Origin of the sequence: Mucilaginibacter sp. UYCu711 (genome assembly GCF_050433825.1) — a bacterium.
Lineage (GTDB): Bacteria > Bacteroidota > Bacteroidia > Sphingobacteriales > Sphingobacteriaceae > Mucilaginibacter.
Window position 1 is genome coordinate 287,988 of the sequence record NZ_JBNPWM010000004.1, and the last position, 57,671, is coordinate 345,658.

55 protein-coding genes (2 of these 55 cut by a window edge) are annotated in these 57,671 nt (G+C 36.3%); 35 read left to right on the forward strand and 20 right to left on the reverse strand.

Annotated elements, in window-relative coordinates; translation table 11 throughout:
- The 27 genes from ABIB50_RS10735 to ABIB50_RS10865 all read left to right on the forward strand — a co-directional run.
- Nucleotides 1-1,081, forward strand: partial view of a hypothetical protein gene (locus ABIB50_RS10735; protein ID WP_429379711.1) — the 3' portion only. The gene continues 206 nt to the left of window position 1, outside the view; only the last 1,081 of its 1,287 coding nucleotides appear in the window; the start codon falls outside the window, past its left edge; the stop codon is at nt 1,079-1,081.
- 90 nt (nt 1,082-1,171) lie between these two features.
- Nucleotides 1,172-2,182: a UDP-N-acetylglucosamine 4,6-dehydratase (inverting) gene (pseB, locus tag ABIB50_RS10740; protein ID WP_429379712.1), complete on the forward strand. Its 1,011-nt coding sequence runs from the start codon at nt 1,172-1,174 to the stop codon at nt 2,180-2,182.
- 1 nt (nt 2,183) lies between these two features.
- Complete coding sequence (pseC, locus tag ABIB50_RS10745) at nt 2,184-3,383, forward strand: UDP-4-amino-4,6-dideoxy-N-acetyl-beta-L-altrosamine transaminase (protein ID WP_429379713.1); 1,200 nt, start codon at nt 2,184-2,186, stop codon at nt 3,381-3,383.
- Nucleotides 3,376-4,059 carry a pseudaminic acid cytidylyltransferase gene (pseF, locus tag ABIB50_RS10750; RefSeq protein WP_429379714.1) on the forward strand — a complete coding sequence of 228 codons (684 nt, stop codon included), beginning with the start codon at nt 3,376-3,378 and terminating at the stop codon, nt 4,057-4,059. Before pseC ends, pseF begins: the two co-directional genes overlap by 8 nt.
- Complete coding sequence (pseG, locus tag ABIB50_RS10755) at nt 4,049-5,008, forward strand: UDP-2,4-diacetamido-2,4,6-trideoxy-beta-L-altropyranose hydrolase (RefSeq protein WP_429379715.1); 960 nt, start codon at nt 4,049-4,051, stop codon at nt 5,006-5,008. The genes pseF and pseG overlap by 11 nt, the downstream gene beginning before the upstream one ends.
- Nucleotides 5,008-5,667, forward strand: coding sequence for an SDR family NAD(P)-dependent oxidoreductase (locus tag ABIB50_RS10760; protein WP_429379716.1), 660 nt, complete (start codon nt 5,008-5,010; stop codon nt 5,665-5,667). The genes pseG and ABIB50_RS10760 overlap by 1 nt, the downstream gene beginning before the upstream one ends.
- The gene (locus ABIB50_RS10765) at nt 5,664-6,368 is read left to right on the forward strand and encodes a metallophosphoesterase family protein (protein ID WP_429379717.1); all 705 of its coding nucleotides are present in this window, start codon (nt 5,664-5,666) and stop codon (nt 6,366-6,368) included. Before ABIB50_RS10760 ends, ABIB50_RS10765 begins: the two co-directional genes overlap by 4 nt.
- 3 nt (nt 6,369-6,371) lie before the next feature.
- Entirely contained in the window at nt 6,372-7,307 is a 936-nt protein-coding gene (locus ABIB50_RS10770; protein WP_429379718.1) for an ATP-grasp domain-containing protein, read from the forward strand.
- Nucleotides 7,300-8,346: a pseudaminic acid synthase gene (gene pseI / locus ABIB50_RS10775; RefSeq protein WP_429379719.1), complete on the forward strand. Its 1,047-nt coding sequence runs from the start codon at nt 7,300-7,302 to the stop codon at nt 8,344-8,346. The genes ABIB50_RS10770 and pseI overlap by 8 nt, the downstream gene beginning before the upstream one ends.
- 536 nt (nt 8,347-8,882) lie before the next feature.
- On the forward strand, nt 8,883-10,448 hold the full coding sequence (locus tag ABIB50_RS10780) for a hypothetical protein (protein ID WP_429379720.1): 1,566 nt from the start codon (nt 8,883-8,885) through the stop codon (nt 10,446-10,448).
- A gap of 100 nt (nt 10,449-10,548) precedes the next feature.
- Nucleotides 10,549-11,265, forward strand: coding sequence for an FkbM family methyltransferase (locus ABIB50_RS10785; protein WP_429379721.1), 717 nt, complete (start codon nt 10,549-10,551; stop codon nt 11,263-11,265).
- Nucleotides 11,265-12,176, forward strand: coding sequence for a hypothetical protein (locus tag ABIB50_RS10790; protein WP_429379722.1), 912 nt, complete (start codon nt 11,265-11,267; stop codon nt 12,174-12,176). The genes ABIB50_RS10785 and ABIB50_RS10790 overlap by 1 nt, the downstream gene beginning before the upstream one ends.
- 13 nt (nt 12,177-12,189) lie before the next feature.
- Nucleotides 12,190-13,014 carry a class I SAM-dependent methyltransferase gene (locus tag ABIB50_RS10795; protein ID WP_429379723.1) on the forward strand — a complete coding sequence of 275 codons (825 nt, stop codon included), beginning with the start codon at nt 12,190-12,192 and terminating at the stop codon, nt 13,012-13,014.
- A gap of 135 nt (nt 13,015-13,149) precedes the next feature.
- A complete protein-coding gene (locus tag ABIB50_RS10800; RefSeq protein ID WP_429379724.1) occupies nt 13,150-14,040 on the forward strand; it encodes a hypothetical protein in 891 nt (296 codons plus the stop codon).
- 2 nt (nt 14,041-14,042) lie between these two features.
- Entirely contained in the window at nt 14,043-14,795 is a 753-nt protein-coding gene (locus tag ABIB50_RS10805; protein WP_429379725.1) for a class I SAM-dependent methyltransferase, read from the forward strand.
- Nucleotides 14,792-15,967, forward strand: a complete 1,176-nt coding sequence (locus ABIB50_RS10810) for a DegT/DnrJ/EryC1/StrS family aminotransferase (protein ID WP_429379726.1) — start codon at nt 14,792-14,794, stop codon at nt 15,965-15,967. The genes ABIB50_RS10805 and ABIB50_RS10810 overlap by 4 nt, the downstream gene beginning before the upstream one ends.
- A complete protein-coding gene (locus ABIB50_RS10815) occupies nt 15,960-16,676 on the forward strand; it encodes an FkbM family methyltransferase (RefSeq protein WP_429379727.1) in 717 nt (238 codons plus the stop codon). The genes ABIB50_RS10810 and ABIB50_RS10815 overlap by 8 nt, the downstream gene beginning before the upstream one ends.
- A gap of 34 nt (nt 16,677-16,710) precedes the next feature.
- A complete protein-coding gene (locus tag ABIB50_RS10820) occupies nt 16,711-17,964 on the forward strand; it encodes an EpsG family protein (RefSeq protein WP_429379728.1) in 1,254 nt (417 codons plus the stop codon).
- Nucleotides 17,965-18,027: 63 nt separating this feature from the next.
- Nucleotides 18,028-18,765: a glycosyltransferase gene (locus ABIB50_RS10825; protein ID WP_429379729.1), complete on the forward strand. Its 738-nt coding sequence runs from the start codon at nt 18,028-18,030 to the stop codon at nt 18,763-18,765.
- 102 nt (nt 18,766-18,867) lie between these two features.
- Nucleotides 18,868-19,578: a glycosyltransferase family 2 protein gene (locus ABIB50_RS10830; protein WP_429379730.1), complete on the forward strand. Its 711-nt coding sequence runs from the start codon at nt 18,868-18,870 to the stop codon at nt 19,576-19,578.
- Nucleotides 19,562-20,449 (forward strand): glycosyltransferase family 2 protein, encoded by an 888-nt coding sequence (locus tag ABIB50_RS10835; protein ID WP_429379731.1) that lies wholly within the window; start codon nt 19,562-19,564, stop codon nt 20,447-20,449. The genes ABIB50_RS10830 and ABIB50_RS10835 overlap by 17 nt, the downstream gene beginning before the upstream one ends.
- The gene (locus ABIB50_RS10840) at nt 20,446-21,351 is read left to right on the forward strand and encodes an NAD-dependent epimerase/dehydratase family protein (protein ID WP_429379732.1); all 906 of its coding nucleotides are present in this window, start codon (nt 20,446-20,448) and stop codon (nt 21,349-21,351) included. The genes ABIB50_RS10835 and ABIB50_RS10840 overlap by 4 nt, the downstream gene beginning before the upstream one ends.
- Before the next feature lie 37 nt (nt 21,352-21,388).
- Nucleotides 21,389-22,366 carry an MraY family glycosyltransferase gene (locus tag ABIB50_RS10845; RefSeq protein ID WP_429379733.1) on the forward strand — a complete coding sequence of 326 codons (978 nt, stop codon included), beginning with the start codon at nt 21,389-21,391 and terminating at the stop codon, nt 22,364-22,366.
- Between the two features lie 194 nt (nt 22,367-22,560).
- Nucleotides 22,561-24,525 (forward strand): polysaccharide biosynthesis protein, encoded by a 1,965-nt coding sequence (locus tag ABIB50_RS10850; RefSeq protein WP_429379734.1) that lies wholly within the window; start codon nt 22,561-22,563, stop codon nt 24,523-24,525.
- Complete coding sequence (locus ABIB50_RS10855; protein WP_429379735.1) at nt 24,518-25,156, forward strand: hypothetical protein; 639 nt, start codon at nt 24,518-24,520, stop codon at nt 25,154-25,156. The genes ABIB50_RS10850 and ABIB50_RS10855 overlap by 8 nt, the downstream gene beginning before the upstream one ends.
- Nucleotides 25,153-26,835 carry a capsule assembly Wzi family protein gene (locus ABIB50_RS10860; protein ID WP_429379736.1) on the forward strand — a complete coding sequence of 561 codons (1,683 nt, stop codon included), beginning with the start codon at nt 25,153-25,155 and terminating at the stop codon, nt 26,833-26,835. The genes ABIB50_RS10855 and ABIB50_RS10860 overlap by 4 nt, the downstream gene beginning before the upstream one ends.
- Nucleotides 26,836-26,848: 13 nt before the next feature.
- Nucleotides 26,849-28,558 (forward strand): capsule assembly Wzi family protein, encoded by a 1,710-nt coding sequence (locus ABIB50_RS10865; RefSeq protein WP_429379737.1) that lies wholly within the window; start codon nt 26,849-26,851, stop codon nt 28,556-28,558.
- Here ABIB50_RS10865 and ABIB50_RS10870 read toward each other — a convergent pair.
- The 3 genes from ABIB50_RS10870 to ABIB50_RS10880 form a co-directional block, all read right to left on the reverse strand.
- A complete protein-coding gene (locus tag ABIB50_RS10870) occupies nt 28,548-29,477 on the reverse strand; it encodes a hypothetical protein (protein ID WP_429379738.1) in 930 nt (309 codons plus the stop codon). The genes ABIB50_RS10865 and ABIB50_RS10870 overlap by 11 nt on opposite strands.
- 140 nt (nt 29,478-29,617) lie before the next feature.
- Nucleotides 29,618-31,870, reverse strand: coding sequence for an SLBB domain-containing protein (locus ABIB50_RS10875; protein ID WP_429379739.1), 2,253 nt, complete (start codon nt 31,868-31,870; stop codon nt 29,618-29,620).
- 163 nt (nt 31,871-32,033) lie between these two features.
- The gene (locus ABIB50_RS10880; protein WP_429379740.1) at nt 32,034-33,266 is read right to left on the reverse strand and encodes a glycosyltransferase family 4 protein; all 1,233 of its coding nucleotides are present in this window, start codon (nt 33,264-33,266) and stop codon (nt 32,034-32,036) included.
- A 405-nt stretch (nt 33,267-33,671) separates the two neighbouring features.
- On the opposite strand from ABIB50_RS10880, the gene ABIB50_RS10885 reads away from it, so the two are divergent.
- A complete protein-coding gene (locus tag ABIB50_RS10885; RefSeq protein ID WP_429379741.1) occupies nt 33,672-34,613 on the forward strand; it encodes an SDR family oxidoreductase in 942 nt (313 codons plus the stop codon).
- A 15-nt stretch (nt 34,614-34,628) separates the two neighbouring features.
- On the forward strand, nt 34,629-35,732 hold the full coding sequence (locus ABIB50_RS10890; protein WP_429379742.1) for a glycosyltransferase: 1,104 nt from the start codon (nt 34,629-34,631) through the stop codon (nt 35,730-35,732).
- Here ABIB50_RS10890 and ABIB50_RS10895 read toward each other — a convergent pair.
- The 6 genes from ABIB50_RS10895 to ABIB50_RS10920 form a co-directional block, all read right to left on the reverse strand.
- Nucleotides 35,729-36,856, reverse strand: a complete 1,128-nt coding sequence (locus ABIB50_RS10895; RefSeq protein WP_429379743.1) for a glycosyltransferase family 4 protein — start codon at nt 36,854-36,856, stop codon at nt 35,729-35,731. The two genes, ABIB50_RS10890 and ABIB50_RS10895, sit on opposite strands and share 4 nt — an antisense overlap.
- Before the next feature lies 1 nt (nt 36,857).
- Nucleotides 36,858-37,553 carry an acyltransferase gene (locus tag ABIB50_RS10900; protein WP_429379744.1) on the reverse strand — a complete coding sequence of 232 codons (696 nt, stop codon included), beginning with the start codon at nt 37,551-37,553 and terminating at the stop codon, nt 36,858-36,860.
- The gene (locus tag ABIB50_RS10905) at nt 37,546-38,817 is read right to left on the reverse strand and encodes a hypothetical protein (protein ID WP_429379745.1); all 1,272 of its coding nucleotides are present in this window, start codon (nt 38,815-38,817) and stop codon (nt 37,546-37,548) included. The genes ABIB50_RS10900 and ABIB50_RS10905 overlap by 8 nt, the downstream gene beginning before the upstream one ends.
- Nucleotides 38,818-38,954: 137 nt before the next feature.
- Complete coding sequence (locus ABIB50_RS10910) at nt 38,955-39,875, reverse strand: glycosyltransferase family 2 protein (RefSeq protein WP_429379746.1); 921 nt, start codon at nt 39,873-39,875, stop codon at nt 38,955-38,957.
- Nucleotides 39,868-41,127: an oligosaccharide flippase family protein gene (locus ABIB50_RS10915; RefSeq protein WP_429379747.1), complete on the reverse strand. Its 1,260-nt coding sequence runs from the start codon at nt 41,125-41,127 to the stop codon at nt 39,868-39,870. The genes ABIB50_RS10910 and ABIB50_RS10915 overlap by 8 nt, the downstream gene beginning before the upstream one ends.
- A gap of 74 nt (nt 41,128-41,201) precedes the next feature.
- Nucleotides 41,202-42,167 (reverse strand): class I SAM-dependent methyltransferase, encoded by a 966-nt coding sequence (locus tag ABIB50_RS10920; protein WP_429379748.1) that lies wholly within the window; start codon nt 42,165-42,167, stop codon nt 41,202-41,204.
- Between the two features lie 100 nt (nt 42,168-42,267).
- Here ABIB50_RS10920 and ABIB50_RS10925 point away from each other — a divergent pair, with 100 nt between their 5' ends.
- From ABIB50_RS10925 to rfbA, 3 genes are read left to right on the forward strand one after another with little or no spacing between them, the layout of a single operon-like run.
- Complete coding sequence (locus tag ABIB50_RS10925) at nt 42,268-43,092, forward strand: 2OG-Fe(II) oxygenase (RefSeq protein WP_429379749.1); 825 nt, start codon at nt 42,268-42,270, stop codon at nt 43,090-43,092.
- Between the two features lie 41 nt (nt 43,093-43,133).
- Nucleotides 43,134-43,991, forward strand: coding sequence for a dTDP-4-dehydrorhamnose reductase (gene rfbD, locus ABIB50_RS10930; protein ID WP_429379750.1), 858 nt, complete (start codon nt 43,134-43,136; stop codon nt 43,989-43,991).
- Between the two features lie 10 nt (nt 43,992-44,001).
- Complete coding sequence (gene rfbA / locus ABIB50_RS10935) at nt 44,002-44,862, forward strand: glucose-1-phosphate thymidylyltransferase RfbA (protein WP_429379751.1); 861 nt, start codon at nt 44,002-44,004, stop codon at nt 44,860-44,862.
- Here rfbA and miaA read toward each other — a convergent pair.
- From miaA to ABIB50_RS10965, 6 genes are all read right to left on the reverse strand, one after another.
- Nucleotides 44,842-45,747 (reverse strand): tRNA (adenosine(37)-N6)-dimethylallyltransferase MiaA, encoded by a 906-nt coding sequence (miaA, locus tag ABIB50_RS10940; RefSeq protein ID WP_429379752.1) that lies wholly within the window; start codon nt 45,745-45,747, stop codon nt 44,842-44,844. The two genes, rfbA and miaA, sit on opposite strands and share 21 nt — an antisense overlap.
- A 74-nt stretch (nt 45,748-45,821) precedes the next feature.
- Nucleotides 45,822-46,466 (reverse strand): IS1096 element passenger TnpR family protein, encoded by a 645-nt coding sequence (locus ABIB50_RS10945; protein ID WP_429379753.1) that lies wholly within the window; start codon nt 46,464-46,466, stop codon nt 45,822-45,824.
- Nucleotides 46,467-46,506: 40 nt separating this feature from the next.
- The gene (locus ABIB50_RS10950; RefSeq protein ID WP_429379754.1) at nt 46,507-47,925 is read right to left on the reverse strand and encodes a CCA tRNA nucleotidyltransferase; all 1,419 of its coding nucleotides are present in this window, start codon (nt 47,923-47,925) and stop codon (nt 46,507-46,509) included.
- A 303-nt stretch (nt 47,926-48,228) separates the two neighbouring features.
- On the reverse strand, nt 48,229-48,795 hold the full coding sequence (locus ABIB50_RS10955) for an L-threonylcarbamoyladenylate synthase (protein ID WP_429379755.1): 567 nt from the start codon (nt 48,793-48,795) through the stop codon (nt 48,229-48,231).
- The gene (locus ABIB50_RS10960) at nt 48,788-49,771 is read right to left on the reverse strand and encodes a glycosyltransferase family 9 protein (RefSeq protein WP_429379756.1); all 984 of its coding nucleotides are present in this window, start codon (nt 49,769-49,771) and stop codon (nt 48,788-48,790) included. Before ABIB50_RS10960 ends, ABIB50_RS10955 begins: the two co-directional genes overlap by 8 nt.
- 83 nt (nt 49,772-49,854) lie before the next feature.
- A complete protein-coding gene (locus ABIB50_RS10965) occupies nt 49,855-50,670 on the reverse strand; it encodes a 2,3,4,5-tetrahydropyridine-2,6-dicarboxylate N-succinyltransferase (RefSeq protein ID WP_429379757.1) in 816 nt (271 codons plus the stop codon).
- A 414-nt stretch (nt 50,671-51,084) separates the two neighbouring features.
- Between ABIB50_RS10965 and ABIB50_RS10970 the strand changes: the two genes are divergently transcribed.
- Nucleotides 51,085-51,489, forward strand: a complete 405-nt coding sequence (locus ABIB50_RS10970; protein ID WP_429379758.1) for an RNA-binding S4 domain-containing protein — start codon at nt 51,085-51,087, stop codon at nt 51,487-51,489.
- 76 nt (nt 51,490-51,565) lie between these two features.
- On the opposite strand, the gene ABIB50_RS10975 is transcribed toward ABIB50_RS10970, so the two are convergent.
- Both ABIB50_RS10975 and ABIB50_RS10980 read right to left on the reverse strand, forming a co-directional pair.
- Nucleotides 51,566-52,039: a nucleoside deaminase gene (locus ABIB50_RS10975; protein WP_429379759.1), complete on the reverse strand. Its 474-nt coding sequence runs from the start codon at nt 52,037-52,039 to the stop codon at nt 51,566-51,568.
- 77 nt (nt 52,040-52,116) lie between these two features.
- Nucleotides 52,117-52,713 (reverse strand): OmpH family outer membrane protein, encoded by a 597-nt coding sequence (locus ABIB50_RS10980; protein ID WP_429379760.1) that lies wholly within the window; start codon nt 52,711-52,713, stop codon nt 52,117-52,119.
- 311 nt (nt 52,714-53,024) lie between these two features.
- Here ABIB50_RS10980 and gyrB point away from each other — a divergent pair, with 311 nt between their 5' ends.
- Nucleotides 53,025-54,983: a DNA topoisomerase (ATP-hydrolyzing) subunit B gene (gyrB, locus tag ABIB50_RS10985; protein WP_429379761.1), complete on the forward strand. Its 1,959-nt coding sequence runs from the start codon at nt 53,025-53,027 to the stop codon at nt 54,981-54,983.
- 83 nt (nt 54,984-55,066) lie between these two features.
- Here the strand turns inward: gyrB and ABIB50_RS10990 are convergent, their stop codons facing one another.
- The gene (locus ABIB50_RS10990; RefSeq protein ID WP_429379762.1) at nt 55,067-55,528 is read right to left on the reverse strand and encodes a DUF2059 domain-containing protein; all 462 of its coding nucleotides are present in this window, start codon (nt 55,526-55,528) and stop codon (nt 55,067-55,069) included.
- Nucleotides 55,529-55,673: 145 nt separating this feature from the next.
- Here ABIB50_RS10990 and ABIB50_RS10995 point away from each other — a divergent pair, with 145 nt between their 5' ends.
- Entirely contained in the window at nt 55,674-56,276 is a 603-nt protein-coding gene (locus tag ABIB50_RS10995) for a methyltransferase domain-containing protein (RefSeq protein ID WP_429379763.1), read from the forward strand.
- A 43-nt stretch (nt 56,277-56,319) separates the two neighbouring features.
- Here ABIB50_RS10995 and ABIB50_RS11000 read toward each other — a convergent pair whose 3' ends face one another.
- Together ABIB50_RS11000 and ABIB50_RS11005 are read right to left on the reverse strand one after the other, a co-directional pair.
- Nucleotides 56,320-56,571, reverse strand: a complete 252-nt coding sequence (locus ABIB50_RS11000) for a c-type cytochrome (RefSeq protein WP_429379764.1) — start codon at nt 56,569-56,571, stop codon at nt 56,320-56,322.
- Nucleotides 56,572-56,604: 33 nt separating this feature from the next.
- A protein-coding gene (locus ABIB50_RS11005; protein WP_429379765.1) for a PQQ-dependent sugar dehydrogenase crosses the window boundary here: on the reverse strand, nt 56,605-57,671 show its 3' portion. Its footprint extends 94 nt past the window's final position; only the last 1,067 of its 1,161 coding nucleotides appear in the window; its start codon lies beyond the right edge, outside the window; it ends in the stop codon at nt 56,605-56,607.

Genomic DNA, 57,671 nt, shown 5'->3' on the forward strand with positions numbered 1-57,671 from the left:
TTCTTCATCCTTAAGTGGTGCAGTAAGATATTATTTTTTGTTAAAAAAAATATTTAACGAATTAAATAATTTAAAAGTAGATAAAATATTTTTTCTTTCTTACAGCCCGCTTATTATTTACCTGATAAAGAAATTAAAGTTACATGTTGAGTATCTGCATCTCAAATTTACAATTGTACTGCACGGCGATTTTGAAAACATTGCTTCCGATAAAGGTGAAGCACATGATCCGGACTTATCAATTCCAAATCTTAATAATGCTATCAGTAGCAGTTATTTGGAAAAAATAAGAAAAATTAAATTAGCAGATTACCCAAGGAAATTTAAGATCGGTGTAAGATTAATAAACTCTAAGTTAAACCGGTTAAAAATTAATCCTTCCAAATGGTTATCTACAAAGGCGATGTTACTTTTTAATCATTCGAATGATTTTAAATATGTAGTGCTATCGCCGCATATTATTAAAAATGCTGCAAAATATATTGATGTAGATAAGTTAAACATCAATTTGGTAATGTTTCCTACAAATTTTGTTAAGGCAACTCCGCAGCCCAAAAATGATTATGTGAGATTTGGAATTTTTGGTTACGGTGATGCTTTAATGTTGCACAACATTGGGCATGAGCTTTCCAAAAAAAATATTAATAAAAAATATGAAATACGTATTATAGGGATGGGCGTAGCGAACTTTCCAAATATTACTTTCCCAAGCCAAGGTAAACCGCTTACCCGTATAGATATGGAAAAATATGCTGAGGATATAGATGTTTTTTTGATTATGTATAATAAAAAAAAATACAGGCTTGGCTGTAGCGGAACAATTATTGAATCATTATCAAATGTTAAACCAATACTGCATTTTGATAATGACTGTATTAACACTTTCAATACTCCTGATGTTCCAATAGGTATTTGTTGTAATAATATTAGCGAATACACAGATAAAATGGCGGATATTATTGAAAATTATGAGGAGTATATTCCTGATTTTGAATTATATAGAAATAATATAATGAAACTACGAGACAAATACGCTATAAAAAACTCGTCAGTCCAATTAAGGAACAGCTTCACATGGTAACTATAAAACAAACTAATATTTTAAAACATTACTTTAGTAAAAAATATGGATTTAGTATATCTGAATCTTTTAATAATAAATTGATAATTCATGCTTTCAAATAAATCTGTATTAATAACCGGTGGAACCGGATCATTAGGGAAAGAGTTAACAAAAACAATTCTTAAAAACTGGCCTGATGTGAAAAGGCTGGTTATTTACTCAAGAGATGAGCAAAAGCAATTCCAAATGGCTCAGGATTATCCTACAAGTGAATACCCGGCCATACGGTATTTTATAGGCGATGTAAGAGATTTGGAACGTTTAAAGCGTGCCTTTATGGGTGTTGACTACGTTATACACGCAGCAGCTATGAAACATGTACACATAGCAGAGTATAATCCTGATGAATGTGTAAAAACTAATATTGGTGGTGCCGAAAATGTAATCAAAGCAGCATTAGAATCGGCAGTTACCAAGGTTGTAGCGTTATCTACAGACAAAGCCTGTGCGCCTATTAATCTTTACGGAGCTACAAAATTAACTTCTGATAAATTGTTTATCGCTGCTAATAATATTAAAGGACATAAAGACATAAAATTTTCGGTTGTTAGATATGGCAATGTTATGGGGTCAAACGGATCGGTGATACCTTTTTTCCTGAAAAAGAAAAAAGAAGGAGTTTTACCTATTACTGATCCAAATATGACTCGTTTTAATATTTCACTTTCAGGCGGTGTAGATATGGTATTACACGCTTTAGAAACAGCTTGGGGAGGTGAACTATTTGTGCCCAAAATTCCATCATATAAAATAATGGATGTTGCAAAAGCAGTAGGCCCTGAATGTGAGTACAAGATTAGTGGCATAAGGCCGGGTGAAAAAATACACGAAGAAATGATTACCAGTTCAGATTCATTTACAACCTATGATTTAGGAAAATATTATGTTATTTTGCCGCAAGTACCAGGTTGGAAATTGGATGATTATATTAAGGAATTTAATGCTAAACTAGTACCTGAAGGGTTTAATTATTCATCTGGAGAAAACGCTGAGTGGGAAACAATTGATAGCCTAAGGGATTTAATTACAGAACATGTTGATCCAACATTCAAGCCTTAATATGAAGAAGTCAATTCCATATGGCCGCCAAAATATCACAGACGAAGATATACAAGCTGTAAATGACGTTTTACGAGGCGATTTTTTAACACAAGGACCCCATATTTTACAATTTGAAACAGAATTTGCCGAGTATATAGGCAGTAAGTATGCAGTTGCGGTAGCTAATGGTACTGCAGCGTTACACTTATCTATAATGGCATTAAATATTAAAGAGCATGATAAAGTAATTACCACACCTATAACTTTTGCCGCATCGGCCAATTGTGTTCGGTATTGTGGTGGCGACGTTGTTTTTGCTGATATAGATCCTGAGACTTATTTGCTAGATATTAATTCAGTTCGCGCGCTGCTTGAAAAATCACCAAAAGGCACATATAAAGGAATAATCCCGGTTGATTTTGCAGGCAGGGGGGTAGACATGGAAGCGTTTAAAGCGCTTGCAGACGAATATAATCTGTGGATCATTGAGGACGCGTGCCATGCGCCTGGTGGTTATGTTACAGACAGTAAGAGTAAAATGCAATTATGCGGTAATGGTAACTTTGCAGAACTTGCCATTTTTTCGTTCCATCCGGTTAAGCATATAGCCTGCGGCGAAGGTGGAATGATCACTACTAACGACGAAGCACTATACAAACGCTTATTGATGCTCCGCACACATGGCATAACAAGAGATCTATCACTATTTAAAAATGACATAAATTTTGCTGCGGGCCAAAGCCAAGCAGAAGGTGCAGATTTTCCTGGCTGGTATATGGAGATGCAGACCCTGGGCTATAACTACAGATTAACAGATTTTCAGGCAGCACTTGGCAACAGCCAATTATCCAGAGCCGAAGATGGCTTGACAAAGAGAAGAGAGATTGCAGCTATTTACAATGCTGCATTTGTCGGAAAATCTTTTTTAAAAGGACAATCAGGTGTTATAGATGGCCACGCCTATCATTTATATATTTTGGAAGTTGATGATAGGTTAGGGTTATATAATTATTTAAAAGAAAATAGAATTTATGCGCAAATACATTATATACCCTGCCATTTAATGCCTTACTATAAACAGTTTGGATGGAAGGAGGGGGATATGCCTGCAGCCGAAAATTATTATAAGCATTGCATTAGTTTACCCATGTACCCCACTCTTACATCTGACGAACAAGAATATGTTATAAGTATGATCAACGCGTTTTACAATGAATAACCTCGCGATTATTCCGGCCAGGGGCGGAAGCAAACGGATACCCCGTAAAAATATTAAAGCTTTTTTAGGTAAGCCTATAATTGCTTATTCCATCAACGCGGCATTAGAAAGTGGCTTGTTTAAGGAAGTAATGGTGTCTACCGATGATGAGGAGATTGCTGATGTAGCGATAAAATATGGTGCTAAGGTTCCTTTTTTACGCAGCAAAGTCAACGCCGGCGATTACTCTACCACCTTTAGCGTGATAACAGAAGTATTGAATAAATATCGGCAGACTGGCTTAATGTTCGATAACGCATGTTGCATCTATCCAACAGCGCCGTTGGTAAATATAGCTCACTTAAAAGAGGGGGTAGCAAAACTCAATAAAAAAAACCTGTCTGCTGTATACCCGGCTGTGCAATTTAGCTACCCAATATGGCGTGGCATTTACATAACCGAGGAAGGAAAATCAAAGATGGTTTGGCCTGAATATTTGCAAACCCGCTCTCAGGACCTTGAACCTGTTTACCACGATGCCGGTCAATGGTATTGGTTTAAGACCACTCATCAAGAGTCATTAACTTCAGATAATTCTGGTATAGTGATATTAAAAGAAGAAGAAGTACAGGATATAGATACAGAATCTGACTGGAAAATAGCCGAACTTAAATACAAGCTTATTTTTGAAAGATAAAGTTTATATACGAGTGGATGCATCGCCTAAAATAGGGTTAGGGCATTTGGTGCGTTGCCTTGCATTGGCCGATATGTTAAAAGATAAATTTAACATATGTTTTGTATGCCTAAGCATTCCTGATGAAGTAATTTCAACATTTCATGCGTCTTTTGCATTAAAAGTGATTGAGAATGAGTCCGATTTTTTCAGTATGATCAGTAAAGATGATATTGTTGTTATAGATGCTTATCATTTTAAATCAGATTACCAATTAACTATAAAAGCAAAAGCGAGATCTTTGGTGGTAATTGATGATTTACACGATAAAGAAATTTTTGCCGATCTGGTTATCAATCACGCGCCAGGGATAAAAATCAAGGATTACCGTTATCAGGGCTATACAAAATTTGCATTAGGACCCGATTACGCTTTATTAAGACCCGAGTTTTTAAATAGTGCATTAAAAAAGAGGGTTATTCTTAAAATAAACACTGTTTTTATATGCTTTGGAGGGTCAGATATCAACAACCTAACCTATACGACATTACTGGAGGTGATTAGATATCAGCAATTTAAAAAAATAATAGTTGTTGTAGGTAGTTCTTATTTATATCATACCAGTTTGGCAAGTATAACAGATTTTCGGGTGCATTTTTACAATGGTGTAAGTGCACAGCGAATGGTCGAAATTATGCACGAAGCGGAGTTGGCGATAGTACCTGCTAGCGGCATATTATTTGAATGCTTGTCAGCAAAAAATATTATAATCACGGGAAAATATATTGATAATCAAACCGTATTTTTAAGAGAGTTTTCAAAATTTAAGAATGTAATGAACTGTGGTGATTTTAGTAGCAGTAAGTTAAAAATAAGCTTAGATATTGCATTAAAAGCGAAATATGAACCAAACACTATAGTAGATGGCAAAAGCGGCAAAAGGATGTTAAAAATTTTCTCTGAATTATAATGAGCAAGGCCTATATTATTACCGGAGCTAATAAAGGTTTAGGTGCAGCTTTAGCGAATCTTGCGTTAAGCCAGGAAGATACTTTGGTAATTTCAATATCAAGAAAAGCAAACAAAGAACAAAGATCTCCCAAGTTTTACCATTTACACACAGATTTTGAGGAACAACAACTTATAGAGCAATTAGGGGCTTTAAAAAAAATCTTATCGATAACCGACCATATTGTATTTATCAGTAACGTAGGTACGATATTACCGATAGCTAAGATAGGAAAATTCGAAGAAAACGATGTTTTAACTCAAATAAAGGTAAATGTTACGTCACCGGTCTTAATTGCCAATTTTATAGTTAAAGAGTTTGCATTGAATATTTTGGATTTTGTAAATATTAGTAGCGGTGCGGCAAATCAAGCAATTGCCAACTGGTCGCTTTATTGCTCTTCTAAAGCTTTTGTAAAAATGTTCTTCAATACTCTGAAACTAGAAAATGGCAACATACGTGTATTTAATATAGACCCCGGGGTTTTAGATACTCAGATGCAGGCTACGATCCGAAATTCAGATTTTCCAGAAAATAAAAATTTTGCAAAGCTTAAAGACGATAATTTACTTAAATCGCCACAAGATGCGGCACGCGACATTTTTAATAATATCAAATGAAAATTGCTGTAATATCCGACATTCATGGAAATAGTTACGCTTTAGCAGAAGTGCTAAAAACCGCTACAAATAATAAAGCAGAACAACTTTTAGTATTAGGAGACATCTGCGGCTATTATTATCATACAGACAAGGTTTGGCAATTAATTACTGAATGGGATTATAAGTTTATTAGAGGTAACCATGAAGAAATTTTATTGCAACTTAAAAATGGTGAAGTAACATTCGAGGAAATCAGGAATAAATATGGAAGCGGCCATAGGCAAGCACTTGATAAAATGACAATAACTGATATTGACTATATAACAACAGCTCCTGTCACTATGGATTTGATTATAGATAATGTTAAAATAAAAATGTGTCACGGTTCACCAATGGATAGTCATCAATATTTATATCCGGACACAAAAAAAGAAATTTTAGAGCAATGCGACGAGGAAGGTTTTGATTTTGTGCTGGTTGGCCACTCTCATTATCCTTTCGCTTATAGAAATAAAAACAGCATTTTAATAAATGTTGGTTCAGTTGGGCAGTCAAGATATGCCGGAGGAATTGCATCTTGGGCAATAATTGATACTAAAAATAAATCTTTTGAAATCAAGAATACAGTCTATAACACCAGCGAGCTAATTAAAGAAATTGAATTAATTGATCCTGATATTGATTATCTTCGGTCGATTTTAGTGAGAAGTAAAAGTTAAGTGATGTATAACATATTAGTAACAGGTTGCGGCGGAGATATTGGGCAAAGTATTGGAAAAATACTAAAGAGCAATTTGTTGTTTAAAAATGTGGTTGGTGCGGACATGAATTTGGATCATGCTGGTATTTTCATTTTCGATACTTGTATACAATTGCCGGTTTGTCGGTCTACGATTTATTTAGAAAAACTTAAAGAAGCTGTAGAAAAATTCGAGATCGATATTATACTGCCAATTTCTGAGCCTGAACTTCGTTTTTTTGCAGAGAAGCGCATAGAAAAGGAAATTTTTGGAAAGGTTTTAATAACTGCCAATATACACGCTATGAATATTGGATTTGATAAATTATCTACTGTAAACTTCCTTAAAGAATCAGAACTCCCATACCCGCAAACAACAATTGTTGCAAAACTAAATGAACCCCAATTGCCCTTAATTTTAAAAAGCAGAAATGGATCAGGCAGTAAGTCTATATTTGTGGTAGAAGACGCTGAAGCATTTAACTTTTATAAAGGCAGGTACCCGGAATTTATTGCTCAAGAATTAGTGGGAAGTATTGATGAAGAATATACCTGCGGACTATTTAGAGACAGAAATAATAGTGTTAGACAACTTATATACAGACGAAAGTTAACTGGTGGTTTTTCTGGATTTGGCACAGTGGTGCAAAATAATGATATTGAAAAAGTATTATATAAAATTGCAGATAAAATAAATTTAAAAGGCAGTATTAATGTACAATTAAGACTAACGAACAAAGGGCCATGTGTATTTGAAATTAACCCGCGTTTTTCAAGCACTGTTATGTTTAGGCATATAATGGGCTTCCAGGATTTAATTTGGAGTATACTTGACAGGTTAGATCAAAATATACCTGATTATACTCCGCCGGAAAACGGGAAAAATTTTTACAAAGGATTTAATGAATATGTTGATTAAGGAAATAAAAATTGAAAGCTTTACAATTAGCGAAGACCATAAGCCATTTATAATTGCAGAAATGAGCGGAAACCATAACCACTCATTAGAGCGTGCCCTACAAATTGTAGATGCAGCACATGCGGCAGGAGCACATGCTATTAAACTACAAACCTATACTGCAGATACAATTACTGTAAAGGGGGCACATACTATACAAGATGAAAATTCGCTTTGGAAGGGCCGTGAGTTGCATGATTTGTATAGCCAGGCATATACACCGTGGGAATGGCATAAACCTATATTTGATCACGCACGCTCAAAAGGTATGATAGCTTTTAGCTCACCTTTTGATACAACTGCGGTAGATTTTCTTGAAAGCTTAGATGTACCGGCTTATAAAATTGCATCATTTGAAAATACAGATTGGATACTTTTAAAAAAAGTTGCCAAAACCGGTAAGCCGGTAATAATTTCTACCGGAGCGTCTAATATTTCAGATATAGATGAATCAATAAGGCTACTGCGAGACCATGGCTGCACTGATCTAATCATACTAAAATGTACAAGCACTTATCCTGCAACCCCTGAAAATACAAATTTAAGAACCATCCCTCATTTAAAAGATCTTTTTAATTGCCATGTTGGCTTGTCAGACCATACTATGGGCATTGGTGCATCTGTGGCGGCGGTGGCTTTAGGGGCACGCGTAATTGAAAAACATTTTACTTTAAGCAGGGCTGAGGGCGGTGTTGATTCTACATTTTCCCTGGAACCTCACGAATTGGAAGCGTTGGTTGTTGAATGTGAAAGAGCATTTTATGCGTTGGGGCATATTCAATACGGTATTCAAACATCAGAGGTAAAAAGTTTAAACTATAAACGATCATTATATATTATTAAAGATGTTAAGGAAGGAGAAGTTTTTACAGAAGAAAATCTGGCCTCAAAACGCCCATCGTTTGGTTTACATACAAAATTTTTCGACCAGGTATTGGGGCGAAAAGCAAAAGTGGAAATAAAACAAGGGACTCCTTTATCATGGAATATAATTGCTTAGTATATCTAACCTTGCTATAATACCGGCCAGGGGGGCAGCAAACCTATACCACGTATAAATATTAAAGCTTTTAATGGTAAACCCGTTATTGTATGTTCAATAGACATTGCATTAAGAGTGTTTTATTTGATGAAATAACGGGTTCAACAGATATCAATTAGCAGGATAAAATTAGTATTGTTTGGCTTGAATATGTAGATGCCAGATCAAGATCGTACCCTTGTTTATCATGACACCGGCCAATGGTTTTGGCTTACAATAAATAGGATAGATCGATCATTATTTACTGAAAATACCGAATATATTATATTAGACGAAACCGAAGTCCAAGATATTGACACATTATCAGATTGGCAAATTGCAGAATTAAATTATCAACTAATTAACAAATACTGAGCTTATGATTTCCCTAAATTCCATTAAGTTTTATTTAAATAAATATTTAAGTGAAAAACCATTAGCTGAAGTTGTTTTTAATTAATATTTACATACGTCTATCTAAATATCTCAATAATAAATTGTTCAAAATTTCATTAATGTCCTCAATTTCTACTTTTTTTAAATTATATAAATCAGAACAACTAACTGATATAAAAAAATGGTTTGTAAAATCGCTAGCATTTTTTAAGGCAAATACTGTAAAGGAAAATGCAGATGGGATTTTACTGGTACAAATGGTTAAAACCTATGATTATACAATAAAACTTGCTGCTGCAAGTAAGACCATTGCCGAAAAAAACAACTTGTTTGTTAATTTGTACAAAGTTGATGTTAACTGGACATGGGAAACACAAAAATTATATTTAATTTTTGAATCATTAGGTATAAATATACTCAAAAAGATTTATTTGTCTTTTGGAAATGAAGTTGTTTTTAATAATGATGAGAAGTATAAAGATCAGAAGATTATAAAACAGCAATTGAACAAAATAAAAGCACAACTTGGGCCAAATGATAGAGAAAAACTTTTATTATTAAAATTTGACGATATTTTAGTTGGCGATTTAATTTACGATAGTTATTTGCGTTTTTTTCATAAACCTACGATTGCCGAAATTAATGAAAACGTTTTCTATACAATAGAGTTGGCATTAAATTTATTTTATAACTTCTCTAATTTTATACAGAATAATAAAATTAAGTGTCTTTTGAATACTTATGTTTCTTATATTCAACATGGTATACCCGCACGCATTTGTATGTATAATAATATAGATGTATATACAATTGGCTCTACATCATATGTTATTCAAAAATTAACAAATCTTTTTCCTTATCATCAAATAGATCATACACTTTTTTCATCATCAAAACTGCTTGATGAAACTCGAATAGATCAGGCAAAAAGCCGGTTAGAATCGAGGTTTAGCGGCACAATTGATGCGGCAACAAGTTATATGCGAAGCTCCGCATATACAGGCGGCAAGCTTAGTAAAGAACTTACGGACAAATTCAAATATAGAAAACGAAATATTGTATTATATGTTCATGATTTTTATGATTCGCCCCACATAAACCGGATGTTACAATTTCCTGATTTGTATGAGTTTTTAAGACAAACTTTAAATGCACTTACAGATTTAAAGGATACGAGTGTATTTATAAAAACCCATCCAAATGGTGTTGAAGGTGCTAAAGACGTAGCTATTGAACTTATAAATAGCTTTAACAGTCCTCATTTTTATATTTTAGATGAATCTGTTTCGAATTTAAATATTGTTGAACTAAGGCCTGACCTAATAGGTACAGCACGAGGTACAATTGGTGTAGAAATGGCCTATTTTGGAATACCTGTAGTCGCTTTGTACGATAATATATATGCGAATTTTAATTTTGTACACACCTGTTTAACAACAGAAGAGTACTTTTTAATTTTAAAGGGTATTAAAGCCCCTGAAATTGATTATGACCAAAAAAACATATTCAGTTTTTATTACCAAGCTTTTTTGGAAAAAATAGCTGATAAAGACGGTGATATTTTTACTATTTTCGCATCATTCAAGGGTAACTTATTTAGCGACGATTTTTTGAATCACATTTATCAATCGGAGTATATTAATTATAGAGATGATTTTGTTAATTACTATTCGAAGGCATTGTAGGGTTAATCTTGAAGCATGGTATTATCCGGTTTGTTATTAATATAATTAATATAGCTATCCTTTCTTTTAGAAGGAATTATAGTAAAATTAAATTAAATTTATGTACTTAAAAAGATATATAGTTAAAGCAGGAAGCTTTTTTTTGCCAACATCTATTAAACAATTGATACGGAATAAGTATTCCTATTCAATTACATCTTACTCCCAAGAAGGCGAGGATTTGATTTTACAGCGTATTTTTAATTATAAAAATGAGGGGTTTTTTATTGATGTCGGAGCTCACCACCCAACAAGATTTTCTAATACATATCTTTTCTATCTTAAGGGTTGGAGAGGAATTAATATAGATGCAATGCCTGGTAGTATGAATTCTTTTGAAAAAATACGCCCTATGGATATTAATATTGAATGTCCGGTTTCTGATAAAGAAGAAGAATTAAAATATTATATTTTTAACGAATCGGCATTAAATACATTTTCTGAAGAAGAAGCCAAAAAAAAAAATAATGTTGATGGGTATTATATAATCGAGGAAAAAAAGCTTAAAGCGAAACCATTACATAATATTCTATCCAATCATTTAAGTGACAAACAAGAGGTTGATTTTTTATCAATTGACGTAGAAGGATTAGACTTTCAAGTCTTAAAATCGATTGATTGGGACAAAGTAAAACCAAAGGTAATATTAGCCGAAGATTTAAGTAACGATTTGGAAGCTATATTTGAAAGCGGTGCTGTGAGAAAATATCTAAAAAGCAAGGGGTATAAAATTTTTGCTAAAACAGTTAATACTGTATTTTACAAACTGGAAGATTAATGAGCTTATTAGCCCCTATAGTTTTATTTGTGTATAACCGCCCTGCTAAAACACAAATAGCACTAAACACACTTGCAGCTAACCCCGAAGCAAAGCAAAGCATACTATATATATACTGTGATGGTGAAAAAGCTGGTGCAAGCAATGAAACTCTTGAAAAAATAAAGGAAACCAGGATAATTGCCAAAAACGAAAATCGGTTTAAAGAAGTTAAGGTGATTGAACAAGCACATAACAAAGGCTTATCCAATTCAATTATAACAGCTGTAACAGAAATTTGTAATAAATATGGTTCGATTATAGTTTTGGAAGACGATATTGTAACTGCCCCATTCTTTTTGTGTTACATGAATGAGGCGCTTCAACTATATAAGGACGTAGACAACGTAGGTTGTATTAGCGGATATTGGTACCCAATAAAGAAAAAATTACCAGAAATTTTTTTTTTAAGGAATTTTTCCTGTTGGGGTTGGGCAACATGGTCAAGAGCATGGAATATCTTTGAAGAAGATGGATGTAAAATACTGTTAGATCTAAAAGAAAAAAAGCTTACAAAACAGTTTGATTTAGACGGCTCCATAAAATATACACAAATGCTCAAGGACCAAATTTCAGGTAAAAATAATTCATGGGCAATTAGATGGGATGCTATAAATTTCGTTAACAAAAGATTGTGTATATATCCTAATGTTAGCCTCGTGAAAAATATAGGTTTCGACGGAAACGGAACGCACTCTACTAAAACTAATTATTATGATGCTCACTTGGCCGACAAACCAATAATCATGCAACAGACGCCTGCTGTTGAAAGCATTGATGCTCGTAATGAACTTATTCAATTTTATAAAAAACTAAATAGAAATATTTTTTTTAAACGGCTATTTAGTTTTTTAACTTTAAAACTTTATTAAAAATATCAATTTCATGAGACAAATATTAAAAAGAATTCTTTTTTTGCGCAACATCGTTAGTTTTTTTCGACGGCTTAAGTTTGCAACTTCTTATTATAACGATAAATATATATTGATTTTCAATTGGCTTTTTAGTTCTAATGAAAACACGAATTTTACCTTTAACCTAACTAAAACAAATTTAGAATATCTTGCTAATTTTATAAGCGTTATTACAAAAAAATCGTATGATGAGTGTTTTAATGTTTTAATGGAACCTCAGGCAGATGCAGAATTAATTGATTATGTATTGAAAAAGATTGAAAATCTTCCTTATGAAGAAAAACGTGTAGCGGATAAGAAAGTCGAATTCGGTAAGAGACTCGGTTGGTATGCATTTGTCAGAATATTAAAACCTGAGGTTATTGTTGAAACGGGTGTTGACAAGGGATTAGGATCTGTGTTGCTATGTAGTGCCCTCAAAAAAAATAGTGAGGAAGGTTTTCCGGGACGGTTTTATGGGACCGATCTTCGTCCAGAAGCGGGGTATTTACTTGATGGTATTTATAAAAACTTTGGCGAAATCATATATGGAGATTCCATTGAGAGTTTAAAAAAAATGGACTTTAATATTGATATTTTTATAAATGACAGTGATCATTCAGCAGATTATGAAGCGAGAGAATATGAGACAATAAAAGAGAAAATCTCTGAAAAGTCCATCATATTAGGTGATAACTCACATGTTACTAGTAAATTATCTGATTTTTCAATTAAGCAAAAAAGGAATTTTCTCTTTTTTGATGAAAAGCCGGAAGAGCATTGGTATCCGGGAGGAGGAATTGGTGTTTCGTTTTAGAAGGATTATCGTGCTAAGTAAAATTTCATGAGACATTATTGTGCGGTTTTCGATAAAAATTATCTATTTCAGGGGGTTACAGTTTTCAGGTCTCTTAAATTTTCCTCAAAAGAATTTAAGTTTTATCCATTATGTATGGATGACGAATCATATGATTTATTAACAAAAATGAATTTACCGGGCATGGTGCCGGTAAAATTGGATGATATTATGACTGATGAGTTGGTTGCAGTACAAAACCGTACAACTAAAGGACAGTTTTGCTGGGTTTGCCAACCTATAATTTGCCATTATATAATAGATAAATTTGATGCCGAAATTGTAATATATCTGGAAGCCGATTCCCTGTTTTTTTCAGACCCCGAAGCTATATTAGAAGAATTAGGTAATGATTCTATTTCACTAGTGCCACATAATTTTACGCCCGAGTTTGATAATACGGCCGTTGCTGGCGAAAATTGTGTGCAATTTAATGCATTTAGAAATGACGAAAGATCACGCCAGGTTTTAAATTATTGGAAACAAAATTGCTTTACTTACTCACGAGATCGGTTAGAATATTACCCCGGACAAACTTGTTTAAATGAATGGCCTAAATTGTTTAAAGGTGTAAAAAGCATCACCAATATTGGCGCCGGTGTAGCACCCTGGAATGTTTCCAGTTATAATGTTACCAACAAAAAAGGGCAGGTGTGTGTTAATGATACTCCGGTAATTTTTTATCATTATCACCAATATGGGCGCTACGCGGACGGAACGCATGAATTGGGAAGTTATCCATATTCAAAAGAAACTATTAAATTTATATACGGTAAATATGTTAACGAGTTAAAAGAGACTGTTGATTTGGTACACAAAACAGATCCAGGATTTAACTTTGTGCGTGTATATCCAAAAAATACTTCGTTAAAAGCCCTTTTATCATCTAATATTAAAGTGGTATTTAATGCTTATTTGACTGTTATAAAGCGTAAAATTAGGAATAGATATAATGTTTTTTCTACACCTTTTTTCGATAATATATAATTATGTTTTTAAAAAAAATCATAAAAAAATTAATTTGGATCGGCCTGCAATTATTGTGTCTTGATTATTTAATTTGGTTTTTTTCTAAAGTCCTGTATTTTCTGTCGAAACTGCTTTTTATAAAAGAGTGGCAATATAATCCTGATGTCCCTATGTTTTTTAAGCACCAGATAAATTATACTAATTGGCGCTTTGATCCGTCACAGTGGAGCTTTACATTAAGAGGTACTTACGCACGTGAGCTTATGCAACCAGGCGCCAAGGTATTGGATCTATGTTGTGGTGACGGGGCATACAGTTTTCTTTTTTTTGCAGATGTAGCAATGCATATAGACGCTGTAGATTATGATGATGACGCTATTAATTACGCAAAAAGGTTTTTTAAGCGGGATAATATAAATTTTCAAAAAGTTAATGTCATTACAGAACCGTTACCAGCAACTGATTATGATGTTGTTGTTTGGAATGCGGGTATATGTTACTTCACAATTAATGATATTCATGAAATTATTAAAAAATTAGTTGGCTCAAGTAAAAACAATATGTCAATTTGTGGTATGCTGCCAAAAGCTAATGGACATATTGATCATAAAACCGAATTTGAAACCATCGAAGAGGTTAAAATGGTTTTTGAACCTTACTTTAATGAAATTAATATTAAAGCAGTTGTAGAAGGAAATAATGTTAATATTGTAACATTTTATTTTAACGCAACAAAGCCACAAATATTTAATAATAATAACGTATACATATGAAAAATGCTACAATAGCAAAAAGAGATGAATTTCTTGTATTTGCACTACCATTGATAGAGGATGATGAGATTGAAGAGGTAGTAAAAACGTTAAAATCGGGCTGGTTAGGGTCCGGGCCAAAAGTTGCTCAATTTGAAGAAGACTTTAAGCAATATAAAGATGCCGATTATGCTGTAGCGTTAAGTTCTTGTACTGCGGCCCTTCACCTAAGTTTAATTGCAGCAGGTATTACCGCAGGCGATGAAGTTATTACTACACCTCTTACATTTTGCGCTACAGTTAACGCAATTATACATGCAGGCGGTACACCGGTATTGGCAGATATTGATCCGCATACCTTAAATATAGATCCTAAAGAGATATTGAAAAAAGTTACCTCCAAAACAAAAGCTATTATACCTGTACACTTTGCGGGCAGGGCTTGCGAAATGGATGAAATTATGGATATTGCCAAACAGCATAAACTTATTGTAATTGAAGATTGCGCACATGCTATTGAAACCGAATACAAAAACCAAAAAGCCGGTAACATAGGCGATTTTGGTTGCTTTAGCTTTTATGTTACCAAAAATATAGTAACAGGTGAGGGCGGTATGGTTTTAACACCTAACAAAGATTACGCATCGCGCATAAAGACCTTGGGCTTACATGGCATGACCAAAGATGCCTGGAAGCGTTTTGGCGATGATGGTTACAAGCACTATCAAGTTGTTGAGTGTGGCTTTAAATACAACATGATGGATTTGCAGGCAAGTATAGGCATCCACCAGTTAAAAAAGGTAGATAAATATTGGGACAGGAGAGAAGAGATTTGGTTTAGATACTTAGAGGAATTAAAAAACTTGCCTATAACTTTGCCTATGGCTACTGCCAATGACACCAAACACGGCTATCATTTATTTACTGTTTTGTTAGAGAAAGAAAAATGCGGTTATAGTCGTGATGAATTTATTGAAGAATTAAAAAATTATAATATTGGTATTGGTGTGCATTACATGAGTATACCCGAGCATCCTTACTACCAGGATACATTTGGCTGGAAACCGGAAAGTACTCCCCACGCAATGAATGCGGGGCGAAATATTTTAAGTTTACCACTATCGGCCAAATTAACAGATCAAGATGTGAGCGATGTAATCAATGCTATTAGAAGTATTTTAGATCATGCGTAAACTTATCAGATCAATATTTCATTTTTTAGGTGCAGAAATTACACATTATAATCCCGAAAAAACATATGAGGCTTACTTTGTAAAATCATTAGCCGCACACGATATAACCGTGGTATTTGATATTGGCGCTAATATTGGCCAATTTGGTAAACACCTTAGAGACAATGGGTATAAGGGTAAGTTAGTGTCTTTTGAACCACTATCTGCAGCATATAAACAACTGCTTAATTTAAGTAAAAACGATCCGGACTGGGTAGTTGCACCCAAGATGGCTATTGGTAGCGAAGATGGCGAAGTTGATATTCAAATTTCAGGAAACTCACAAAGCAGCTCGATACTTAATATGCTTGATATACACAAAAAAGCAGAACCAACTTCAGTATATGTAGGCATTGAAAAGGCAGCCCTTAAAAAATTAGATAGCGTTGCCCCTGAATATTTAGGCAATAATGATGTGCTTTTTCTTAAAATTGATACCCAGGGATATGAAGAAATGGTATTAAACGGCGCTTTAGCAATAATGCCTAAAGTAAAGGGCATGCAACTTGAAATATCTTTGGTGCCTTTGTATGAAGGGCAATTGCTTTATGAAGAAATGCTTGCCAAGATTAAAAATTTTGGATTTGAATTGTGGAGTATTACGCCTGTATTTTATGATATTAAAAATGGTAAGCAGCTTCAGATAGACGCCACATTTTACCGCAAATAGTTAGTTGTTTATTAATATAACTAATGTTAAATGAATGTTAACTAATTTAAACTTAGCTAAACCATACGTATTATCACTCAGTAAATCGCAAAAACTTGACTATGGTTTTGTTTCAGGTTTATTTTGCATAGCTGTATTTTTTTTGGTTAATCCATTTCTTGCAATTTTTATTATTGCAATTGTATCCTTGTATACTGATATACCAAAATGGCCATATATTATATCTGCATCACTATCATTTGCTTTATTTTTTTATAGCAGGGAGTATGGTGTTGTTTGGGCTGCAAGTTCTGATGATATTCCAAATTACCTTATCTATTTTCATTCGGACGATTATCTTAGTATAAATGATATTTTTTTAAGGTTTTTCTCGTTTCCATCAGGTACTGAACCTTTATGGCACTTGCTGTGCTGGCTATTAATAAATTTGTTTAATGCTGGTAGTAATGATTTTCTTTTTTCTTACTATTTGATATTGTTTGTATGCCTCTTTACGGGGTTCAGGTATTTATCAGAAAAGTATTTTGCTTTGTTCGTAATTATTTTTTTCTTTCTTACACCTGCTTCAATAGACGGTTTATTTCATATATGGCGGCAAGAACTGGCCCTTTTGATCTATTTAATTGGAATAGGAGTAGCCATGGTAAAGAGAAAAAAAATTGGCTTTATTTTGATTTACATTACACCATTATTCCACCTATCATTTATCTTTTTTGTATTCCTGTTTTTTTGTTTTAACTTTTATAAAAACAAGAAAATTACTAACACTAAGTTTAAATATTTCATTTTTTTAATGAGTGTCTCGGCATTGGTTTCGTTATTCTATTTTACCGGCATTACTATACTTGAATCTACCGGCGTAAGTGCAATAACTGGTTATTTTGAAGGAACAACAGAGAGTAAAATAAGGGTGTTTATAGTTGTTATTGTTAACGCTGCAATCTTACTTTATTCATTCTTTAAATTAAACACAGATGACCTTAATAAATTCTTCTTAGTATTGTTTTTTCCGATATTGGGTATCATGTTTGTTTTTCCAGGTTCGGATTCAATTTATCAAAGGTTATATGTTGCAATTTTGCCAATTTTAGGAATTTATCTTTTTAGATGCTATTTACTCAATTATCCATCCAAATATATGGGGCTTTTAATGTTGGTTATATTTCTGTCGGGAAGCGTAAGGTTATACTTTGCTTACATAACTAAATTAAGTTGTACCCAGTTTTTAGCTCATGGACATTTTTTTGATCCCAGCATGGGAATGATCAAGCTTTTAATTAATTTATGATGACTACTAATTTCGTTACTATATAAGTATGCTGTTTATCAATAAAGATTAATCTTTTAATTAATGTTTTTAAGTATAATAATAGCAGCAAAAAATTGGGACTCTGCATTAAATAAAACTATTTTTTCTGTTCTCAGGCAAACTTCAAATGATTTTGAAGTTATCGTTCAAGTACGGTATAATGTTGGTAATGTAAACTTCAGAGAATTATATCCGGAAAGCGTTAATTTTTATGAGGAAGATGATGCTGGGATATACGATGCGTTAAATAGAGGCATTGAAAAGGCGAAAGGAGATTTTATTTTGTTTTTGGGACAAGGAGACTATTTAACAAATGATTTTGTGATTGAAAACTTTATAGAGTTATCTAAACAAGGTAATGCGGCTTTTTGGGGCGAAGTATTTTATTACAAAAACGAAAATGAAATAATTAAACGCTTTAAAATTAAAAATAAAGAAATATCACGAAGGAGTTTTAAAGGAGGTAATCCATTACATACCCAAGGCCTTATAATAAAACGAGAAATTTATCAAGAGTTTAAATACGATACCCAATATAAAATATTAGCTGATTTTGAATTCCTATTGCGTAGCGATATTTGGAAAAATTTAAGAATTACTACCCAACCGGCTGTTATGTTTGAACTTGGTGGTGCATCAACTAACATTACTACAGCTGCAAATAGCCGAAAAGAGGCAATTGTTATATTGTTAAAATATAATATACTTCCTTCTTTTAGATTGCTTTGTTCATTTATTTACTATCGTGTGTTAAATATATTAAAGTTTTTTAATAGATAAATTTGTTAAAATTGCATTGTGGTTTGGTTAGTATTGGCTATATATAGGATGACACATAATAAGTAAATTACATGTATTTATTTTCATTTCACACATTTTTTAATGCAAAAAATATCAGTTTGTATACCAACGTATAATGGTGAATTTTATATTAAAGAGCAATTAGATTCAATTTTATACCAGCTATTACCAAACGATGAAATTGTAATATCTGACGATTCTTCGACAGACCAAACATTAACAGTTATTAAGTCCTTATCAGAGCCCAGGATAAAGATATTTGAAGGTAATAAATTTAGGTCGCCAATATATAATATAGAAAATGCAATTAGGCACTCCAAAGGCGACATCATAGTTTTAGCAGATCAGGATGATGTGTGGTTACCCGATAGGTTAAAAGAAATAATAGATGGCTTACAGGCAGCAGATTTAGTTTTAACAAATGCCTTTGTTGTTGATGATAAACTCAACAAATATGGAAATACGTTATTTGAAAGTTTACAAACAAAAAAAGGTTTTTTTGAAAACTTAAAGAAAAATACCTATGTCGGTTGTTGTATGGCATTCAACACATCATTAAAAAAAAAGATTTTGCCATTTCCTTCAAATTTGCCAATGCATGATCAATGGATTGGATTAATAGCAGAATTACATTGTAAAATTAATTTTATTTCAAAACCATCACTATTATACAGACGGCACCAATTAAATGCATCAAATACAGGTAGTTTAAGTAATAATACTATATATACGAAATTGAAATATCGTATGGCAATGCTATCTGCAATAATATTGCATGGATTTAATAGATAATTATGGTTTTAAAGTTAATGCAATAAATAAAATGAATTATAAAATATCATGTAGTCTAGTAACTTACAAAAATGAACGTGAGCCTATTACATTAGCAATTACAAGTTTTTTGAATATAAAAATTGATAGTAAATTATATATAATTGACAATTCACCAACAGATGAACTGAAAAACATAGTTTTTGACCCTCGCGTTGATTACACACATAATCCTTCAAATCCTGGCTTTGGAGCAGCCCATAATATTGCTATAAAAAAAGCATTTGCTTTTAAAGCAAAATACCATTTGGTTTTAAACCCTGATGTATATTTTAAACCGGGTACTATAGAAGCTCTAATCAAGTTCATGGATAATAATTTAAATGTAGGCAATGTAATGCCCAAAGTTTATTATCCCAACGGTTCTATTCAATACCTTTGTAAATTATTGCCTACCCCATATGATTGGATAGGTAGAAGATTTAATCCATTCAAATCAATGATTGAACAAAGAAATCAGAAGTTTGAATTAAGATTCACTAATTATACTGAAATTATGGATGTACCTTATCTCTCCGGCTGTTTTATGTTTTTAAGAACAGACTCGTTAAAGAAAACTGGTTTGTTTGATGAGAGTATTTTTATGTATGGAGAAGAAACAGACTTATGTAGAAGATTAATTAATGCTGAATATAGAACTGTGTTTTTTCCTAAAGTTTCAATAATACACTCTTTTGAGAAAGGTTCGCATAAATCATGGCGGCTAACTTGGATTGGAATAAAGTCTGCAATATATTATTTCAATAAATGGGGGTGGTTTTTTGACAAAGAAAGAGTTAAAATTAACAAAGAAGCATTGTTTAAATTAAGATATATCAAAGTTGATTTATGATGAATATTCTTTTAACCGGAGCAAACGGTTTTTTAGGAAAACATATTTATTCTGCTTTTTCAGATTCTCATGTTATCCATACACTCGGCAAATCAGGATGCACAATTAATGTAGATATTAGTATTTCTGAACCGATTTTACTTAATACTTACGATCTAATTATACACTCCGCAGGGAAAGCGCACACTATTCCTAAAACACAAGCTGAAAAACAAATATTTTTTGATATTAATTTACATGGTTCAATGCGCCTTTTAAAGGCACTTGAAAAATTATCTAATTTACCCCAATTTTTTATCTTTATAAGTTCTGTAGCGGTTTATGGAATTGAAACAGGGAATTTAATAAACGAAAATGCGTCTTTAATAGCCAAGGACGCCTATGGCCAAAGCAAAATTGAAGCTGAAAGAATTATCCAAGACTGGTGTAAAAAAAATCAAGTAATTTGTACGATTTTAAGGCTTCCTTTAATTGCAGGCCCCAACCCGCCTGGTAACCTAAAAGCAATGATTAAGGGTATTGACAAGGGTTACTATTTTAACATAGCAAAAGGCAAAGCAAAAAAAAGTATAGTGCTTGCAGAGGATGTTGCTAAAATAATTCCTGTTGCTGCCAACATAGGAGGGATTTATAATTTAACAGATGGCTATCATCCCAGCTTTTCAGAACTGTCACTGGTAATTGCCCAACAATTAAATAAATCCAAGCCTTTAAATATCCCTATGTGGGTAGCAAACTTAATTGCCAAAATCGGTGATTTAGGTGGGACAAAAGCCGCAATAAACTCTAATAAGCTTGTCAAAATAACCTCAAATTTAACTTTCGACGATACGAAAGCCCAGAAGTTATTAGGGTGGAAACCCACACCAGTGTTAAGCGGTTTTAAAATAGGGATACGTTAATTAACGAGTTAAATTACTTAATATTAATACGAGATCTATGAACCTATCTATACTTTTAATCTCATTACTAATATTGTTTGCCGTTGAGCTTTTATATTTTAAAATAGCAAATAATTTCAATATTATCGATAAACCCAATCATCGTAGTTCACATACTGTTATTACAATTAGAGGTGGAGGAGTTATATTTAGTATTGCATTATTATTTGCTGGTGCTTATTGGGGTTTTCAATACGAATATTTTCTGATTGGGCTTTTATTAATAAGTTTTATAAGTTTTGTTGATGATGTTAAGCCTGCAAGTAATATAATAAGAATACTTTTTCATTTGGCTGCAGTTGCTTTGTTATTTTATCAGGTAAGCATGTATAACCAACGTATGTATTTTATAATCTTAGGGCTTTTCTTAGTTATCGGCTCAATTAATGCCATCAATTTTATGGATGGTATTAATGGCCTTACTGGTAGTTATAGCCTGATAACGTTAATCACGTTTTATTATATTAACAGATATGTTACTGTATTTACAAACGAAAATTACTTAACTATTTCAATTCTATCTTTGATTGTCTTTAATTTCTTTAATTTTCGTATCAAAGCCAAATGCTTTGCTGGCGATGTAGGCAGCGTCAGCCTAGCCTTTATTATTCTTTTTTTTCTTTTGCAGTTGATAATCAAAACAAGTAATCTTAATTACTTACTTATGTTGTTGGTGTATGGTTTAGATACAGTAACTACAATTACATTCAGGGCATATAGAAAAGAAAATATTTTTAAAGCCCACAGAAGTCATTTTTATCAATTCTGGGCAAATGAAAAAAAAGTACCACACTTGTTGGTTTCTATGGCTTATGGCATTGTTCAGGGAGTTATTAATTTTATTTTGATAAGATTTAATCCTACATCAGTTATTAATTTAATTCTATCAGTTGCAATAACTGCGATAATATTTATTTTAATACGTATCCGTTTTGAGGGTTCAGGCAAACTTTTTAATCTAAAAAAAAATGATTAATGTATATCTCATCAATTTTAGTGATTTATATAATCTATAAAACAATTAAAAAATTGATATGTTATTATGCTAGTTGTTGCTGTTAAATTATTTGTATGCTATTTGTGTTTGCATTTTTTCAATAATTAAGTACATTTAACTACAAACACAGTATATTTACAGTACTTAAATAATAGTAATTATTTATTTTGCCCATGAATACATCGCCTACCTTATTCAATCAAATAAACATAGTTCCTCGTTGGCTTATTTTTTCACTTGATTTAATAATTAGTTTTTTAGCATTAACCGCTGCGTATTTAATCAAATCTAATTTTGATTTTAAAAATTTAAATCATGCAGAATTTGATCGCAATTTATTAATATCAGCTATATTAAGCACAGTAGTTTTTTGTACACTTAAAACATTTGCAGGCATTATAAGATACACAAGTGCCCAGGATTCCTTTCGAATTTTAACTGCTGTACTTATAAGTAACGGTGTTTTCTTTGTAATTAACGCTGTTTCTATAGCTTTTTATAATATCCCATTAATTTCAAACACTATATTAATTATTAATTGCCTGGCCTGTTTTTTATTGATGGTTACTTACAGGATTATCATAAAATACTTTTTCCTCTATATTAAAAATTTGAAATTAGATAAGAAAAGAGTAATTATATATGGTGCCGGAGAAGCCGGTGTGGCTGCAAAAAGAACTTTTGATCATGACCAAAAGGTTAATAAAAATATTATAGCCTTTGTTGATGATGATCAACGAAAGGTAGGGAAGACAATAGATGGAATATCAATTTTGGACGCAAAAGATTTGCCTCAATTAATTGAAGAACATAAATTAGACGAAATTATTTTTGCATCTTATACTATCCCGCTTGAACTTAAGAACAGTGTTGTTGACATCTGTCTTGAAAACGATATAAAAGTATTAAGTGTCCCTTCTCATGATGTTTGGACAAGCGGTAAATTACAATCAACGCAAATACAAAAAATAAATATCGAAGATCTGCTAAACAGAAAATCAATTGAAATTGATATTGCCAACATTCAAAAAGAGCTTAAAGGGAAAAGAATATTAATTACCGGAGCTGCCGGTTCAATAGGTAGTGAAATAGTTAGGCAGTTAATAAAATTTGATACAGATTTGATAATAATGTGTGATCAATCTGAAACTGAGTTACATCATCTTTATCTAGAGATCGAAGAAATGAATACTCAAGCAAATTTTCATGCTTTTATGGGAGATGTGAAAGATGAGAAAAGAATGGACTATTTGTTTGAAACCTATAAACCCCATTATGTATACCATGCTGCCGCATATAAGCACGTTCCTATGATGGAGGATAATGCTTCTGAGGCCATCAAAACAAATGTTTTGGGTACTAAGACCATTGCTGATCTTTCAGTAAAATATGCGGTTCAGAAGTTTGTAATGATATCTACTGATAAGGCAGTAAATCCTACAAATGTGATGGGCGCATCAAAACGGATTGCCGAAATTTATGTACAATCGTTAAACAGATCGATAAGCAATAAAGACTTTAATTTTACCAACGGATTAAGTCATTTAAATAATAAAAAATCAAACACCAGATTTATAACTACGAGATTCGGTAATGTACTTGGGTCAAATGGTTCTGTTATACCACGATTTAGACAACAGATAGAAAAGGGAGGGCCTGTTACAGTTACTCACCCGGAAATAACCCGTTACTTTATGACTATACCAGAGGCTTGTCGTTTGGTATTGGAGGCTGGTTGCATGGGTAAAGGTGGAGAGATCTATATTTTTGATATGGGTAAATCTGTTAAAATTATCGAGTTGGCTAAGCGTATGATCCGCTTAGCCGGATTGGTTCCTAATCAAGACATCAAAATTGAATATACAGGATTAAGACCAGGCGAAAAATTGTTTGAGGAATTACTAAATGACCATGAAAATACGATGCCTACACATCATGAAAAAATAATGATAGGCAAAGTGCGAGAGTATTTGTTCAATGAGATCGAAGGACAAATATATTCTTTGATAGACCATGCAAAAAATAATGATGACATACAAGTTGTTAAATCTATGAAGCTGATGGTACATGAGTTTAAAAGCAAAAATTCTGTTTTTGAAGAATTGGATATGATAACTCAATCACTTTTAAATGAATAGAACTTCGTTCTTGTTGGTTTTTCTGATGTTGTTTCAAATCTCTTGTAAAACTCAAGTTAAAAAAGAGATAGAAGTATACAATAATGATTTTGAAGGAAATAATTTATCAGGTATAAGTAATGGTATTATTAGCCAGTACAATAACTCTGCAGTATTAGGTCAATATAATAACGGTAATTTTATTTTAAAGATTGGTAATTTACCTAAGCATGATCTGATTAAAATTTCTTTTGACTTATATATACATGACAATTGGCGTGGCCAGCTTTTGCCTGACGGACCAGATATATGGCAGATGCTTGTCGATAATTCTTTATACATTAATACCACATTTTCGAATTTTGGCTGTAATGCGGGTAATATTTGCCCACCTCAATCTTATCCCGATGATTATCCTAACAGTAATCACAATCCGCGTTCGGGCTCGTACAGGGCGGATTTACCAGGTGTTTGCAGCATGCTAAGTTCTCCAAATGGCACAACAATGTACAAAATCACAAAAACGTTCAAACACGTTAATCAGTCAATGTTATTACAGTGTTTAGATAAGTTAAATCAAAATTATCCTAATCCAAAGTGCGAAAAAAGTTGGTCTGTAGATAATATTAGTATAAAAGCAATTACTTTATGAGGCTTGTTAAGCTTATAGTGGTATTTATATTTCTCGCAAAACTTGATGTTGTTGCACAATCTTTACCTGTTGGTACGCCACTTGAAGATTATTATAGAAGAACACAACTGATGGGTGCGATTGATACTAATGTTTCCTTTACTCTTAGACCCATCAATCCATATTATATAAATAAAGGAATACAACCATTTAATCCTGACAGTTCAAAATATAATGAGATACATGCTGAAAATTCATGGATAAGTAAAAAAGGGAAAATGCGGGTAAATCTTTTGCCTTTAAACTTTCAAACTCAAGTTAATACCGATCATCCTTATGGATGGAATGACGGAGCAATGGTACCTTCTAAAGGTTTGCAGACATTGATAAGTATGGGAGTATTCGCGAAATATGGCATATTGAGTGTGCAATTTTCGCCCGAAGTAGTTTTAGCAGCAAACTCGAAATTTGAAACATTCAACAAAAATCAATATGATGTAGTTTTTGCCAGGTATTATGATATTTATAATAATATTGATTTGCCGGTAAGGTTTGGAACATCCGCTTACGCCAGAATATTTTGGGGCCAGAGCAGTCTAAGATTAAATTTCAAATCGGTATCAGTAGGGTTATCTACAGAGAATTTGTGGTGGGGCCCCGGGATAAGAAATTCTTTATTAATGAGTAATACCGCCCCTGGTTTTAAGCATTTTACTTTAAATACGTTACGACCTTTAAAAACAGCAATCGGATCTTTTGAAGGCCAGGTAATAGCTGGTAGTTTAAGTAATTCGGGCTTCCCGCCACTGGAGCCTGATAATAAATATTTTGGTACAGATTTATATGTTCCTAAGCCAAATAACTGGCGATATTTATCAGGTGTTATAATTACCTGGCAGCCTAAGTGGGTGCCAGGCTTATTTTTAGGATTTGATCAAAGTTCGCAAATGTATGGTAAGAACTTAAATGGGCTTAAAGATTATCTTCCATTTTTTTCTCCTGTTAAGTCATCAACTGCCCCTGATGCCCCTATTGACCAAAATAAAGATAGACGAAGTTCGCTATTCATGAGGTGGTTATGGCCACATGAGCATGCCGAAGTCTATTTTGAATGGGGACACAATAACGCATCTAATGACTTATATCAGTCATCGTTGTTGCCGGAGGATTCACGCGCATATATTTTTGGACTAAGAAAAATTTTGCCATTTAATAGTTCGAAGGATGAAAATATTTTGATTGGAATTGAGGTTACTCAATTACAAGAAACGTCTATTGCCAAAATCAGAGACGGACAAGAATGGTATGTAAGCAAAAGCATCCGGCAAGGCTACACAAACAATGGAGAAGTGTTAGGTGCAGGTGTTGGACCTGGTGCGAATCTCCAGTCGGTTAATATAAGTTGGATAAAAGGATTAAAAAAACTGGGATTGCAATTCGAACGTTATGTTCATAATAATGATTTTTATTTCTATACTTTTGGTGATAGTCAAAATTTTTCTCAACATTGGGTAGATCTATCCATAGCGACTAGCGGCGAGTGGAACTATAAAAATCTCATCTTTAATGCTAAAATTCAAGCCATTAAATCTTTAGATTATCAATGGGCTTTAAAACAAAATGGAAATGACCCCGGATTTGTAAATCAATTAAGCGTATTTAATCTGCAGGTTCAGGCAGGGATATTATACAGATTTTAAGTATTGTAGTTAAATGAAAAACTCTCTGTTTTTATTAAGTGCGTTTATTGCTCTAAACTGCTTGTTTTTACCAAACATTGTATATGCGCAATCGGTTCCCGTAGGGATGCCTGTTCTTGACGATTATTATAGGAGAATACAATTACTTGGTAAAGTTGATACAAACTTGTCATTTACCTTGCGTCCCATTTTTATCGAATCTTCTTCACATCTTAATGATTCTGATAGTGCGCTAAAGCATGATAATTGGACAGCATCTAATTTAATAACGTTTGCTAAAGGTTTAGGGCAGTTTAAAATTTTGCCATTAACCTGGCAGCAACAATTTAATTCAGATCATCCATATGGATGGAATGATGGTGCCATGATACCTGCTAAAGGCTATCAAACAAAGGTAAGTGGTGGCTTTTATTTAAAATTTGGCCCATTAAGTATAGAATTACGTCCTGAATATGTATATGCAAATAATCTTAATTTTGATGGGTTTGATTCCGGACATACAGGCCAGGATTTAAGAAATTACTATTTATATCATAATCTAATTGATAATCCTGAACGATATGGAAGTGGTGCGTATCATCGCGCATTTTGGGGACAGAGTAGTATAAAATTGACGGTTGGTCCAATAGCGGCAGGTTTGTCTAATGAAAATCTGTGGTGGGGGCCTGGTATTAGAAATGCATTGATTTTAACTAACAACGCTCCCGGGTTTAAACATTTTACACTCAATACTATTCGACCCATTAAAACATATATTGGATATATCGAGGGGCAGATAATAGCAGGGCGTTTGGAAAACTCCGGATTACCTAATTTAGCAACTACCTCTTTGCCAGATGGTACAAATTTGCTAGCCCCTAAAATAAATGACTGGCGTTATTTTGCGGGTTTTAATATTAATTATCATCCCAAGTGGATGCCTGGTTTTACTATTGGACTTATTAGAACGTTTGATGCTTACGGGAAAGATATAAAAGGCTTTTCAGGATATTTTCCATTTTTTACACCTTATTCAAAACAAAGTACCGTAGGAGGTATAGATTCTGGAATTGGTGATCCATTTCCCCGGGATCAGTATACTTCATTTTATGCCCGATGGTTATTCATAAAAGCTCAGGCAGAGGTTTATTTTGAATATGGCTTGAATGATAATTCATATAATTTAACTGATTTTGCTCAATCACCGGATCATTCAAGAACTTATCTATTTGGACTAAGGAAAATGATACCAATAAATGGTAGCAATAATCAACATCTCCTATTTAGCGGCGAAATAACACAATTGTCTCAAAGCGTAGATCGCCTTGTGAGAGATGCAGGAGGGTGGTATATTCATTATCAAGTAGAACAAGGTCATACCAACAACGGACAAGTTCTTGGGGCCGGTACCGGTTCTGGAGGGAATTTACAATCAATGGATATAAGTTGGGTGTCGGGATTAAAAAGATTGGGGATTGGATTTGAGCGATATGAGCATGATGTTGATTTTGCTGGATCAGCGTTTCCTGATATAAATGGGAACAGTCGTAAATGGGTTGATTTTGCGTTTGCTTTGCAAGGAGAGTGGACTTATAAGAATTTATTGTTTAATGCAAAACTACAACAGATTAAATCATTAAACTATGAATGGGTGTTAAAAGATTATGATTCCTCAAAATATTATATACCACATAACGATGTGTATAATTTTCACGGAGAATTGGGTGTGACTTTTAGATTTTAGACCTTTTTCTGGTTGCCAGGACATAAAAGCTAAACAATATTCCGGATAATAATACTCCTACCGGTATTATTAAATAGTATTTAATTCGATTTTTCTTTAAAGGAAGTTCCGGTTCGTCTACAATTTGAACTGTTGGTGTTTCTTGTGCAAGCATAGTTTTGCTTGTTTCCAGACTCTTAACTGTTTCTGTATAGGTAGTGGTTAACAAAATTTTGTCACGCTCTTTTACCTCGATGTCTGCGTTTGGGCTTGTGTAAGCGGGATTTATATCTAAAATGCCTTTACTGGCAGCCGCTGATGTATATGTTTTATGATTGAGCATAGCCCCGATACTATCTACGCGTTGTTGTAAGCGTTGCACATTATATCTCAACCGCTTGGTTTTTGTATTAATATAAAAATCGGTAGCTGCTTTTATCATACGGTTACAAAATAGCTGAGCTAATTTTTCGTCTTTCATAGTAACGTTTACCTCAAAAAAACCAAGCTTTTTATCAGTTTTTGCTATTCCAAATTCACCGTCCAGTATAAGTGTGGTCATCTCATGCAACAAACTATCCTGTAGCCGGGTATTTTGAGTGCCATTTAATGGGAAACGTGTTATCTTGCCATCAGGACTATATTTTAACCATTTTTTATTTAGTTTATATACAGCCGCATACCTGTCTGCAAGCGTTTGCGTGCTGTCATAAGCCGTTACAAGCGTTGCTTTAATAAGTTTATGGCTTTTTACAAGTTCTTGCACGTTGTCGCCGGCTAACACACCGCTACCCCCACCCAGTGCATTTAAATCCATGCCAGCTAGTCCTGCCAAGGCAGATAAACCACCGCTACCACCTGCTGACTTTGAATCATCTACTACAAAAGTTAATCTTGCAGTATAAGTTGGTGACCATAACCATGTTGTTAAAGCACCCAATAACCCGCCAATAATTAACGCTAAAACTAATGTTTGTTTATACTGTAGTACAAACTTTATATCGCCAATGCGTTCACTTATTAATTTTTTGAAAGAAAACTCTGGCTCGTATGGGTATTGTGTATTTTCCTGGCTCATTGTTATTTGTGTAAAATAGCTACAATACTTACCAATGCTGTTAAAATGCCAGCTATACTCCCCAGGTCGCCAAAACCAATCTTAAATTTATTATCAGGAGCCTTCTCAGGAACTATAATTTTACTACCGGGTTTAACCGTAGGGTAATGGCGAAAAAACAGGAAATGTCTAACCGGTTGATTCAAGCCATCGGGATATTGAATATATGCTCCTTTTAACCTTGCATTTTCTGTGGTACCCGCAGCAGCGTTAATGTAGTATTTAAATCTGTGTCCGTTATAGCTTATATATTGTGGATTATTTACCGCTCCGGATACTTCAACATATGATATCACACGCGGTACATACACACTATCGCCAGGTAGTAATATCATATTCTTGTTAGCTTCAGGAATATTAGTCTTAGCAGTCAAGTCAAGATTAACGCGTACACCATTTCTATAAATCTGGGCATTTTCAATTGATCCATAAGGTGTTACGCCACCGGCTCGTTGTAAAAATTCAAGCGCGGTTTCGTTTCTTTTTTGTACAGGATAATCACCCGGGAATACAACCTCACCTTTAACAACCACATTGCCCAGTGAGCGGTAATTAACTAAACGTGGAACGTTAACTACATCCATAGGTTCTAACTCTATACTGGCATCCTTATTATTTGCCATGTCCACGATGAATGTATTAACTTGCTGATTAGCTACACTGTCAGATTCATTTTTAATAACCCTGTTTATTTCAATATGATGATCGGCTGCTTCATCGGCAAATCCGCCTGCCATGGCAATAACATCAGCCAATTTTAAACCTTTGCGATAGGTAATTATAGATGGGCGCCTAACATACCCGCTAACTGTTACTTTTTGGTTAGATATAAATGCTTCGCGATCCATGATAACAACGCTATCTTCACGTAACAACGCTATATCATTTACGCCGTTAAGTATATCAGTGGGTTTAAATGGTATGCTTTGCTTTTCCAGATTGGGGAGCGTTCTGTTAATGTAACCACGTTCCATATAGGCTTCCGGCTTTAATCCTTGCGCTAATTTTAAAAGCCGGCTTAATGTAAGGCCCGCAGTGAGCTCATAAACATCGGGGCGATAAACTGACCCTTCAAGCACAACCCTGTTGGTATAGCGGTTGGTTACTGCACCTATTTGCACTTTATCGCCATTATGTGGTGTGTAATTTGAGAAAAGATTAGAAGGGACATCTTTTACTTCGTGTTGCAGTTCATTAATCTGGTCAACTTTAGCAATACCTGTATAAGCCACATCAGTAAATCCGCTTGCATACCTTATCAGATCGTCTAAATGTTCGTTTTCTTTTAGCTCATAAATAGCCGGGTTTTTAACTTCACCACTAATGCTTACCCTCTTTTTGTAAACAGGTATTTGAATTACATCCTGATCTTCCAGACGTATGTTGCCATCTTGTATACCATTTTGCAGATAACTGTAAAAATCTATCGTTTTATAAAGCTTATTATTTCGTATCAGCCTAATATATCTTAATGAACCAATTGTATTTGGTCCACCAGAGTTATATAAAGCATTTGGTAATGTAGCTAATGAAGATAGGGTAAATGATCCGGGAGTTTTTACCTCGCCTTTTACAGTTACTTTTATACTACGGGTACTGCCTAAATTTACAGTTAATAGCGTTTGTCCTGAACTTAAGGCAGGGTAAATTTTAGTTAGTTTCCTCTTTATTAAGACAGTAGCCTGGTCAATTGTGAAGCCATTTACATAAACAATACCAGCAAGCGGGATTTGTAAGTTGCCATCCGGGCTCACTGTCGCCTCAATACTTTTTTCATTTAGCCCGGTTACCAGAATAATAACTTTATCGCCGGGCCCTAATACGTAGCTCTTGGGGGTTGCTATTGAAAAATTAGGCTCGAAAGTAATAGCTTGTTTAAAAAATTGCGTACCATACACTTCCAATACTGCCTGTGCAGTATTGTTTATAGGGTGCTCAAGTGGTTTTGGCTTTATTACCAAATCATTAATATCCCTTGCAGAACCGGTTTTTTGTTTTTCTGTTGATGATGATGCTTTTGGTACTGTTGGTTTATTTAAACCCAGTAAGGTCACCCTGTCTTTAAAAGCTTGTACTTCTTCAGGCAGAACGCCATTTTTACCCATCATTTTATAAGCATCCTGTTCAGACAATCCAGAGGCTTGCAGCTTTTTCCAGGCCTCTACTATTTGCCCATCAGTTGCCTGGCTAACTTTCATGCTTCTTAAGTCGCTCATTGATTGAGCAGCAGCACGGTTAGTTATTAGTATTGAACAAAGAAATAAGATATAAAACAGGTATTTAATGCGCATGTATAATCAAGATCTAATTGATGCAAATATAAAATATTATACGAGTAAATGTTGTTTGGCAACCCGCCAACTTAGTATGCTGTAAACGTCATAGTCCCGGAATTAGTTTTTGTAAGCCGGTAAAATGTTTTTCAGTATCTATAAGTTGATTGATATGCTGCTGTGCATTTTTACCCATTTGTAATAGAAGAACTTTGTTAGCGTATAATGTTTTAATCAAACCGGCAAGCTGTTTATGATTTCCTGGTTCAAATAATAAGCCAGTATAATTATTGATAACCATCTCTGGTATTGCGCCAATAGCTGATCCTATAACCGGTTTGCCTAAGGCCATGGCTTCAACCACGGTAAAGCCTAAAACTTCATACCACTCTGATGCACAAATTGAAAACTGCGCACCATTTATTATTTGCAGTGTTTCCTGTTTACTTTTTTTACCTAAAAAAGTGACATTCTTCAATCGGTTATTGTCTTTAAACATTTTTAACTCACTTTCCTGTGTGCCATCACCAATTATTTTTATGGAAATATCAGGGCAATCCCTCATGGCGTTTAGTACAGTATGCGCCCCTTTTATTTTTTCAAGCCGGCCAACAAAAACTATATAACTTTCAGTGTCGGTTTTAGGAATTAACTTTGCTGCTTCAATCCCGGTATAATCATATCCATGGTATAGCTGCACCAATTTATCAGTATGGAAATTAAAATATTTAAATTTTTCATACAAAAAAACCGAGGGGCATATGTAATAATCCACATAACTATAATAATCAAAGTAATTATGTACGTAGTTTTCCAAAGCTGCGACTGTGCTGGCCAGGTAAGAGCTTTTTTTACACGAGTGAGTTATGCAGTTGTAAAAAGCGCCTCCAAAACAACGTTCGCATATTTGGCCGTGACTTATAAATGTACTTTCAGGACAAATGGGGGTATACTCATGTAATGTCCAGATAATAGGGATACCCTTTTCCTTTAATATTTTTAAAATAGTAGGGGTGATGTAATGATGAATAACATTTATATGTGCAAAGTCAATTTTTACATCTGTTAGCAGGCGTTCTAAATTTGTCTGCGCTTCTACAGAATATATACTTTTCATAACCACCTTTATACCAGTGGTTAAGCTATGTTTATTAACTTTCTTATAATCAATATTTTCAATAAAGTAATCAGAATATTCAGAGGGGTAATTCCTGTCATCTTTCATAGAAAATGGTACTGCATTATGCCCTCTTTGCTGGTATAGTTTTACTACATTGTCCACATATGTCCAATCTCCTCCACTTGGGTACCACGTCCAGTTTACAACAAGAATATTCATTTAATAAGCAGTTTATTCAGAAAATCAACATTAATACAAACAAAATCTAAAGATGGTTGTATTATATGTAAGTATAGATAAATTATAAAAAATAAAAATTTGGATTAATAATCTACTGCGCTCGTCTTAAAAATGTAATCCATATCATACTATAAAAATCATGATATGGGAGGTGAAGGTAGCAATTGCCAATTTTTTATCTTTAACGACATTTATTAATCAACTTAATATTTAAAGTGTTAAACAATTTAATTTTTGATCAAATTGTTTAAATTAATAGACGGTTTTTTTAAAAAATATTCTGCTAATGGCTCAAAAAAGGTTAGTTTTGAAAGGTGAAGTAAAATTCCCTTATCGCAACTTAAACATCTGCCAGGTGTTGCCATTATGGTGTTAACATTTAATATGAAGAAAAAAATTTACATTGCTGGTGCTGGTGGAATGCTTGGAGAAGCCTTTTATCGCATATTTAAAGATGATTACGAAGTTAAATGTACAGATAAAGATGTAAATGAAAAATGGCTTAGCTTTTTAGATTTTAGAAACTTTGACGCATATAAAAGAGATGTTGAAGCTTTTAAACCTGATTATCTTTTTCATTTAGGTGCGTACACAGACCTTGAATACTGCGAACTAAACTTAGACGATACTTATCTTACCAATACTACATCTGTAGAAAACGCTGTTTTTATAGCTAATAATTTAAATATTCCTGTATTGTACATCAGTACCGCTGGGATATTTGATGGTGCCAAAGATTTTTATGATGATTGGGATGAGCCAAATCCATTAGGGCATTACGCAAGATCTAAATATATGGGCGAACGTTATGTACGCGAAAATGCAACACGCTATATAATTTGCCGTGCCGGTTGGATGATGGGTGGCGGCCCAGAAAAAGACAAGAAATTTATAAACAAGCTTATTAAACAATTAGCTAACGGCAATCGCAACTTAAATGTTGTAAATGATAAGGACGGCACGCCAACATTTACTGTTGACTTTGCTAAAAACGTTAAATTATTATTGGAACGTGAATATTGGGGCCTTTATAACATGGTTTGCAATGGCGAAACCAGCAGGTACGAGGTTGCAGAAGAATTGGTAAAAATACTTGGCCTTGATAATGAGGTTACCGTTAGCGAAGTTTCCTCAAGCTATTTTAAAGACACCTATTTTGCTCCAAGACCGCCATCAGAACGGCTGATTAACAAAAAGCTGGAATTAAGAAATATGAATATTATGCGCGATTGGAAAATTGCGCTAAGAGAATATGTTAATGATTATTACGCTGACTACTTAAAAGAAAAAAATATTTATCCGGTAAAAGAATATATTACTTTATAAATTTTATTTTCGAAGATGCGTATTGCTGCTTTTGGCTTCCGATCGATCCCTTTGGCAAAAGGTGCCGCCGGGGCGGATAAATTTGCACTTGAATTATTTCCACGTCTTGTTAGCAGAGGGCACTCCGTTATTGCATACAACAGACAATATCCCGATGTATTTGTTGATGTTACCGAATTTAAAGGTGTAAAAATAAAGACCTTTAAAACCACCGGTAAAAAAGGATTTGATACCCTACTGCATTCTTTTAAATGTACTTTTGATATAATAGTTAATAATACTGCCGATGTTGTACATATACAAAACGGGGGTAACAGTATTTGGGCATTACCCTTACGCTTATTTGGCAAAAAGGTGTTTATTAGCCAGGATGGGGTAGATTGGAAACGCGATAAATGGCCCTGGTATGGTAAACTATATTTAAGGTTTGCAGCCTTCATCACTGCGCATTTACCTAACGAGGTGATATTTGATAACGTAATTGCCAAAAAACTTTTTGAAGAAAGATTTAACAAACAATTTAAGTTTATACCGTTTGGCAGTGAGGTGGATGCCGTTAATGACAATACGGATATCCTGCAAAAACATGGCCTTGAAAAAGGTAGCTATTACTTATTTGTTGGGCGATTTATACCAGATAAAGGTCTTCATTATTTGGTCCCTGCCTTTAAAAATTCAAATTCCAATAAAAAACTGGTATTAATTGGCGGCTCACCGAATCCGTCTCCTTATGAAAAGAAATTACTGGATATGGCTAACGACCAGGTAATTTTCCCGGGGTATGTTTACGGTGACGATACTAATACACTAATGAGTAATGCTTATTGCTATATCCAGCCGTCGGACGTGGAAGGATTATCACCTGTTGTACTAACTGTTATGGGCCTTAATGTACCTATGATAGTTAGCGATATAGAAGAAAACCAATACGCCGTTTTAGATACAGTAAGGATGTTTAAGCAGGGAAATATAAGTTCGTTAACCGAAGAGATAAATTACTGTGAAACACATTATCCTGAAATGCTTGCTTTGGCGCAAAGAGCCAGTGAGCGCGCATTAAGTGTTTTTAATTGGGAAAATGTTGCTGATGAACACGTAGAAGTGTTTTTAAATAGTTAAACAGCTTTTTTAAATAGCTCAATTAATTGTAACGCCGCCTGGTGCCACGAGAAGTTTTTAAGGCGCTCCTGTCCTTTTACCATCATATCCTTTCGTAACTGCTCATCATCCAGCACCAATTTTATTTTGGTGGAGATATCATTTATATCAAATGGATCAAACTGTAATACAGCATCACCTCCAATTTCTGGCAGGCAGGTATTGTTGGCCACCAATACAGGTAAATTATGCCTAAATGCCTCAAGCACAGGTATGCCGAAACCTTCGTTTATTGATGGGAAAACATACAGCAGAGCATTATCATATAGCTTACCCAATGATTCATCCGCTAAATACCCGGTTAATATAACATCTTTACTTAATTGGCAAGTAGTAATGGTATCCGTTATTAACTGACGGTCGCTTTCCGGATTATTTACAGACAAGGTTCCTGCCAATACCAGCTTTAATTCCGGGTATCCCTTTTTTTTTATTTGGCTAAAAGCCCGTATCAAGGCGGGGATATTTTTTCGCTTAAACATGGAGCCTACGTGTAAAATGTAGTTGCCGGGGTTTAATTGAAGTGAGTTTAAAAGATCGTCAGTATTTATTGCGTTACCTGGGTTTAACGTTTTTGGTCCTTCATAAACAACCGCTAATTTATCGTTAGGGATATGTGTGAAATGGTTGATCTGCTTTTTTGCCCATTGACTTGGAGTAACTATAAAGGCGGATTTTTTTGCGCCAGGCAAGGCCGTTTTTTTATAGAGCCATAGCCATAACTTTCCATAATTTTCGGGAGTTTCAAAAAAGAAAGCATCATGAAAAACGGGAATAGTTTTATAACCCAGGTGCAGGATCGGGACAAAGTTATCGGTACAAAAAACTATATCGGCTTTATTGAAAAATGCTTTTAGAGGTAATACCAGTTGTTTCCACAGCTGATACCTAAAATGCTCAATAAGTTTAAGTGTTTTTGTATTGCCTGTATAAACCGGGATAACAGTGTCTAAAAAACAAAAGCGTATAGAAGGATCGTTTATTTTTTTAAACGCTTTGCAAAGCTCCTCTAAATAAGTTTTTGTGCCTGTTTTGGCTACCTGAAGGTCGCGCACATCAACTGCTATGGTTAATGGTTTGGGCATATTAAAGAGCTTCGCGACTTTTAATTAATTTGGCAGGTACACCGGCTATTATAGAGTTTGCCGGGAACGACTTATTAACCACGCTGCCGGCAGCAACAACGCAACCATCACCCAACATTACACCTGCCAATATAGTAATGCCGCCACCCAGCCAGCAATTATTGCCAATTATAACAGCCTGCTTGGTAACGCCCTGTTCTTTTATAGTCTGGGTTAGATTGTCAAAATTATGGTTCTCTGAAAACACCTGGATATTAGGCCCGGTTATAACATCATTACCTATAGTAATGCCGCCCTGCCCGGCTAAAAAAGCACGTGCACCAATACCGGTTCTGTCGCCAATGGTTATACCTGCCCCACGATGGGCAATAACACCGGTGCAGAATAGTATCGAGTCGCGGGCTATAGAAACATTGTCACCTATTGTTATGCCATTGGTTGATAGCGCGTTGATGCTTACATTATCATCTATTATTAAATTTTTGCCGGCTGATATTTGATAGCCATGCCTTACCTTAACATGAGTACCCGCAAAGACTAACCCCGTCGATCTTTTAAAAAAGAATTTTAAAAATAAGCCACGTATCAGCTGGAAAAACCTAACCCAGGCCACGGCAAAAAGATCGCGGTTAGAGTGCGATGTTTCCAACTTATAGTTAGGGTCGTTTTTTAGTTTACTTATCAGCTTTTCAATCATTTGGCGCCGGTTGCAATGGGGTGGAATGTTGTTGCATAATTATACTTACAAATAAGCCTGATAATAACCAGTTCATGTAAGAAAGATAAGATGATGACTCAACTTCGGATGTTAACATCGGGATAAAAAAACCAATTTTTATCAGTAAAACAGCCATACATACTTTTCTTTCTTTTCCTTTTAGCTGGTTAAGCCACTTTAAACCCGTTTTAACAAATAAGATATATATGGCCAAATATAAAAATAGTGCAATTATGCCAGCTTGCACCCCAATAATTATAAATTGATTTTCTCCGCCTACGTTTTCGCCCAAAGTGCCGGCTACGCGGCCCGATGTACCCAGCCCAAGTCCCATGGGGCTTTGTGCCATTGCCAGAATGCCCTCTACCCATTGTACGATGTGCCCAACGCTTGAGGGGTCGCTAAAATCAATGGTATTCATTAAAACCGCGATAAGGCCCGATTTATTATTGGCATCAAACTGTGTAAATAAATAGAACAGGTAAATCGCCCCTGCGGCAACACCAAGGTGAACTACGTTAGTAATATATTTTTTCTTGGTTATAAGCGCATAAATATATATCATAAAGAAATATGCAGCCAATGGGGCACGTGATATAGCAAAAGTTATAGAAAGCGCCGTTGCGGCTAAAGCCAGCAGGCCCATTTTAGTAGGTTTAAACCTATTATTATCGCGTGTAAACAAAGCTGCAATTACGGCAAGTGCTAATAAGGTTGCGGCGGCATGCTCAAGCGGGTTTGAAAAAAAGCTGGCAAAGCGCCGCAAACCGCTGTCCGAATCAAAAGTTGTACTTAGCCCAAACAAACCTGCAGGCTCTATATTAAAAAAATAATAGCAATATTCTGCAAATCCGGTAAATAATTGTAATTGCTGGTACATCATTACTTCAACTACCAACACAGCACCGGCTGCAATAGTCAACAGTATCACATAGTTAAAATACTTATTGATGTAGATGGTCCTTGCATCAAAGAAACGCCCGGTGAAATACACCACTATGTAGAACGAGGTGCTTTTAAACGCAAGTAACCTTTCAAAAAAAGTATGCTCACCTATTGGTAAGATGGCGTAGATAAAAGTATAACCGAGGAATGCGAAAATAAGATAATCTAACAAATGGAAACGTGGCCTTTGTCTTAATGATAATATGTTTAATGTAAGTACACACAGCACCAATATCTCTTTAAAAAACTGGAATACCGGTATAATACTTTTTAGCCCGAGCATAAAACTCACAGACATAGCCGTGGTATAAAGGGACAGACCAAAAATTAAAAATATAAATATGCCATCCCCCTTGCCTTTATAGACCTCCCTCAATGCCACAATAAACGAAGTGATAAAAATGAGTGGGAAAATTAACATGCTACTGATTAATATTAGTTATTATGAGGCCAAATTAGGTTTTTTGCCGTGAAAACACCCTCTTTTAAACCTTTAACTAAAAAGCCGGCTTTTTCATTACGGCCTCTGAGTTTAAAATACAACCACGCAGCCCCATAATATAAAAGCCCGCTTATAAAATAAACAGGGTAGAAGATCATGTTACCGTATTTGCGCAAAAACCATATCCTGTTGCGGGTAACGTAGTAATGAATAATCGGGCTCAGAAAGCCTTCTTTTCTTTCGACTTTTGCTGATACACCGGCTTCATGATACATTTTGGTTGAGGGTAGGTAATGGAGTTCATAGCCCGCCCCGCGTAACCTGTAGGATAACTCAACATCTTCATAATACAAAAAAAACTGCTTGTTAAACAAACCACTTTTGGTTAATGCCGAGTTACGAATAAGCATACAACATCCTGTTACCCATTTTGCAATTTCGCAGCTCGCGTTATCGGTCGGAAGCGTTTTATCAGAATAGGTTAATCCCAATAATTGATTAAAACCACCTTTGCCATTCCACACCCGGGTTCTATCATGCAGCCAATATATGGCAGGCTGTACTGCTGCTGCCTGGTGATGATCATTTAAATGTGCACTAAGGGCTGAAACAATATCTTCATCAACCAGCGTATCTGTATTCATTACTAATGAATAGGTATAGCCTTTCGTTATACTATAAGCTAAGCCCTTATTATTACCTTCGGCAAAACCCAGGTTTTCATTGTTTTCAATATATGCCAGATTTGGAAATTGGGTTTTTAATAATGTAAGTGAATTATCTGTCGACCCATTGTCAACAACCACAATATCAAACAAAAGCTCATCACAATATTGCTTTAATGACGCAATACAATTTGCCGTATGTACGGGTGTATTCCAATTAAGCAATATTAAAGCAACCGGCTTAGTCATTATTGATAGCAGGTTTTTTAATAAGGTACTCTGATAGCACCAGGGCACAAATTTCAACAATCAACGTAAAGGCGCCTATGAATAAGTAATTGTTTGACGCGGATAATAAAAATGCCATTCCAACAGCCACTACAAACAATATTGATGATATCCTGAATAAGTAAATCGTATTGTTCTTCAAAAGCAGATCGAGCATATTTATGACATTTAAGGCTGATACAACCGGTACAAATGCCATAACCCTTAAAAGTAAAATAGAGTTTGCATCATGCTGTTTTGATAACGTAAATACAATAAAATCAGCCAATATAAATATAACCATTGCCCCGGCAAAAAATAGGCCTGCTAACAGGTATTTGGTCTTTCTCCTGTAAACAGTCCATAGTTCCAGGCTTTCTTTATATAAATGTACTGCTTTAGGGTAAAAGGCATTCGCGATGGTATTTATAAGATTTCTGCACTGGCTTACAACCCTGTCGCACAATGAATAGGCACCCAGTAAATCAGACCCGCCCCATCCTAACGCAAATATTATGATTGATTGTTGCAGATTAGCCGATACATTGTTTATAGTTAAATAAAAATTATTCTTGCTGATTTTAAGTATTTCGGCTTTCCGGGGCAGTAAAAATTTAAGTTTAAAATGAACGCTTATATAAATTAACAAACCTAAATAGGTGATGACATTGCTCATCCCTAAAATAAAATTAACCCACCCGGCTTCATTTGGGCTTTTTATAAAAAGCAGTATAGCTATTATAGCTACAACATTTGCCACCAGGTTATATATATTAAACAGCTTTATTTTTTCAGCACCGATAAAAAAACATAGCGGATTAAAAACTTCGGCCAAAACAATAGGGGCGGATAGCAGTATGAAAAAATAGGATGATATATGAAACCAGTAAAGCACAAATAACCCGATTGAAAAAAACACAAAGATCAATGTCCTGATAAATAGTGTATTGCAAAATACTGCGCTAAGTTTTTTAATGTCTGTAATGTTATAAGCGGTATCTCTAACACCTGATTGACCGGTACCATAATTAATAACTGTACCAGTAAGTATAGAAAATCTGTAGGCAACCATTATCATCCCAAAACCCTCAAGCCCTACACTACCGGTAATAATGCGGATGGTAATAAACAGCAATAATAAATTAGATAGCTGTATACTGCTTAAGTTGAAAAAATTGGACAGTACGTTGGTTGCTCTTAATTTTTTATAAGAGCCAATTAAGCGTTGTTTCAAATTTTACAGGTTATTGCTCCAGCAAATTTAACTTATTTATAGGTAGTTGTACAAACTGTATTTGTACAGCAGCGCTAAGCTGTTTTAATCATCCAGAAAGCTCCCGGCTCGCGCCCCGGCTGGGTGCTAAAAATTGGGTTTTTAGCAGCAAACTCTTTATAGTGATGATGCGTAAGGTAGTTTAATGAGCCAATAATTTTAAACTTATTGTTAAAGGTTAAAAACGCTTCTAACAAGTATTGCTCGTTCCAGAAGCGATGTTCATATATCCAGTCGCTTAAATAATCTTTAGGCATGTGGATATCATGTATTTGGATAATAACACCCGGTTTAAGTATAGGGAGTATCTCTAAATATTCAAAAAGCACATCGCCCTGGGGCCTTATCATGTGGGTTGAGTCGATAAACAAAATATCATTGGCCTCCAGTTGCCGAAAAAATGTTTTATCAATAGTTTCAACCCTTTTTCTAATTACTTCAACATCAAGTTTCTCTAACCAGGGCTGCTCGTAAGGTTCTACGCAAGCATATTTACAGCTATAATTTGCATCCTCAACTTTATTTTGTGCGAAAGCATTTTGCGCCATTAGCGTAGAGTAACCGCTGCCAATTTCAATAACCTGCTTAGGCTTAAAATGCCTTATTATGCTATAATAATATTCAGCATCTGCCGCTTCATAAAAACCGTTGTTATAATAATATTCTCCGTCTGCTTTTTTTTCAACCGGGAATTTAAGCAGCTCATCGTTATAATTGAATTTTGCCAGGAGGTCTAATTGTTCGGTAGTATTAAGGTCTATCCCGGGCAATTCCCTGTCATCCCTTAATGATTTTACTAAATGTTTTTTTGGGTTGATCAGTGGTTCATAATACTGATCAATAACAGGTAGCATACCTACCTGCATAAATATCTTTTCGTCTAAAAAGCTAATCCCTACTTTCCTGATTAACTTAAGCCAAACTGCTGCTAAAAATGTAAATGGAAAACCAACGAATATGATAGGTTTAAGAATAAGTTTTAAAATTCTGTTCAGCGTCATTTTATTTAATAATACTTTGCCAAAAGTAGTTTTAATTGCTGTCAAATTGGGTATCATCAGTTGTATAATTATTATATTAGCAGCTCAATAATTTAAAACTATGAATTATCTTAACCCCCGTATAAAGAATCTTCAGCAACTGGCCAGGGATAAGCAACAAGAGTATTTAAGCGCTAAACCATTTCCAAGCATCGTTATTGACGATTTTTTTAACGAAGAAATTTTAACTAAAGTTTTAGATGATTTTCCTGACCTTTCAAAAAAAAATGATATTATAAGTTACGACAACCATAACGAAAAAAAACTTGCCGCTAAAGGCGAGCAGTATTTTAGCGACACTACCAAAGGGTTTGTGCATTACTTAAATTCACAACCTATGCTGGAGTTTTTGCAGGAAATTACAGGCATAAAAGAAACTTTAATGCCCGATCCTTATTTCGAAGGAGGAGGATATCATGAAATTAAACCTGGTGGGTTACTAAAAGTACACGCCGATTTTAATAAGCATCAACCTACCATGCTTGATCGCCGCATAAACCTGCTGGTATATTTAAACAAAAACTGGGACGAAAGTTACGGCGGCCATTTTGAACTTTGGGATAAAAATATGCAAAAGGCAGAAAGAAAAATATTGCCTCTTTTTAACAGGATAGCTATTTTTTCGACTACTGATTTTTCATATCATGGGCATCCCGATCCGCTCACCTGCCCGCCCGACAGAAGCAGAAAATCAATAGCGCTATATTACTATAGTAACGGACGCCCAAAAAGTGAAGTAAGTCAAAAACCACATTCAACCCTGTTCGTATCCCGTGCCGGGATAGCTGATGATACTGTTAAAGAGCCGGTGACATTAAAGAGCATACTTATAGATTTAACGCCGCCTGTTTTAACAAAAGCTATTAAAAAAATAGTCAAAAAATAAATGACTGTTAAATTAAACTTACTTAAAAATAGCTGCAAAAAATGAATAATATTATAGTTTTTGGTGCTTCGGGCCAATTAGGGCAGTGCATAAAAAATGTAGCATCGTTACAAGGGACAACCAATATTATTTTCCCGTTGGAGACCGAGGCAAATATTTTGAATGTAGAAGGCTTAGATAAATTATTTGAACAATATAAACCCTCTTACGCTATTAATTGCGCTGCTTATACTGCGGTGGATAAAGCTGAAGATGATATTGAACTGGCAGAGAAAATTAATAATATAGGTGCTGTAAACTTAGCTACACAGTGCAAAAAGCATGGAACTGTGCTAATCCATATTTCAACAGATTTTGTATTTAAAGGCGATATTGCCCACCCGCTTACAGAAACAGATGAAGCAAAGCCCATCAGTGTTTACGGGCAAACAAAATTAAATGGTGAACTTGGCGTAGCTTCCATTTTAAACGACCATTTTATCATTCGTACGGGGTGGCTTTACTCAGAATATGCCAGTAACTTCGTAAAAACGATGTTAAAGCTGGGCAATGAGCGTGATGAGCTTAAAATTATAGCCGACCAGGTTGGTACACCCACGTATGCTATTGACCTGGCAACATTTATTTTTACCGTTATAAATAGTCAAAATAAAGCTTTTGGAACTTATCATTATAGTAATGAGGGCGTAACCTCGTGGTTTGATTTTGCCCGTGCAATATTTGATATTTCTGAAACGAAAGTAAAGGCAATTCCTATTCGTACGGATGAATATCCAACTAAGGCCACACGTCCGGCTTATTCGGTAATGGACAAAAGTAAAGCAAAGCAAACATTTAATATAGAAATACCGTATTGGAGAGATAGCCTTATAAGCTGTATACATAAACTCCGACAATAACTTAATATACATGAAAGGAATAATTTTAGCCGGTGGGTCCGGTACAAGGCTTTATCCAATAACAAAGGCAATAAGTAAACAGTTAATGCCTATTTACGATAAACCGATGATATATTATCCGTTATCAGTATTAATGCTGGCTGGTATAAAAGATATCCTGATTATTACTACACCCGAAGATAATGAGAGCTTTAAACGATTATTGGGCGATGGAAAAGACCTTGGCTGCAATTTTGAATATGCTGTACAAACGGTACCAAACGGCTTAGCGCAGGCTTTTGTAATAGGCGAGAAATTTATAGGTAATGATAAAGCGGCGCTTGTATTAGGCGATAATATATTTTACGGCAGTGGGTTTAGCAAACTGATACGCAGCTTTAACGATGTTAACGGAGCGGCTGTTTTTGCCTATCCGGTTGCCGATCCGGAGCGTTATGGGGTTGTAGAATTTGATGAGGATTTTAAAGCTTTATCTATTGAAGAGAAGCCTGAAAAACCAAAATCAAATTTTGCAGTACCGGGATTGTATTTTTATGATAATACTGTTGTAGATATAGCCAAGAATTTAAAAATGTCGCCACGGGGCGAATACGAAATAACCGATGTAAATAGGTTTTACCTGGAACAGGGAACTTTACAAGTAGGGGTAATGGACCGGGGTACAGCATGGTTAGATACCGGCACTTTTGATTCACTAAGCGATGCCAGCGAATTTGTACGTGTTATTGAAAAACGCCAGGATACTAAAATAGGATGTATTGAAGAAGTTGCTTACCGTATGGGATTTATTGATAAACAACAGCTTAAAGAAATAGCCCAAAAATATATTAAGAGTGGCTACGGCCAATATTTACTGCGCCTGATCAAGTAAGCCTGTTATTATTTCAGGTTTAATATCATCAGGCTGAAGCCAGTGAATTGTTTTGTCTTTCCTGAACCAGGTTAGCTGTCTTTTTGCAAAGTGCCTTGTGTTCTGTTTTATCAGTTCAATCGCTCTGTTCAGGTCGGTTTTATTATCCAGGTAGTCAAAAACTTCGCTGTAACCAACCGTATTTAATGCATTCAGGCTGCGGTAGGGTATAAGTTCTTTAACCTCTTCAACTAATCCATCTTTAATCATTTCATCAACCCGTTGGTTAATCCGGTCATACAAAACCGCGCGTGGCAGGTCCAACCCAATTTTTAAAGTATCGAAAGGGCGTTTATTAATAGTTGATTTCCTGAATGATGAAAAAGGCTTACCGGTGCTTCTATAAACTTCTAAAGCTCTTATAATACGCTGTGGGTTCTGCAAGTCAACCTCGTCATAGTAAGCCGGGTCGGCAGTTTTTAATTCATCCTGCAAGGCAGCAATGCCTTTCAGGGCAAATTCAGTATTAAGCTGTTCTCTTACGGTCACGTCCGCCTGTGGCATGTCATCAAAGCCCTCGCATAAGGCTTTAATATATAGGCCCGAGCCGCCAACCAATATCACTATATTATGACTTTGAAAAAGCTCATCCAATAACGCCAGGCCCTGTTTTTCAAAATCGCCAACAGAGAAAGGTTCAGTTACAGAATGCGAATCAATAAAGTAGTGTTTTGCCGCCGCAAGCTCAAGCCAGTTGGGTTTTGCGGTGCCAATAGCCATTTCGCGATAAAACTGCCGCGAATCTGCCGAAATAATCGCCGTTTTATAATGCTGTGCAAGCTTTATAGCCGCGGCGGTTTTACCCGATGCGGTAGGCCCGGCAATAACTATGAGTTTATGATTCATGGGTCATACCTATAGCAATTCGTTAATAAATAACACAGGTACTATTAACCAATTATCCATGAACCATCAACTAATTAATAATCGTCGTGCGATTTGCTGTCGTCTTCAAAATTATCGTCATCGGCAAATTCGCTGCCAAATTCATCCTCTTCCGCCTCCTCGTGTTCATCTGCAACAGCTTCACCGGTTTCATCTACTTCAGAGAAATCTTCTGTATCCTCATGGTTCATGCCCATTTCGCTTAAGAAATCAAAGTCATCTGCTCCTGTTTCGGCAGTTGCAGCGGTTGCGGCATCAGCCACGGTAACAAATTGCCTTGGCGCATCGCCGGTTGATTTAATGATAGCAGGATAGGTAACGCCAGGTGTTTCGTCAAGAATGATCTTCATCAACTCTACATGGAAATCAAAAGGGCGGTCGAAATTAAAAGTGTAATAAAATTTTTGATGCGGATCGTCAATGCGGCTGCTTAGCTTTACTTTTTCCATCAGGGCCACGCCACGGTCAATCCTTCGTTGGTTAGGCAGATAAGTAACTTCCTCGCCCTTTAACCATTGATCATTGCTAATGTAAAAAGATGAAGAATATTCTGAATTATAACCTGTTGATTGATGTATAGCCCGGTGAAGATCTTCAAATGTTTGGGTCGATTTAATATCTATCTCCCTGCTTACATCATCATAATCTTCAAAAGTAACTCTAAATCTGTATAGTGCCATTGTGTATTTTGTGGTAGATTTTTACTGTAAAAATAATGTTTTAATTTGTGATTGTGTTTGCCACAACTTTTAAGCCAATTTCTTCGCCTTTTTTAATTGTGTAGTTTATTGCCTCCGGGCGCGAGTTAGGGATCTCGCCCTCCAGTATCGCTTCGCGGATCTTATTTTTGATAATTCCAACCTCGCGGCCTTCCTTAATACCGAATAATTCCATAATATCCGTACCTGTAACCGGGGGCTGCCAGTTGCGGATATTATCCCGCTCTTCAACATCTTTTAATTTTTGCTGAACCAGCTCAAAGTTGTTTCGGTACTTTTTAACTTTGTACTCGTTTTTGGTAGTAACGTCTGCTTTACACAACAACATTAGCCCCTCAATATCATCGCCTGCCTCAAACAACAACCGCCGCACGGCAGAATCAGTTACTATCGACCGCGATAAAACTATAGGCCTTAAATGCAGTTGCACCAGCTTTTGCACCAGTTTCATTTTTTCGTTCAACGGCAGTTTTAACTGTGCGAAGATCTTGGGCACCATGCGTGCGCCTTTATCCTCATGTCCGTGGAAAGTCCAGCCGTGGCCCGGCTCAAAACGCTTGGTTGGCGGTTTGGCAATATCATGCAATATGGCTGCCCAGCGTAACCAAAGGTCTTCGGTGGTTTCACAAATGTTATCCAGCACTTGCAGTGTATGGTAAAAATTGTCTTTATGGCCCTTGCCGTCAATATATTCTACGCCATACAGCGTAGTCATAACCGGGAAGATCTTATGCAGTAAGCCGGTGTCAAACAAATAATTAAAACCTATTGATGGCTTGGGTGATAAAATGATCTTATTCAATTCATCCGTTATACGCTCCTGCGATACAATAGTTATGCGGTCCTTGTTGTTTTTTATAGCATCGACAGCTATTCCATCTATCTTAAAATTTAACTGCGATGCAAACCTTATGGCGCGCATCATCCGTAACGGATCGTCAGAAAAAGTTTCGACAGGGTTAAGCGGTGTACGTATCAGCTTTGCTTCCAGGTCTTTTATGCCCTCAAACGGATCGATCAGGTCGCCAAACGTATCAGGGTGTAAGGAGATGGCTAAAGCGTTAATGGTAAAATCGCGGCGTTTTTGGTCATCTTCTAATGTGCCGTTCTCCACTATCGGCTTGCGCGAATCAAGCCGGTACGATTCTTTACGGGCGCCAACAAATTCAACCTCCAGGTCCTGGTATTTTAAAGATGCCGTACCAAAGTTTTTAAATATGGCCAGCTTTACTTTTAATTTAGCCGCGACAGCTTCGGCAAAAGCAATCCCGTTGCCTATGATAACGATATCGATATCCTTTGACGGGCGCTCTAAAAAAATATCGCGAACAAAACCGCCGATAGCATATACCTGCAAATTATGTTCGCCGGCAAGCTTTGATATAACGGTAAATACGCGATGTTTTAGATGTTGCTTCATTGAAGTGCAAAGCTAACAAAATTACCCGTTTTTGTCCCGAAAGGGTGATCCACATTTACTGATCCACTCATCAAAATAGGGCAAAAAATGGCCAATTTTCAATTATTTCATTTTCAATAAATTAATTAAATGTTATAGCTAAATATCCTGACGAATAAGGGTGATCCAAAGTGATCCGCTTTATTTATTAAATGGTTGACAATTAAATATTTAGATGTTTTAGGTGATTCAACTGATCCACATTTTAAAATGGATCACCTGCACATTCATAACGATGACTTTTAAACACATCGCTACTTACACCTAACGCCTTATAAACTCAAAACGGCCATCCGGCTCCAGGCGCATTATGGTTGATGGATTTTTAATTTCCATGCTGTGTTGGTCCACATCAACCACATAATCAACACCATCAATAATTTCCTGCTCTATTTGCGAGAAGTACTGGGGCGATGGTTTGCCGCTGATATTAGCCGAGGTTGAAACCAACGGCCTGCGCAAACGCTGTATCAAAGCCTGGCAAAAGGGGTGATTAGATACACGAATACCCACGCTGCCATCAGTTGCTATCAGCGCCGCAGATATATTACGGGCACTAGGTAAAACCAGCGTTAGCGGGTTCTCGGCATATTCAATAAGGTTATATGCAAGCTCGGGTACTTCCTGTACATAGCTTGCCAGTTTATTATCGGTATCCAGCAGTATGATCATACTTTTGGTCTCGCTGCGTTGTTTAAGCTGGTAGATCTTTTGCACGGCTTCGGTATTTGCGGCATCGCAACCTATCCCCCAAATGGTATCGGTAGGGTAGAGGATGATCCCGCCATCCTGCACAACTTTAAAAGCTTTGGCAACTTCGTCTCTAAGCATGGTTTAAATATAAGCTTAAGGCGTTAATAATTCTTTGTTCGTCTAATAGTTCCATACACTTGGGTATGCCATATAGTTTGCACTCGTTACGTACACATGGCTCGCAGTTTAACTGGCCTGCCCGCAGTACGGTTAAGTTAGTTTTATTATAGGGCGCGGTATTGTTTTCATTGCCGGCACCAAATAGGGCAATAACCGGTACACTTAAACTATTGGCTAAATGTGCCGGGCCAGAATCTGTGGTTAACAACACTTTGACGCCTGCCATTAAGTTGGCAAGGCCAACTAATGTTGTTTTGCCAGTGTAGTTTTCTATTCGGTCCTGGTTGCCGGCATTAACCAATAGTTGCTCTATAAAAACAGCGTCTTTTGGTCCGCCTATTAAGCCAAACCGGGCTTCGGTAAAAGTACTGGTTAACAGTTTTAATAATGCCCTGCCCTTATCCAACGGCATTCGTCGCGATTCGGCTTCCGAATTAAAATTAAGCAGGATAAGCCCGTTTGGTTTTCCGTCAGTAGCATGTAACGAAACTTTGCGGCCTGTTACCGGCATTTCATTCAATTGCGCTAATATGGACAAGTACTCATCAACCCGGTGAACGTTCTTTGGCCTTTTTAAAACTTTGGTCAGCAAAAAAAAGCCGCCCTCTTTACTAAAGCCAATGCGTTGTTTTGCGCCGGTAGCTTTACCCATTATTGCTGCTGATAGCGAATCGGGTAGGGTAAAAAAGATATCATAGTTTTCTACACGCAGCAGTTTGCCATAACGGTAAACGCCGCCAAGGCCCTTAAACTCGTCTTTACTAAATGAATGGATTTTGGTTAAGCCGGGGATAAGTGACGCGATTGCGCTCAGCTCTTTTTTAATAATAACATCAACCTGCGCCGCCGGGTAAAACTGTTTAACCGCCCCGATGAAAGCTGTACTCATAACTACGTCACCAAGCCAGTTAGGCAATCTTACCAGTATCTTCATTTAGTTGTGAGTTTTGAGTTATGGGTGGTGAGTTTTGATCGAGTTATTAAAACTCAGTACTCAAAACTCATCACTCAAAACTGTTAAACGGCTACATTATTTTCCCTCAAAGCATCATTTAACGATGTCTTTTTGTCGGTTGATTCTTTGCGTTTGCCGATAATGAGCGCGCACGGAACCTGGAAATCGCCGGCAGGGAATTTTTTAGTATATGAACCCGGGATCACTACCGAGCGGGCAGGAACACGGCTTTTATATTCAACCGGTGAGCTGCCTGTAACATCAATAATTTTGGTTGATGCAGTTAAAACCACGTTAGCGCCTAAAACGGCTTCACTTTCTACGTGTACACCTTCAACTACAATGACCCTTGAGCCTAAGAAACAATTGTCCTCAATAATGACTGGCGAAGCCTGTATCGGCTCTAAAACACCGCCAATGCCTACACCACCGCTTAGGTGAACATGCTTGCCAATTTGCGCGCACGAGCCAACAGTGGCCCAGGTATCAACCATAGTGCCTTCATCAACATACGCGCCAATGTTTACATAGCTTGGCATCATAATAACCCCCTTTGCCAGGAACGCGCCATAACGTGCGCTTGCACCAGGCACTACACGTACGCCTGTTTTTTTATAGTCGGTTTTTAGCTTCATTTTATCATGAAACATAAAAGGCCCGGCTTTGATTTCTTCCATTGTGCGGATAGGGAAGTATAGTATTACTGCTTTCTTTATCCACTCGTTATTATGCCAGCGGTTGCCTATTAGTTCAGCAACACGGATCTCGCCTTTGTCAAGGCGCTCAATAACGGTCTCAATAGCGTCGATATATTCTTTGTAATTCAACAGGTTCCTGTCTTCCCAGGCTGCTTCGATTAATTTTTTAAGGTCTTGCATCGGTATAATTAAACTTTCGACAAATTAAAGGAATTTTAGGGAGATTTGTTTTATAATTTGTTTGTCCGTATGCCGTGATTCTTAACACGATAGTTTATCGCCGGGCAAATAAGTTTGTTTCACGAAAATGCGAAACAAATGAAACACATGAAACAACAATTTAGGTTAAGTTATTGTAAATCAAATTATTGCGTAAAACGGATGAAACAAAATGAAACAACTTATTGGTCAGGGTTTTTTAGTGTGTTTTTTATTTAACTGGCTTTTAATTAGGGTATTATATAATGTCGCGTTTCGGGCGGGTTTTGTTTCACGAAACAACAATGGTGAAACAAAAATTAATGGCACTACGGACGTGTTTGTTTCGTTAAGCATCATTCAAACATTAACTTTGCATAGTGCAAATTCATCACCATGCCCGAAAAAGAAAAACTCCGTATAGATAAATACCTCTGGTCCATTCGCCTGTTTAAAACACGTACGCTGGCATCTGATGCTTGTAAGGCTGGCAGGGTTAAGCTGGATGGCAACAACATTAAACCGTCGCACGAGGTTAAGCTGGGCGAGGTTTACCAGGTATCAAAAGGACCGGACAGAAAGATAATAAGGGTTACCGGTTTACTGGAAAGCCGTACCGACGCTAAAACAGCCGTAGGCTACTATGAAGACATTACACCGGTTGAACAAACACCGGCCTTTAAATCCATGTTCCATGCCCCGCTGCTAAAACGCGACCGTGGCACCGGCCGCCCCACCAAACGCGACAGGCGCGAGATAGACGGTTTGCAGGATGATTTTTTTGAGAAGAAGGTTGATTGAGTTTATTGAGTGAGTAATTGATTAAGTTTTTAGTTTGAATAACCACGCACCTAATCAACAAATTACTACTCACCAATTAATAGTCTGTCTTACTCTCGCTTTCGCTCCATAATTTAAAAGCTCCCAATGCTTCATTCCGCATCATTTGTACAAAGGGTAGTTTGCGTTTCTCCATAGGCAGGTCAAGTTCTTCATAGATAAAATGATCGTCGAAACCTATTGCTGCGGCATCAGCCTTGGTATTGGCGTAGTAGATCTTATCTATCCTTGCCCAGTAAATGGCGCCTAAGCACATGGGACAGGGTTCGCAGCTGGTATAAATTTCACAGCCTTCTAAGCTAAAAGTGCCCAGCTCCTGGCAGGCCAGGCGTATAGCCGATACTTCGGCATGAGCAGTGGGATCATTATTAGGTACCACTTTGTTGGCACTGCGGGCCAGCACCATGCCGTCTTTCACTATTACGGCACCAAACGGGCCGCCTTGTCCTTCTTTAACATTATACTCAGACAGGTCGATGGCCATCTGCATAAATTTCTCGTTGTTCGTCATACTTCTTTCCCTCCATAAAAAGGAAAACCCCAACTTACAGCCGGGGTTTTCCTTTTAGTATTTAAATGCACATTAGCTTATTTTTTATCCTTCGCGTAGGCGTCGTTTAATGTTTTAAGCGCTTCGGCAGTTATGTCAAGGCTTGGATCTACATATAAAACACCCGGGGTGCTTTTTGAATAAGTTAATACCAATTTATAGCCTTTTTCTTTAGCGTAGTTTTTAGAGAACTCGGTTAGCTTATCAAAAAGCTTCCCGGTTTCCTTAGCTTGCACTTCCTGCATGTCAGCTGATTCGCTTTGCTGGAATTTTTGAAACTCCTGTTGTTCGCGGCCGAGGCGTTGCTCGGTAGTCTGGCGTTTATCTGCAGGCAGGGTAGCAGCTATTTTTTGATATTCAGCAATTTCGCGTTGCAGGGCCTGGCCCTTTGATGCAACTTCATTTTGTGCTGCTTTACCTTTTTCGGTCAGGCGGTTCTGCATGTCCTTAGCATAGTCATACTTGCTTATTAAGCTATCAGAGTTGATATATACAGTTGTGCCCTTATCTGCTGTAGTAGTAGTGGTTGTAGCTGCAACCGGTGTAGCAGCAGGTTTGTTATTACAGGCAGCAACGCTTGCCGCAACTAATAAACCCAATGTGATTTTTGTTAATGTAGAACCCGTGGTTTTCATTTAAAGTGTTTTGTTTTTTGATGTTTGAAGATACTGACGCATCGTCATTTTTTAATAAAATTTTCACAAAGATAAACTTTCATATTAAGTATCCTAATCAATTACCTGTGGTTTAAAAATAGCAGATATCAATATTGATTTTGGCGTTTTGTTGTTTTAAAAACCTGTTTCCTAACTCGTTATATCCCAGTATGATTTTCAAGCCATTTTTGAGCTACGCTTAAGTATATTAACAACCGCTCATTTTATCAACAGTAGTGGTAATATGGCTTAAAATGCGTATTTTTGTGAGTTATTGTTTCAACCAAAATATGAGCGAAGAAAATATAGATAAATCGAATTACTCAGCAGATAATATACAGGTTTTAGAAGGTTTAGAGGCGGTGCGCAAGCGCCCTTCCATGTACATCGGCGATACAGGCGTAAAAGGCCTGCACCACTTAGTGTATGAGGTTGTAGATAACTCTATTGATGAGGCCTTAGCCGGTTACTGCGATACTATAAATGTTACTATCCATAAAGGCAACTCTATAACCGTTGTCGACAACGGCCGTGGTATCCCGACAGGTATCACTACTAAAGAAAAAGTATCGGCGCTACAAATTGTAATGACTGTTTTACACGCCGGTGGTAAGTTTGATAAAGACACTTACAAGGTATCAGGTGGTTTGCACGGTGTGGGTGTAAGTTGCGTTAACGCGTTATCAACCCATATGAAAACGGTTGTTGAGCGCGAAGGCAAAATGTTTACCCAGGAATATTCAGAGGGTAAGCCTTTGTTTGAGGTTAAAGAAATTGGTACATCAGCGCGTACCGGTACCACCCAAACCTTCCAGCCGGATCCGACGATATTTACCCTGACCACCGAATACAAATTTGATACGCTGGCTGCCCGTTTACGCGAGCTTGCTTATCTGAATAAAGGTATAAGGTTAACGTTAACCGACGAGCGCGAACCTAACGAAGATGGTTCTTTAGTAACAGAAGAATTCTATTCGACCGGCGGCTTAAGCGAGTTTGTTAAGTTTTTAGATGGCACCCGTACATCTATCATCCCTGAGCCTATTTATGTTGATGGTATAAAACAAGGCATCCCGGTTGAACTGGCTTTGCAATACAATGATACCTATACAGAAAACGTACACTCGTACGTAAATAATATTAACACGCATGAGGGCGGTACACACGTTGCAGGTTTTCGCAGAGGGTTAACCCGTACTTTAAAAAGCTATGCCGATAAAGAAGGCTTGTTAAAGAACCTTAAAGTTGAAATTACAGGAGATGACTTCCGCGAAGGATTGACCGCTGTAATTTCTGTAAAAGTACAGGAGCCTCAGTTTGAGGGCCAAACCAAAGGCAAGTTGGGTAACAACGAAGTAATGGGTGCGGTTGATATGGCCGTAGGCGAGATTTTAGGTAATTACCTGGAAGAGCATCCTAAAGAGGCCCGTATGATTGTGAGCAAGGTTGTATTGGCAGCTACGGCCCGTGCCGCCGCGCGTAAAGCACGCGAAATGGTGCAGCGTAAAAGCGTTATGGGTGGCTCTGGTTTACCAGGCAAGCTGTCTGATTGCGCTAACAGCGATCCGGCATTATGCGAGCTTTACCTTGTCGAAGGTGACTCGGCGGGTGGTACCGCCAAGCAGGGCCGTAACCGCGAGTACCAGGCTATCCTGCCGTTACGTGGTAAGATCCTTAACGTAGAGAAAGCCATGGAGCATAAGATCTACGAGAACGAAGAGATAAAGAACATGTTTACCGGCCTTGGCGTAAGCCGCGGTACACCCGAAGATGATAAGGCATTAAACCTGACCAAGCTGCGTTACCACAAAATTGTGATCATGACGGATGCTGACGTGGATGGTTCGCACATTACAACACTAATCCTTACTTTCTTCTTCCGTTATATGAAGGAGCTGATTGAGGCTGGTTACGTTTACATTGCATCGCCGCCACTTTACCAGGTTAAAAAAGGTAAAGAGTTTGAATATTGCTGGAACGAAGATCAGCGTCTCGCTGCTATCCAGCGCCTTAAAGGTGCCGGTAAAGAAGACAGCGTGCACGTACAGCGTTACAAAGGTTTGGGTGAGATGAACGCCGAGCAATTATGGGAAACCACTATGGACCCTGCCCGCCGTACCCTTAAAAAAGCAAGCATTGAAAACGCTGCCGAGTGCGATCATACTTTCTCTATGTTAATGGGCGATGAGGTTGCTCCGCGCCGTGCATTTATTGAGAAAAACGCGAAATACGCGAGAATAGATACATAAGATTTTGTCCCGATAGCTATCGGGATAAGAATTATTAAAAAAGCCGCCCCGACGTATGTTGGGACGGCTTTTTGTTTGTAAGGCTATTTCCTTTTGCTGTTTAACTCCTGCATTTTAGCGGTCAGGTTGCTTCGTAGCTGGGGCATATATTTTGTCATCATATTAGTTATCATTTCTTTTTGAAGCACAGGTGCAGAGTTCGCTAACTTTTTACCTTCGGGAGTGCTGTAAAAGTCAATGTATTTTTGAATTTCCTGCTGGGTGAAATGTTTTTCATAAACAGGCACCATGTCGGCCAATATTTGGGGCATTAGTTTTTTTATTTCGTTTTGAGAAAAAGCGGCCAATTCTTTCTGCTTTTTCTGATCGCCGCCGAACATTGTAGGAGACTGGCTAAAGATGGCCGTCATGTTACCTGACATAGCGTCCATAGCTTGCTCCGTTCCCATTAATTTAAACAGTTTCAAAGTTTTTTCATGCGATTTTTGTGCAGATACATTCAGCGTAATAGCTGCCAGCAAAATAATAAATAGTGATCTTTTCATTTTTTAAGAGTTTAAGTTTATAAAATATTAAGCAAGTATAGTTAAATTTATATACATAAGTATATTATGTATATAAATTATTTAGGTATAGTGTTTGTAGGTATATAAACGCAAGCAAACAGCACTTTTTTAGCATATTTGATTAATGAACAACGAAAAACAAAACGTTTACAAAGTTTACGACAAGATAGCCAACTGGTTTGCTGCAAACCGTAACGTGGTTTTATTGGAGAAAAAGTATCTTGATGATTTATCAGGTCGGTTGCCTGAACAAGCATCCGTTTTAGATTTGGGTTGCGGTACAGGTGTGCCTATCCTTAAATACCTTGTCGATCAAAATGTTAATGTTACCGGTGTTGATGCCAGTAGTGAGATCTTAGCTATTGCCAAAATAAATTTCCCTGCAACCGAATTTATCTTACAGGATATGCGCCAGCTTAAGTTAAGTCGTAAGTTCGACGCTATAATTGCCTGGAATAGTTTTTTCCATTTACCCGCCGAAGATCAGCCGGCTATGTTTTCACTTTTTGCTCAGCACCTTAAGCCCAGTGGTATTTTACTTTTCACTTCCGGGACAGCGCACGGCGAAGCATGGGGCATCAATGGCGGCGAAAATTTATTCCATGGGTCTTTAGATACTGCTGAATATGAAGATTTGCTAAAAACCCACAATTTTGAAGTTATAAAGCATGTTATTGACGACGAAGAGTGTGGTGCAACTGTTTGGATGGCGAGATATATTGGGTGATCCTATATTTCTTACTACGTCAGCAATGAGGGATTGGAGAAAGTTACTTCTTTACCGTTTTCCTTTTCGCCACAATATAACTCGCAATCTTATCAATATCAACTTTATTGATTGCCCCATTCCAGGCAGGCATACCTTTATCTAACACACCATTTGTTATAATATTAACTATCGATTGTTTACCACTTCCATGTTTTAAGGCAACGCTGATAAGGTTGGCACCTTTATCTGTCCCTTTCAGATCATTACCATGGCAGCTGGCGCACATTTGCTGTATCAGTATTGGTGTGGTCATTTTTACCGCTCTGGTTTGAGCAACCTTATTAGCTTAGATTTTCTGGGATGAGAATAAAGTATTTTCTGTTCCGGATGGGCGAAGTCGCAGTATCAGATCATCGCCAGGCCTTGGTTTTCCCTCTGCCGGGTCAACGTTTGTGGTTGACATATAAATGTACCCATCGGGGCCGGTAATTAACGAGCGGATCCGGCCGAACTTCTCTTTAAATATAATCTCCTGGCCAACTATCTTGTCGCTATTAAGTGTAAGTATCAAAATGCCCTCGCCGCGCATACAGGCTACCAACAACTTGCCTTTTAACTGCGGAAATCTGTCGCCTTTATAAAACATAGCCTCGCTTGGCCCGATGGATGGTGTAAATTCGGCCAGTGGTGTTAACATGCCCTCTTTAGTTAACTGGTGATGAATAATGGGCCAGCCATAGTTCATGCCTTTTTTTATGATGTTGATCTCATCGCCGCCTGTTGGTCCGTGTTCTGATTCGAACAACGTATTAGTGCCGGGCTGAAATACCAATCCCTGTGGGTTACGATGGCCGTAGGTCCAGATCTCTTTGCGGGCCGTGTCGTTGTTAATGAAAGGGTTATCGGCAGGGATGGTACCGTCATCATTAAATCTCAGGATCTTGCCGTTAAGGGCTTTCAGGTCCTGCGCTAAAATAGCTTCGTCGGCATCGCCGGTAGTGATGTATAGTTTTTTATCAGGACCGAAAACTAAGCGGCAACCGGTATGGTTTTGGTTGGCGTGGATGTTATCCCTTATAACCAATGGTTTTATTAAAGTGTCGTTCCTGAACTCATAACGTACAATTTGCAGGCGCATTTTAGTACCCTGCCAATAATCATTCGCCATATAAACCAAACGGTTATGAATAAAATCCGGGTGAAGCACCAGGCCCAGCAATCCTGTTTTATTGCGTTGCGGGATATCAGGGATAACAAAGGCGGGTCTATCAACCAGTTTACCATTCCTGAAAATGCGTAATTTGCCGTTACGCTCTGTAAACAGCAGGCTGTTATCAGGCAGGAAAACTAATTGCCATGGCACCACCAGGTCATGCGCCAGTGTATCTACTTTAAATCCGGTTGTATCTGCTA

Coding starts and splice junctions, on each gene's coding strand:
- ABIB50_RS10815 (WP_429379727.1), top strand. CDS start 15,960: ATGCGTAAACTTATCAGATCAATATTTCATTTTTTAGGTGCAGAAATT.
- ABIB50_RS10890 (WP_429379742.1), top strand. CDS start 34,629: ATGCGTATTGCTGCTTTTGGCTTCCGATCGATCCCTTTGGCAAAAGGT.
- ABIB50_RS10990 (WP_429379762.1), bottom strand. CDS start 55,528: ATGAAAAGATCACTATTTATTATTTTGCTGGCAGCTATTACGCTGAAT.
- miaA (WP_429379752.1), bottom strand. CDS start 45,747: ATGAATCATAAACTCATAGTTATTGCCGGGCCTACCGCATCGGGTAAA.
- ABIB50_RS10825 (WP_429379729.1), top strand. CDS start 18,028: ATGTTTTTAAGTATAATAATAGCAGCAAAAAATTGGGACTCTGCATTA.
- pseF (WP_429379714.1), top strand. CDS start 3,376: ATGAATAACCTCGCGATTATTCCGGCCAGGGGCGGAAGCAAACGGATA.
- ABIB50_RS10885 (WP_429379741.1), top strand. CDS start 33,672: ATGAAGAAAAAAATTTACATTGCTGGTGCTGGTGGAATGCTTGGAGAA.
- rfbD (WP_429379750.1), top strand. CDS start 43,134: ATGAATAATATTATAGTTTTTGGTGCTTCGGGCCAATTAGGGCAGTGC.
- ABIB50_RS10925 (WP_429379749.1), top strand. CDS start 42,268: ATGAATTATCTTAACCCCCGTATAAAGAATCTTCAGCAACTGGCCAGG.
- ABIB50_RS10965 (WP_429379757.1), bottom strand. CDS start 50,670: ATGCAAGACCTTAAAAAATTAATCGAAGCAGCCTGGGAAGACAGGAAC.
- ABIB50_RS10810 (WP_429379726.1), top strand. CDS start 14,792: ATGAAAAATGCTACAATAGCAAAAAGAGATGAATTTCTTGTATTTGCA.
- ABIB50_RS10790 (WP_429379722.1), top strand. CDS start 11,265: ATGAGCTTATTAGCCCCTATAGTTTTATTTGTGTATAACCGCCCTGCT.
- ABIB50_RS10945 (WP_429379753.1), bottom strand. CDS start 46,466: ATGGCACTATACAGATTTAGAGTTACTTTTGAAGATTATGATGATGTA.
- ABIB50_RS10770 (WP_429379718.1), top strand. CDS start 6,372: ATGTATAACATATTAGTAACAGGTTGCGGCGGAGATATTGGGCAAAGT.
- gyrB (WP_429379761.1), top strand. CDS start 53,025: ATGAGCGAAGAAAATATAGATAAATCGAATTACTCAGCAGATAATATA.
- ABIB50_RS10895 (WP_429379743.1), bottom strand. CDS start 36,856: ATGCCCAAACCATTAACCATAGCAGTTGATGTGCGCGACCTTCAGGTA.
- ABIB50_RS10805 (WP_429379725.1), top strand. CDS start 14,043: ATGTTTTTAAAAAAAATCATAAAAAAATTAATTTGGATCGGCCTGCAA.
- ABIB50_RS10860 (WP_429379736.1), top strand. CDS start 25,153: ATGAGGCTTGTTAAGCTTATAGTGGTATTTATATTTCTCGCAAAACTT.
- ABIB50_RS10820 (WP_429379728.1), top strand. CDS start 16,711: ATGTTAACTAATTTAAACTTAGCTAAACCATACGTATTATCACTCAGT.
- pseC (WP_429379713.1), top strand. CDS start 2,184: ATGAAGAAGTCAATTCCATATGGCCGCCAAAATATCACAGACGAAGAT.
- ABIB50_RS10975 (WP_429379759.1), bottom strand. CDS start 52,039: ATGACGAACAACGAGAAATTTATGCAGATGGCCATCGACCTGTCTGAG.
- ABIB50_RS10995 (WP_429379763.1), top strand. CDS start 55,674: ATGAACAACGAAAAACAAAACGTTTACAAAGTTTACGACAAGATAGCC.
- ABIB50_RS10800 (WP_429379724.1), top strand. CDS start 13,150: ATGGATGACGAATCATATGATTTATTAACAAAAATGAATTTACCGGGC.
- ABIB50_RS10875 (WP_429379739.1), bottom strand. CDS start 31,870: ATGAGCGACTTAAGAAGCATGAAAGTTAGCCAGGCAACTGATGGGCAA.
- ABIB50_RS10760 (WP_429379716.1), top strand. CDS start 5,008: ATGAGCAAGGCCTATATTATTACCGGAGCTAATAAAGGTTTAGGTGCA.
- ABIB50_RS10950 (WP_429379754.1), bottom strand. CDS start 47,925: ATGAAGCAACATCTAAAACATCGCGTATTTACCGTTATATCAAAGCTT.
- ABIB50_RS10765 (WP_429379717.1), top strand. CDS start 5,664: ATGAAAATTGCTGTAATATCCGACATTCATGGAAATAGTTACGCTTTA.
- ABIB50_RS10910 (WP_429379746.1), bottom strand. CDS start 39,875: ATGACTAAGCCGGTTGCTTTAATATTGCTTAATTGGAATACACCCGTA.
- ABIB50_RS10970 (WP_429379758.1), top strand. CDS start 51,085: ATGCCCGAAAAAGAAAAACTCCGTATAGATAAATACCTCTGGTCCATT.
- ABIB50_RS10795 (WP_429379723.1), top strand. CDS start 12,190: ATGAGACAAATATTAAAAAGAATTCTTTTTTTGCGCAACATCGTTAGT.
- ABIB50_RS10920 (WP_429379748.1), bottom strand. CDS start 42,167: ATGACGCTGAACAGAATTTTAAAACTTATTCTTAAACCTATCATATTC.
- ABIB50_RS10880 (WP_429379740.1), bottom strand. CDS start 33,266: ATGAATATTCTTGTTGTAAACTGGACGTGGTACCCAAGTGGAGGAGAT.
- ABIB50_RS10850 (WP_429379734.1), top strand. CDS start 22,561: ATGAATACATCGCCTACCTTATTCAATCAAATAAACATAGTTCCTCGT.
- rfbA (WP_429379751.1), top strand. CDS start 44,002: ATGAAAGGAATAATTTTAGCCGGTGGGTCCGGTACAAGGCTTTATCCA.
- ABIB50_RS11000 (WP_429379764.1), bottom strand. CDS start 56,571: ATGACCACACCAATACTGATACAGCAAATGTGCGCCAGCTGCCATGGT.
- ABIB50_RS10905 (WP_429379745.1), bottom strand. CDS start 38,817: ATGTCTGTGAGTTTTATGCTCGGGCTAAAAAGTATTATACCGGTATTC.
- ABIB50_RS10835 (WP_429379731.1), top strand. CDS start 19,562: ATGGATTTAATAGATAATTATGGTTTTAAAGTTAATGCAATAAATAAA.
- ABIB50_RS10845 (WP_429379733.1), top strand. CDS start 21,389: ATGAACCTATCTATACTTTTAATCTCATTACTAATATTGTTTGCCGTT.
- ABIB50_RS10830 (WP_429379730.1), top strand. CDS start 18,868: ATGCAAAAAATATCAGTTTGTATACCAACGTATAATGGTGAATTTTAT.
- ABIB50_RS10780 (WP_429379720.1), top strand. CDS start 8,883: ATGTCCTCAATTTCTACTTTTTTTAAATTATATAAATCAGAACAACTA.
- ABIB50_RS10785 (WP_429379721.1), top strand. CDS start 10,549: ATGTACTTAAAAAGATATATAGTTAAAGCAGGAAGCTTTTTTTTGCCA.
- ABIB50_RS10855 (WP_429379735.1), top strand. CDS start 24,518: ATGAATAGAACTTCGTTCTTGTTGGTTTTTCTGATGTTGTTTCAAATC.
- pseB (WP_429379712.1), top strand. CDS start 1,172: ATGCTTTCAAATAAATCTGTATTAATAACCGGTGGAACCGGATCATTA.
- ABIB50_RS10865 (WP_429379737.1), top strand. CDS start 26,849: ATGAAAAACTCTCTGTTTTTATTAAGTGCGTTTATTGCTCTAAACTGC.
- ABIB50_RS10955 (WP_429379755.1), bottom strand. CDS start 48,795: ATGCTTAGAGACGAAGTTGCCAAAGCTTTTAAAGTTGTGCAGGATGGC.
- ABIB50_RS10840 (WP_429379732.1), top strand. CDS start 20,446: ATGATGAATATTCTTTTAACCGGAGCAAACGGTTTTTTAGGAAAACAT.
- ABIB50_RS10900 (WP_429379744.1), bottom strand. CDS start 37,553: ATGATTGAAAAGCTGATAAGTAAACTAAAAAACGACCCTAACTATAAG.
- ABIB50_RS10980 (WP_429379760.1), bottom strand. CDS start 52,713: ATGAAAACCACGGGTTCTACATTAACAAAAATCACATTGGGTTTATTA.
- ABIB50_RS10960 (WP_429379756.1), bottom strand. CDS start 49,771: ATGAAGATACTGGTAAGATTGCCTAACTGGCTTGGTGACGTAGTTATG.